This window comes from Meridianimarinicoccus marinus (assembly GCF_040689105.1).
Classification (GTDB): domain Bacteria; phylum Pseudomonadota; class Alphaproteobacteria; order Rhodobacterales; family Rhodobacteraceae; genus Meridianimarinicoccus; species Meridianimarinicoccus marinus.
This window is the reverse complement of record NZ_JBFBVU010000017.1, coordinates 1-57671: the sequence shown is the minus strand read 5'-3', so window position 1 is coordinate 57671 and position 57671 is coordinate 1. Positions and strand designations below refer to the sequence as shown.

At 65.3% G+C, this 57671-nt stretch carries 31 protein-coding genes and 2 pseudogenes (1 of these 33 running past the window's edge); 16 read left to right on the top strand and 17 right to left on the bottom strand.

The genetic code is table 11. The annotated features are described in order from the left end of the window. The 8 genes from AB0T83_RS13435 to AB0T83_RS13400 all read left to right on the top strand — a co-directional run. Nucleotides 1-190, top strand: partial view of a DUF2478 domain-containing protein gene (locus AB0T83_RS13435; protein ID WP_366193655.1) — the 3' end only. It extends 326 nt beyond the left edge of the window; 190 of the gene's 516 nt are visible here — the last part of the coding sequence; the start codon falls outside the window, past its left edge; it ends in the stop codon at nt 188-190. A gap of 157 nt (nt 191-347) precedes the next feature. Then, nucleotides 348-905 carry a helix-turn-helix domain-containing protein gene (locus tag AB0T83_RS13430; protein ID WP_366193654.1) on the top strand — a complete coding sequence of 186 codons (558 nt, stop codon included), beginning with the start codon at nt 348-350 and terminating at the stop codon, nt 903-905. 12 nt (nt 906-917) lie between these two features. After that, a complete protein-coding gene (locus tag AB0T83_RS13425) occupies nt 918-3365 on the top strand; it encodes a GcvT family protein (protein ID WP_366193652.1) in 2448 nt (815 codons plus the stop codon). Nucleotides 3366-3382: 17 nt separating this feature from the next. Then, complete coding sequence (locus tag AB0T83_RS13420; protein ID WP_366193651.1) at nt 3383-4927, top strand: trimethylamine methyltransferase family protein; 1545 nt, start codon at nt 3383-3385, stop codon at nt 4925-4927. Between the two features lie 16 nt (nt 4928-4943). Next, complete coding sequence (locus tag AB0T83_RS13415; protein ID WP_366193649.1) at nt 4944-7388, top strand: GcvT family protein; 2445 nt, start codon at nt 4944-4946, stop codon at nt 7386-7388. Between the two features lie 147 nt (nt 7389-7535). Next, entirely contained in the window at nt 7536-7994 is a 459-nt protein-coding gene (locus AB0T83_RS13410; protein WP_366193648.1) for an acyl-CoA thioesterase, read from the top strand. 96 nt (nt 7995-8090) lie between these two features. Next, nucleotides 8091-9374 (top strand): cation:proton antiporter, encoded by a 1284-nt coding sequence (locus tag AB0T83_RS13405; protein ID WP_366193647.1) that lies wholly within the window; start codon nt 8091-8093, stop codon nt 9372-9374. Next, nucleotides 9371-10987, top strand: coding sequence for a glutamate synthase-related protein (locus tag AB0T83_RS13400; RefSeq protein ID WP_366193646.1), 1617 nt, complete (start codon nt 9371-9373; stop codon nt 10985-10987). The genes AB0T83_RS13405 and AB0T83_RS13400 overlap by 4 nt, the downstream gene beginning before the upstream one ends. Here AB0T83_RS13400 and AB0T83_RS13395 read toward each other — a convergent pair. The 6 genes from AB0T83_RS13395 to AB0T83_RS13370 all read right to left on the bottom strand — a co-directional run bounded on the left by AB0T83_RS13395 (nt 10984) and on the right by AB0T83_RS13370 (nt 16210). Further along, nucleotides 10984-12714 (bottom strand): PHA/PHB synthase family protein, encoded by a 1731-nt coding sequence (locus AB0T83_RS13395; protein ID WP_366193645.1) that lies wholly within the window; start codon nt 12712-12714, stop codon nt 10984-10986. The genes AB0T83_RS13400 and AB0T83_RS13395 overlap by 4 nt on opposite strands. 132 nt (nt 12715-12846) lie before the next feature. Beyond that, entirely contained in the window at nt 12847-13053 is a 207-nt protein-coding gene (locus AB0T83_RS13390) for a hypothetical protein (protein WP_366193644.1), read from the bottom strand. After that, nucleotides 13050-13805: a hypothetical protein gene (locus tag AB0T83_RS13385; RefSeq protein WP_366193642.1), complete on the bottom strand. Its 756-nt coding sequence runs from the start codon at nt 13803-13805 to the stop codon at nt 13050-13052. Before AB0T83_RS13385 ends, AB0T83_RS13390 begins: the two co-directional genes overlap by 4 nt. After that, entirely contained in the window at nt 13802-14842 is a 1041-nt protein-coding gene (locus tag AB0T83_RS13380; RefSeq protein ID WP_366193641.1) for a Rieske 2Fe-2S domain-containing protein, read from the bottom strand. The genes AB0T83_RS13385 and AB0T83_RS13380 overlap by 4 nt, the downstream gene beginning before the upstream one ends. Then, a complete protein-coding gene (locus tag AB0T83_RS13375) occupies nt 14839-15198 on the bottom strand; it encodes a hypothetical protein (RefSeq protein WP_366193640.1) in 360 nt (119 codons plus the stop codon). Before AB0T83_RS13375 ends, AB0T83_RS13380 begins: the two co-directional genes overlap by 4 nt. 106 nt (nt 15199-15304) lie before the next feature. Continuing rightward, the gene (locus AB0T83_RS13370) at nt 15305-16210 is read right to left on the bottom strand and encodes a glycerophosphodiester phosphodiesterase family protein (protein ID WP_366193639.1); all 906 of its coding nucleotides are present in this window, start codon (nt 16208-16210) and stop codon (nt 15305-15307) included. 206 nt (nt 16211-16416) lie between these two features. On the opposite strand from AB0T83_RS13370, the gene AB0T83_RS13365 reads away from it, so the two are divergent. Further along, the gene (locus AB0T83_RS13365) at nt 16417-17562 is read left to right on the top strand and encodes an NAD(P)/FAD-dependent oxidoreductase (RefSeq protein WP_366193638.1); all 1146 of its coding nucleotides are present in this window, start codon (nt 16417-16419) and stop codon (nt 17560-17562) included. Nucleotides 17563-17631: 69 nt separating this feature from the next. Here AB0T83_RS13365 and AB0T83_RS13360 read toward each other — a convergent pair whose 3' ends face one another. The 9 genes from AB0T83_RS13360 to AB0T83_RS13320 form a co-directional block, all read right to left on the bottom strand. Next, nucleotides 17632-18240, bottom strand: a complete 609-nt coding sequence (locus AB0T83_RS13360; RefSeq protein WP_366193637.1) for a VPLPA-CTERM sorting domain-containing protein — start codon at nt 18238-18240, stop codon at nt 17632-17634. Between the two features lie 44 nt (nt 18241-18284). Beyond that, a complete protein-coding gene (locus tag AB0T83_RS13355) occupies nt 18285-37427 on the bottom strand; it encodes a cadherin-like domain-containing protein (RefSeq protein WP_366193636.1) in 19143 nt (6380 codons plus the stop codon). A gap of 532 nt (nt 37428-37959) precedes the next feature. Then, complete coding sequence (locus AB0T83_RS13350; protein WP_366193635.1) at nt 37960-38847, bottom strand: dienelactone hydrolase family protein; 888 nt, start codon at nt 38845-38847, stop codon at nt 37960-37962. Then, entirely contained in the window at nt 38847-40505 is a 1659-nt protein-coding gene (locus tag AB0T83_RS13345) for an alpha/beta hydrolase (protein ID WP_366193634.1), read from the bottom strand. Before AB0T83_RS13345 ends, AB0T83_RS13350 begins: the two co-directional genes overlap by 1 nt. Before the next feature lie 82 nt (nt 40506-40587). Beyond that, nucleotides 40588-41298: an arsenical resistance protein ArsH gene (gene arsH / locus AB0T83_RS13340; protein ID WP_435891172.1), complete on the bottom strand. Its 711-nt coding sequence runs from the start codon at nt 41296-41298 to the stop codon at nt 40588-40590. After that, on the bottom strand, nt 41291-41713 hold the full coding sequence (gene arsC / locus AB0T83_RS13335; protein WP_366193632.1) for an arsenate reductase (glutaredoxin): 423 nt from the start codon (nt 41711-41713) through the stop codon (nt 41291-41293). The genes arsH and arsC overlap by 8 nt, the downstream gene beginning before the upstream one ends. A gap of 3 nt (nt 41714-41716) precedes the next feature. Then, nucleotides 41717-42406 (bottom strand): MIP/aquaporin family protein, encoded by a 690-nt coding sequence (locus tag AB0T83_RS13330; RefSeq protein ID WP_366193631.1) that lies wholly within the window; start codon nt 42404-42406, stop codon nt 41717-41719. After that, entirely contained in the window at nt 42403-43269 is an 867-nt protein-coding gene (locus tag AB0T83_RS13325) for an arsenate reductase/protein-tyrosine-phosphatase family protein (protein WP_366193630.1), read from the bottom strand. Before AB0T83_RS13325 ends, AB0T83_RS13330 begins: the two co-directional genes overlap by 4 nt. A 48-nt stretch (nt 43270-43317) precedes the next feature. Further along, the gene (locus tag AB0T83_RS13320) at nt 43318-43929 is read right to left on the bottom strand and encodes a TetR/AcrR family transcriptional regulator (RefSeq protein ID WP_366193629.1); all 612 of its coding nucleotides are present in this window, start codon (nt 43927-43929) and stop codon (nt 43318-43320) included. A gap of 103 nt (nt 43930-44032) precedes the next feature. Here AB0T83_RS13320 and AB0T83_RS13315 point away from each other — a divergent pair, with 103 nt between their 5' ends. The 6 genes from AB0T83_RS13315 (at nt 44033) to AB0T83_RS13290 (ending at nt 56517) form a co-directional block, all read left to right on the top strand. Then, the gene (locus AB0T83_RS13315) at nt 44033-45175 is read left to right on the top strand and encodes an efflux RND transporter periplasmic adaptor subunit (protein ID WP_366193628.1); all 1143 of its coding nucleotides are present in this window, start codon (nt 44033-44035) and stop codon (nt 45173-45175) included. A 1-nt stretch (nt 45176) separates the two neighbouring features. Beyond that, the gene (locus AB0T83_RS13310; RefSeq protein WP_366193627.1) at nt 45177-48317 is read left to right on the top strand and encodes an efflux RND transporter permease subunit; all 3141 of its coding nucleotides are present in this window, start codon (nt 45177-45179) and stop codon (nt 48315-48317) included. 89 nt (nt 48318-48406) lie between these two features. Further along, nucleotides 48407-49078, top strand: coding sequence for a response regulator (locus AB0T83_RS13305; RefSeq protein WP_435891170.1), 672 nt, complete (start codon nt 48407-48409; stop codon nt 49076-49078). Between the two features lie 87 nt (nt 49079-49165). Beyond that, entirely contained in the window at nt 49166-50305 is a 1140-nt protein-coding gene (locus tag AB0T83_RS13300; protein WP_366193626.1) for an FIST N-terminal domain-containing protein, read from the top strand. Further along, entirely contained in the window at nt 50302-52512 is a 2211-nt protein-coding gene (locus tag AB0T83_RS13295) for a hybrid sensor histidine kinase/response regulator (RefSeq protein ID WP_366193625.1), read from the top strand. The genes AB0T83_RS13300 and AB0T83_RS13295 overlap by 4 nt, the downstream gene beginning before the upstream one ends. A gap of 411 nt (nt 52513-52923) precedes the next feature. After that, nucleotides 52924-56517, top strand: coding sequence for a beta strand repeat-containing protein (locus AB0T83_RS13290; protein ID WP_366193624.1), 3594 nt, complete (start codon nt 52924-52926; stop codon nt 56515-56517). A gap of 7 nt (nt 56518-56524) precedes the next feature. On the opposite strand, the gene hemP is transcribed toward AB0T83_RS13290, so the two are convergent. Continuing rightward, entirely contained in the window at nt 56525-56692 is a 168-nt protein-coding gene (hemP, locus tag AB0T83_RS13285) for a hemin uptake protein HemP (RefSeq protein ID WP_366193623.1), read from the bottom strand. A 281-nt stretch (nt 56693-56973) separates the two neighbouring features. Beyond that, nucleotides 56974-57276: pseudogene (locus AB0T83_RS13280) on the bottom strand (transposase); the annotation flags it as partial. An 84-nt stretch (nt 57277-57360) separates the two neighbouring features. Between AB0T83_RS13280 and AB0T83_RS13275 the strand changes: the two are divergent. Further along, nucleotides 57361-57665 (top strand): annotated as a pseudogene (locus AB0T83_RS13275) (transposase); the annotation flags it as partial. Nucleotides 57666-57671 lie beyond the last annotated feature (6 nt).

Below are 57671 nucleotides of genomic sequence, written 5' to 3'. Positions count from 1 at the left end.
CGGGCGCGGCTTTCGCACCATGATCGCGCGCGCCATATCCGAGGATGTGCCGGTGTTACTGGCGGTCAACGGGCTGAACCTGCCGGCCTTCGAGGCGTTTGCCGACGGGATGGCGCGGCGGGTTGATGCCGATCTTGAGGCGCTGACGGCCTGGTTCGAAAGCCTCGGCGCGACCGACGAGGTGGCCTGACCTCGCCGCAGGGCGACGCGATTCCCCTCGGGTACAATCGACACCGGGCCAATCTGCGCCGGGCAACGTCTGTTGCGACCCTGCCAGGATCAAATGTTCCATTTGACAGGACGTGAATAATGATGTGAATTTTTCATATCGTTTTTCAGGAGTCGCCATGCTGAAACGTCCCACCCTCGGCGCCGACCTGCGCGCCCTGCGCAAGACGCGGGGGCTGACCTTGGCCGATCTGGCCAGCCGCATCGGCAAATCCGTCGGCTGGCTGAGCCAGGTGGAGCGCAACATCACCCGGCCCGCGACCGGGGACCTGGAGTGCATCGCCGATCGGCTGGGCGTGCCGCTGTCGCTGCTGACCGGCCCCGCGCCCCATGCCCCCGACGAACACGGCCGCATCGTGCGCGCCAGCGGCCGCCGCCGCATCGGCCCCATGGAAGGCGGGTTAAGCGAGGAGCTTCTCTCCCCCGATCTGACCGACAGCTTCGAGATGATCCGCTCGACCTTCGCGCCGGGCAGCACCTCGGACGGCACCCTGCGCCGCGAAACGCAGGAAGTGGGGTTCATGATCTCGGGGCAACTGGCGCTCTGGATCGACGGCCACGCCTTCACGGTCGGTCCCGGCGACAGCTTCCGCATCCGGCATCAGCCCTTCCGCTGGTCCAATCCCTTCGACGATCCGGCCGTCGCGGTCTGGGTCATCTCTCCACCCGTCTACTGAGAAAGGCGTCCCATGGCAGATCTTCCTTCAACGGCGCGTGTGGTCATCATCGGCGGCGGTGTGATCGGCGCGTCTTGCCTGTATCACCTTGCCAAGCGCGGCTGGTCGGATTGCGTGTTGCTGGAGAAGAACGAACTAACGGCGGGCTCCACATGGCACGCGGCGGGCAACGTGCCGACGTTTTCGAACTCATGGTCGATCATGAACATGCAGCGGTATTCGACCGAGCTTTATGCCCGGCTGGGGGCCGAGGTCGACTATCCGATGAACTATCATCAAAGCGGCTCGATCCGGCTGGCCCATACGCCCGAGCGGATGCAGGAGTTTCAGCGCGCCTGCGCCATGGGCCGCTATCAGGGCATTGCCATGGAGATCTGGACCCCCGAACAGGCCAAGGCGCACTATCCGTTTCTGGAAACCCACGATCTGGCGGGGGTTCTGTACGATCCCACCGACGGAGACATCGACCCCGCGCAGGTAACGCAGGCGCTGGCCAGGGGCGCGCGGCAGATGGGGGCGCGGATCCACCGCTTCTGTCCGGCCACCGGCGTGACCCAACGGCCCGACTCCGGCTGGATCGTGCACACCGATCAGGGCGATATCGCCTGTGACTACGTGGTGAATGCCGCCGGATACTATGCGCAGCGGGTCGGCGACTGGTTTCTTCCCTATGGCGGCCGCCGGGTGCCGATGATGGTGATGAGCCACCAGTATCTGCTGACCGACGAAGTGCCCGAGGTCGAAGCCTGGTCCAAGGCAAATGGCGGCAAGCTGCCGCTGCTGCGTGACGTGGATGTGTCCTACTACCTTCGGCAGGAAAAGCACGGCTTCAACCTTGGCCCTTATGAGCCCAACTGCCGCGCCCATTGGGTGGATGACGCCGACCCCATGCCCGAAGATTTCAGCTTCCAGCTCTGGTCTGACGATCTGGACCGGATCGAGGATATCGTGGTCGATGCCATGGCGCGGGTGCCGCTGATGGCCAACGCGGGCGTGTCGCGCGTCATCAACGGGCCGATCCCCTATGCGCCCGACGGATTGCCGCTGATCGGCCCCATGCCCGGTGTCAGGAACGCCTTCGAGGCCTGTGTCTTCACCTTCGGCATCGCCCAGGGTGGCGGCGCGGGCAAGGTGCTGTCGGAATGGGTCGTCGATGGCCGCACCGAATGGGACATGTGGTCCTGCGATCCGCGCCGCTTCACCGATTACACCGATCCAGACTATTGCGTGCAAAAGGGGATGGAGGTGTACGGCAATGAATACGCCATCCACTTCCCGCACCAAGAATGGCCCGCCGGGCGGGATCGCAAGCTGTCGCCGAACCACGCCCGGATCGTCGCGGAGGGCGGCCAGATGGGCGTCTACAACGGGTGGGAGCGCGCCAATTGGTTCGCTCGGCCCGGCGATGACACCTCGCAAGCCGCGACCAAGACCTGGGCACGGAACGGCCCGTGGGAGGCTCGGGTCCGCGAAGAATGCGAGGCCGTCCGCGATGGCGTCGGGGTGATCGACTTGTGCGGGTTCTCGCGCTTCAGCCTGTCGGGTGCGGGCGCGGCGGACTGGCTGCGCGGACGCATCACCGGGGCGCTGCCGAAAGTCGGGCGGCTCAACCTGATCTATTTCGCCGACGTCCGGGGCCGGATCGTGACCGAGATGTCCTGCATCCGCCAGGCCGAGGACGATTTCCTGCTGATGACCGCCGCCCTTGCGCAATGGCACGATTTTGAGCTGCTGTGGCGCGCGCTGCCCGAAGGGCTGGTGCTGCGCGACCTGTCTGCCGAGAGCGCGACGATGCTGGTGACCGGACCGCAATCGCGCGACCTGCTGGGACGGATTGCACAGGCCGACCTGTCGCAAGGCTGGCTGACCCATCAGGCCGCCCGCGTTGCCGGGCAGGACTGTCTGCTGGTGCGGGTCTCTTTCGCCGGGGAACTGGGCTGGGAGGTGCATTGCCCCATGTCCGCCGGGGCGGCGATTTACGATGCGCTGCGGGCCGAGGGCGCCACGCCGGTCGGGATGTATGCGCTCAACAGCCTGCGGATCGAGAAAGGCTATCGCAGCTGGAAAGGCGACCTGTCGTCGGATTATTCCCTGCTGGAGGCCGGGCTGGGCCGCTTCGTGAAACTGGACAAGCCACAGGACTTTCCCGGCAAGCAGGCCTTGCAGGCCGAACACCAACGTGGGGCCGCGAAGGCCTTTGTCACGCTGGTGGTCGATGCCGGGGACTGTGACGCGCCTTACATGTCCTGCATCTGGAAGGACGGGCAGATCGTGGGCGAAACCACCTCTGCCGCCTATGGCTACCGGGTCGGAGCGGCGATCGCGCTTGGCATGGTGCGCGCCGACTGCGCCGTGCCGGGGACAGAGCTGGAGGTCGAGATTTTCGGGTCGCGCCACAAGGCGCGGGTGCAACCGGACGGCCCGCTTTGGGATCCGGACAACGCCCTCCTGCGGGCCTGACGGTGGCGGCGCGCGGGATGGCTGCCCCCCCCGGAAGGCGGCGCGGCGGCGGACGGGCTGCAAGGCTGTCGGCGCGCGCGGCCCCGCTGCCCGCGGACCTGCGCCCGGTGCGGCCGGGATTGGACGGCGGGCGCTACAAGGTGCTGGACGACGCCGATGTGATCCGCATCCACACCGCCGCGCTGGACGCGCTGGAACAGATCGGTCTGGCCAATGCTCCTGCCTCGGGGGTTGATCTTCTGACCGGAGCCAGGGCCATTTTGGGCCCCGATGGCCGCCTGCGGTTTCCCCGCGCGCTGGTCGAGGACATGCTGGCCTGCGCGGCCAAGGCGGTGGTCCTGCCGGGGCGCGATCCGGCTTTTGATCTGGACGTCTCCGGCAACCGGGTGCATTTCGGCACCGCCGGGGCTGCCGTGCATGTGGTGGACCCAGTCACGCTGGACTACCGCGAAAGCACGACGCAGGATCTCTATGATGCCGCGCGGCTGGTGCAGGCGCTGGACAACGTGCATTTCTTCCAGCGGCCCATGGTGTGCCGGGACATCACCGACAACTTCGAACTGGATACCAACACCATCTATGCGGCCTGCGCCGGCACCACCAAGCACATCGGCACCAGTTTCGTCGGACCCGACACTCTGCCGGGCTGTCTGGAGCTTCTGTATCTGATCGCGGGCGGCGAGGCGGCCTTTCGGGCGCGGCCCTTCGTGTCGAACTCCAATTGCTTCGTGGTGCCACCGATGACTTTCGCCACCGAAAGCTGCGAGGTGATGGAGATCTGTGTCCGGGCCGGGATGCCGGTACTGCTGCTGTCCGCCGGGCAGGCCGGGGCCACGGCCCCTGCGCCCATCGCGACAGCCGTGGTGCAGGCGGTGGCCGAATGTCTGGCCGGCGTGGTTTATGTCAACGCCATCTGTCCCGGCGCGCCGGCGATCTTCGGCACCTGGCCCTTCGTGTCGGACCTGCGCACCGGGGCCATGTCCGGCGGCTCGGGCGAGCAGGCGCTGCTGACCGCCGCCTGCGCCCAGATGCACAAGTTCTATGGCCTGCCGGGCGGGGCGGCGGCGGGCATTGCCGACGCCAAGCTGCCCGACATGCAGGCAGGGTGGGAGCAGGCGATCTCGAACACCATGGCCGGGCTGTCAGGGCTGAACATGGTCTATGAGGCCGTCGGGATGCATGCCTCGCTGCTGGGGTTCTGCATGGAGAGCCTGGTTCTGGGCAATGATCTTCTGGGGCAGGTTCTGCGCTGTGTGCGCGGCATCGAAGTCACCGACGAGACCGTCAGCATCGATGTCATGAAAGCCGTCTGCCTGGGCGGGCCGGGGCATTATCTGGGGCAGGATCAGACCCTGAAGCTGATGCAAAGCGAATATGTCTACCCCGATGTCGCCAACCGCATGAGCCCCAAGGAATGGGTCGAGGCCGGGCAGCCGCAACTGCTGGATCAGGCTCGCGCCCGCAAGGAGGCGATCCTGGCCAGTGCGCCGCATCTTCTGTCCCGCGATCTTGAGACCCGTCTGAAATCCCGCTTCAACCTTGTGACCCTGTCCCACAACTGACGGAGGCCGTCGCCGCATGTCGCTGCCCACCCAAGCCCGCGTTGTCATCATCGGAGGCGGCGTCATCGGCTGCTCCGTCGCCTATCACCTGTCCAAACAGGGCTGGACCGACGTGGTTCTGCTGGAACGCAAGCAACTGACCAGCGGCACCACATGGCATGCCGCCGGGCTGATCGCGCAATTGCGGGCCACGCGCAACATGACCCGGCTGGCGAAATACTCGCAAGAGCTCTACGGCGCGCTGGAAGCCGAGACCGGCGTCGCCACCGGCTTTCGCCGGTGCGGCTCGATCACCGTGGCCCTGACCGACGAACGCCGCGAAGAGATCCTGCGCCAGGCCTCGATGGCGCGGGCCTTCGGGGTGGAGGTCGAGGAGATTTCGCCGGACGAGGTGGCAGATCGCTATCCGCATCTGAACATCGACGGCGTCACCGCCGGCGTCTGGCTGCCCCGCGACGGGCAGGGCGATCCGGCCAATATCGCGCTGGCGCTGGCCAGGGGCGCGCGCCAGATGGGCGCGCAGGTGGCCGAACGGACCAAGGTGACCGGCGTGGCGCGCGATGGCCGCCGTGTCACCGGCGTGGATTGGGTGGGGGAAGACGGGAGCAGCGGCCACACCGCCTGCGACCATGTCGTGAACTGCGCCGGGATGTGGGGCCATCAGGTGGGCCGGATGCTGGGCACCAATGTGCCGCTGCACGCCTGCGAGCATTTCTACATCGTCACCGAAAGCATCCCCGGCCTGACCAGCCTGCCGGTGCTGCGGGTGCCCGATGAATGCGCCTATTACAAGGAAGACGCGGGCAAGATCCTGCTGGGCGCCTTCGAGCCGCAGGCCAAGCCCTGGGCCATGGACGGCATCCCCGACAGTTTCGAGTTCGATCAACTGCCCGAGGATTTCGACCATTTCGAACCGATCCTCGAAGCCGCCGTGAACCGGATGCCGATGCTGGCCGAGGCGGGCATTCACACGTTCTTCAACGGTCCCGAAAGCTTCACGCCGGACGATGCCTATCACCTGGGCCTTGCGCCCGAGATGGACAATGTCTGGGTGGCCGCCGGGTTCAACTCCATCGGCATCCAGTCGGCGGGCGGGGCGGGCATGGCGCTGGCGCAATGGATGGACGCGGGTGAGAAACCCTTCGATCTGGGCGACGTGGATATTTCCCGGATGCAACCGTTTCAAGGCAACCGGCACTATCTGTTCGAACGATCGAAGGAAACGCTCGGTCTGCTCTATGCCGACCATTTCCCCTATCGCCAGAAAGCCAAGGCACGCGGCATCCGCCGGTCGCCCTTCCATCACCATTTGCAAGAGCGCGGCGCGGTGTTTGGCGAACTGGCGGGATGGGAGCGTGCCAATTGGTTCGCCCGCGCCGGGCAGGCGCGCGCCTATGACTATTCGTGGCAACGGCAGAACTGGTTTGCCAACGCCGCCGCCGAACATCGGGCTGTGCGTGAGAACGTCGGGCTGTACGACATGTCCTCCTTCGGCAAGATCCGGGTCGAAGGCCCGGAGGCCGAGGCTTTCCTGAACCATGTGGGCGGCGGCGATGTCTCGGGTCCCGTGGGCAAGATCACCTACACCCAGTTCCTGAACCCCGCCGGCGGGATCGAGGCGGATGTGACCGTCACCCGCCTGTCGGAAACAGCCTATCTGGTGGTAACCCCTGCTGCCACGCGGCTGGCCGACCAGACATGGCTGGCAAGGCACCGGGGCGATTTCCGCGTCACCCTGACCGACATGACCGCCGCCGAGGGCGTGCTGGCGGTGATGGGACCGATGTCGCGGGCCTTGCTGGAACGGGTCTCGCCCAATGATTTCACCAATGCGGCCAACCCGTTTGGCACCGCGCAGGAGATCGAACTGGGCATGGGTCTGGCCCGCGCCCACAGGGTCAGCTACGTGGGGGAACTGGGCTGGGAGATCTACGTCTCTGCCGACATGGCCGGCCACGCCTTCGAAACCCTCTGGGACGCCGGGCAGGAGCTGAACTTGACCCTATGCGGGCTGCACATGATGGACAGTTGCCGCATGGAAAAGGGCTTTCGCCATTTCGGCCATGACATCACCTGCGAGGATCACGTGCTGGAGGCCGGGCTGGGATTTGCCGTGAAAACGGAAAAACCCGGTTTCATCGGCCGCGACGCGGTGCTGCGCAAACGCGAGACCGGGCTGCAGAACCGGCTGGTGCAGTTCAGACTGACCGATCCCGAACCGATGCTGTATCACGCCGAGCCGATCCTGCGCGACGGGGCAGTCGTGGGGCATCTGACCTCGGGCGCCTATGGCCATCATTTGGGCGCGGCCATGGGGATGGGCTATGTGCCCTGCGCCGGGGAAAGCGCGGCGCAGGTGCTGGCCTCGACCTATGAGATCGAGGTTGCGGGCGTGCGCGTCAGGGCCGAAGCCAGCCTTGCGCCCTTCTATGATCCCAAGGGCACGCGCCTGCGCGGCTGAGGAAGGACCACAGGCCAGAGCCACTGCCAACTTGCGCCACCCCCGGTTTACGGCAATGCTGCGGCCAAAGGGGCGGTGTCGCCGCCCCCTGATTTCAAGCGTTTGGCGTGGCTTGTCCGCGTCGGGGATAGCGGGAGGCATTCGGGCATGAGCGACAGACAGACACCTTCCACGCGGGACCGGTTTCACGTGTTCCGCCCGCTTCAGACCCGCTGGATGGACACGGACGTCTACGGCCATGTGAACAATGTCATCCATTATTCGCTGTTCGACACGGCGGTGAACGGCTGGCTGATGGAGGAGGGTCTGCTGGATCCGCGCACTTCGGACAGTTACGGGCTGGTGGTGGAAACCGGCTGCCGCTATTTCGCCGAACTGCGCTTTCCCGACCTCGTGACCGCCGGGCTGCGCATCGGCAAGCTGGGCAACAGCTCGGTCCGGTTCGAGATCGGGCTGTTTGCCAACGACGATCAGACTGCTGCCGCCGAGGGCTTTTTCGTCCATGTCTACGTGCGCCGCGACACCCACCGTCCCACCGCCATCGACGGCAAGCGCCGCGCCGCCTTCGAAGCCCTGATGGACGACACGGCACATCGACCGGGGTGATCGCATTTCGTTCAGCTATCGTGACTTAGCGAAAGCGCCCGTTGACGGTATCGTCGGCGAAACACCCGGTGTGAGCGCCGGAAGGAAGGAACCGGGATGGGATTGATCCTGCTGTGCTTGGTCACCGCTGCCTACTGCATGTTCGGCAAGCGGCTGGAACGGACGATGGTGACCGGCCCGATGATCTTCATCGCGCTCGGCGTCGTCCTGAACCAGGCGGGGCTGTACGATGCGGTCTATGGCGAAGAAGCCCTGCATGTGGTGGCCGAACTGGCGCTGATCCTGCTGCTGTTTCTGGACGCTGCCCAGACCAACCTGCGCGTGTTGGCCCGCAGCCATCAATGGCCCGTGCGCATGTTGCTGCTGGGGCTGCCGCTGGCCTGGCTGCTGGGGGCGGGGGCCATTCACCTGATCCTGCCCGACTGGCCGCTGATCTTCGCGCTGCTGATGGCCGCCATCCTGACCCCCACGGATGCCGCCCTGGGGCAGGCGGTGGTGTCGAACCCCGACGTGCCGGAACGTCCGCGCCGGGCGCTGACCGTGGAAAGCGGCCTGAACGATGGTCTGGCGCTGCCGCTGATCCTGTTGCTGGCCTCGATCGCCGGATCCATCGTCACCAACGACGCGCGCGACTGGGCCATCTTCGGGATGAAGCAACTGACGCTCGGGCCGCTGGCGGGCATCGCCATTGGCTGGCTGGGCGGGCGGTTGCTGATCTGGGCCAAGGATACCCGCGCCACGTCGAAAGCATATGAGGGCATCGGCGCCATCGCGCTGGCCACAGGCACCTATCTGCTGGCCGATCTGATCGGCGGCAACGGCTTCATCGCGGCCTTTACCGGCGGGCTGGTCTTTGGCCATGTGGTCAAGGACCGGTGCCACTTCGTCTATGAATTCACCGAGAACGAGGGCCAGATGCTGGCCTGGGGCGCCTTTTTCCTGCTGGGGGTCACGCTGGTGCCCGATGCGCTGCCGCACCTGGGGCTGGGCGAACTGGCGGTGATCCTGGCCAGCCTGTTCATCACAAGGCCGCTGGCGATCTGGCTGTCGCTGGCGGGCACCGATGCCTCGCCCATGACCAAAGTCTTCTTCGGCTGGTTCGGCCCGCGCGGTCTGGCCACGGCGCTGTTTGCCTTCACGGTGATGCCCGATATCGGAGCGGAATGGGGTGAAAAGATCCTGTTTCTTGCCATCAACACGGTCTGGATCAGCGCGCTTCTGCACGGGCTGACCGCCGTGCCCGCCGCCCGCGCCTATGCCGCGCGCCTGTCGGAACTGACGCCCAAGGCCGAACTGACCCCGATCAAGGCTTCGGCCAAACCGCTGCGCACCCGCTATCTGCGCCCCCGAAACGTCCCCCGCTCAGGAGAGAACCCATGAAGAAGATCCAGATTGCCCGTTACGACGACCTGCCCGACCGCGACCCGCAATATGCGCTGGTCGGAGAGGTCGATCTGGTGGTGGTGCGCTTTGACGACGAGGTCTCGGTCTTCTATGGCCGCTGCCTGCACCGCGGCGCGCTGATGTCGGACGGGTTCGTGCGCGGGCGCAACCTGATCTGCGGCGTCCACGACTGGGACTACCGGCTGGACACCGGCGTGTCGGAATACGCCAACGAGGAAAAGCTGCCGAAGTTCACCTGCTGGGTCGAGGCCGGCAATATCGTCGTCGATGAGGACGAGATCCTGGCCTGGCAGCAGGACAACCCCCAGCCGTTCAACCGCGACGCCTATCTGGGGCTTTACGCCGACACCTCCCATGGCACCGAGGAAGAACCCTATGCCGGGCTGATCCAGGCCTACGCCCGCAGCGGCCTGAAAAAGACCGGCCATCACGGCGCGGTGGAGGCCATGGGCGTGCCGCGCACGCAGCTGCCCGATTGGGACGACATCCAGCTCCTGACGGCGCAATTGCACCGTGCGCCGCTGCTGGACGACGACGCCGTCGGCACCGAGGTGGTGATCGGCCCCAACTGCGCCAAGCCGCTGACCCTGAAGATCCCGCTGTTCGTGTCGGACATGAGCTTTGGCGCGCTGTCGGAACCGGCGAAACTGTCGCTGGCGCGCGGCGCGGAACTGGCGGGCACCGGTATCTGCTCGGGCGAGGGCGGCATGCTGCCCGAAGAGCAGCAGATGAACTCGCGCTATTTCTACGAACTGGCCTCGGCCCGTTTCGGGTTCGACTGGGACAAGCTGGCCCGCGTGCAGGCGTTTCACTTCAAGGGTGGTCAGGGCGCCAAGACCGGCACTGGCGGCCATCTGCCGGGCAAGAAGGTGGTGGGCAAGATCGCCGAGGTTCGGGGTCTGGAGGAAGGCACCGATGCGATCTCGCCGCCACGCTTTCCGGATTGGACGGAACCGCGCCAGATCAAGGACTTCGCCGACGAAGTTCGCGTACGAACCGGGGGCATTCCCATCGGCTACAAGCTGAGCGCCCAGCACATCGAGAAGGACATCGACGCCGCCCTTGAAGTGGGCGTGGACTATATCATCCTCGACGGGCGCGGCGGCGGCACCGGAGCCGCGCCGATCCTGTTCCGCGACAATATCTCGGTGCCGACAATCCCGGCGCTGGCGCGTGCGCGGCTGCATCTGGATGTGCTGGGCCGGTCCGATGTGACGCTGGTCATCACCGGCGGGCTGCGCAAACCGGCGGATTTCATCAAGGCACTGGCGCTTGGCGCCGATGCGGTGGCGCTGTCGAACTCGGCCATGCAGGCCATCGGCTGCATCGCCATGCGCGCCTGCCACACCAACAACTGCCCGGTCGGCATCGCCACCCAGAAGCCCGAACTGGTCAACCGGCTGGTGGTCGAGAAATCCGCGCGGCGGCTGGCCAATTTCTTCGAGGCCGCCACCGAACTGATGCAAGTCATGGCCCGCGCCTGCGGTCACGACCATCTGTCGAAATTCAACGCCGACGACCTGACCACCTGGAAGCGCGAGATGTCGGATCTGACCGGTATCCCCTATGGCGGGCTTGGCCGGCCCTAGCGCTGCAGCACATAGCTGCCCGGTGCGGGCATCAGCGGGGCCAGACCCTCGGCGCGGTTGCCCATGGGCGGCGGTGCCACCGTTTCGGGCGCGGACTTGCCCGCCAGCCAGTCGGCCCAGGCCGTCCACCACGCGCCGTCGATCTGCGGATGCCCTTCCTGCCAGCTGTCGGGGTCCATATAGCGCCGTCCGACCGGGCGGTGTCCCATCCGGTAGTGCCGGTGCGGCTTGCCCGGCACGCTGAGAATACCGCCATTGTGGCCGCCGCTGGTCAGCACGAAGGACAGGTCGGATTCGGTGAACAGCGTCGCCTTGTAGACCGACCGCCACGGCGCGATGTGATCCTGTTCCGTGCCGACCACGAAGAAGGGGGCCGTGATGTCACGCAGCGCGATGACCCGGCCTTCAACTGCGAACCGTCCCGCGGTCAGCCGGTTTTCCAGGAACAGCCCGCGCAGGTATTCGGCGTGCATCCGGTAGGGCATTCGCGTCGCATCGGCGTTCCAGGCCGAGATGTCGAACTCATGCTCTTCCTCGCCCAGGAAATACCGGCGCACGGCGCGGGTCCAGACCAGATCTTGCGCACGCAGCATCTGGAAAGCGCCGGCCATCTGCTTCTGGTCCAGCACGCCCTGATCCCACATCATGTCCTCAAGAAAGGCGACCTGGCTTTCGTCCATGAACATCATCAGCTCGCCCGCTTCCGAAAAGTCGGTCTGTGCGGCCAGCAGCGTGATCGAGGCCAGCCGGTCATCGCCATCGCGCGCCATGGTGGCCGCCGCGATCGACAGGATGGTGCCGCCCAGACAGTAGCCGCAGGCGTGCACGCGCGCTGGCCCGTTGATCCTGCGCACCGCGTCCAGCGCCACCATGACCCCCATCCGGCGATAATCCTCCAGCCCCAGATTGCGATCTTCGGGCGTCGGGTTGCGCCACGAGATGCAAAAGACCGTGAAGCCCTGCGCCACCAGCCAGCCGATCAGCGAATTGGTCTGGCTGAGATCGAGGATGTAGTATTTCATGATCCACGCGGGCACGATCAGGATCGGCTCGGCATGGACCCGTTCGGTCTGCGGGCTGTATTGCAGCAATTCGATCAGATGGTTGCGGAACACCACCTGTCCGGGGGTGACGGCCAGGTTGCGGCCGACCTGAAACGCCTCGGACGGGGCCTGCGGATCGTTGCGCAACTGCGCGGCCACGTCACTCACCGCGTTCTGCATCCCCGTGACCAGATTGGCGCCGCCGGTGGCGCGGGTGCGGTTCAGGATCTCGGGGTTCAGCATCGGAGAGTTCGACGGAGACACCATGTCCAGCACTTGCCGGGCCATGAAGTTCACTCGATCAACGCTGCGCGGCCGCATTCCGCGAATGCCCCAGGTCGCATGGTTCCACCAGTCCTCTTGCGACAGATACCAGTTCTTCCAGATGCGATAGGGATAGTCGTTCCACGCCGGATCCCGGAACCGGTGATCGCCGGGGGCGGGGGTGAACCCCTCGTCCAGCCCGGCGCTGGCCATCATCGCCCGCGTGGTGTTCCGGATCGCCCGTTCGGTCAGATCCCAGCGGCGGCCGGGGGCATAGGCGAGATGTGCCGCCCAGTCTGCCCAGGCCGCGCGCGCGGCATTCGGAGAGATCCCCCGCGTGATCCGCGCGGCGGCGACACGGGTGGCACGGTCCAGCGTGTCATGGGTGTGGGGGTCGGCGGTGGCAAGGGGGTCGGACATCACGGGCATCCTTGGCAATCGGGGGCGGCCCACGGACGAGTGTCCGGCAGGGGCAGACCGACCTTAGCAGCCCCGGCAAAAGCCAGTGATGATGTGTGTCAAATCCACGGCCCCCGCCGTGGAAAGACTGCGTTATCGCCGGATTTTCGACCACAGCGCCTTGATCCGCTCCAACAGGCTGTCCAGCAGGCTCAGGGCCAGCACCGCGCCGGACAACAGGATGATATAGCGGTATTCCCACCAGAAACTGCCGCGCAGCAGGTCGATGTTCTCATAGGCCCACCAGATGCCGCCGCAGGCCGCGACGGTCAGCGCCGCACCAATCACCCGCCCGATCATGGTGCCGCCTTCAGGGTTTCGGGATCGATGCGGAAGACATGCAGGGTGCCGCGTCGTTCCACCCGGCCCTCGACCTCGACCAGAATGGCAGTGTGATCGAGGATCGCCTCGGTCACCGGGCCGCCGTCCGCATCCGCCAGCAGGAAGAACTCGGCCCCGTCGACCTTGGCGGTCGAGACGAAGACCGGCGGCACGCCCCCGATCAGGCACAGGTTGGCACAGGCCTTGTGCGCAAGGCCGCGGCCGGGACGCATGGCGCCGGTCAGGCATTTCCCGTCGCAGATCTCGCCGGTGATGCGCCAGCGGCCCAGATCCACTGGCTCGGGCAGGGCGGCGGCGCCGTCCGCCGGTTTCAGGCCGTTGTCGCCACCGCTCAGTTGCATCCCCTTGATGTCGCCGCGCAGCAGGCGCACGCCTGAGATCTCGACCACCGCGCCATCGACAAGCGCGGCGCGGTCCTGCACGCCGCGCTTGCCAAACCCGCTGAGCAGCACGCTGTCGCCGGGGGCGTAGCCCTCGCTTTCGATCACATGCACCACCGGATAGGGCGCGGCTTGCATCACGCCGATGGCACTGGCCCGGCCCCGGAACGCGCCATCGCCGGGATCGTCCTGCGTTGCCGCCACCATGTAGCCCGCCAGCCCCAGCAACACGATCAGCCCCAGGCCAATGCCGATCATCAAGTCGCGCAGGGAAGCTGGCGTCTTGGCCCAGCCGATGAAGAACGGGTCGTCGTTTCCGGGGGTGCTCATGCCGGGTCTCCCACAGTCAACGGGTCCACCGCAGTGCCGGGCGGGTTGGCTTTGGCCGCGATCTCGATCACGCCGTCGCGCAGGCGCAGATTGTACGTCGGGACTTTTTCGGTGAAGGGTGCGGGCGAACAGCCGTCGCGCATCCGGTATTGGAACCCGTGCCACGGGCAGGTGACGCAACCGTCGATGATACGGCCTTCGCCCAGCGGTCCGCCTTGGTGGGCGCAGGCGTTGGACAGGGCCGAATAGGCGGTGCCATCGCGGAACACCGCCGCTCGGTCGCCGTCGGGCAGGCGGATGATCCGGGCACGCTGATCGGCGATGTCGCCCGGCGCGCAGACCGCCACCCAGTCGCCCTTGGCCCGGCGCCGTGACGGAGCCCGCCACCACGCCGCCAGATGCAGGACCGACACTGCCATCGCACCCGCCCCGAAGAAGATCGCGAAACCGGGGTTCTTCGCGTCCTGCAACGCCCCCAGCGCCACATGCGCCACCACCGCCAGATAGGCCGGATAGATCAGCAGGTGCAGCCGCTTCCAGACCGGTGCGCCCAGAAACGACAGCCAGAAATCGTGGCTGCTGGCGGCCAGCACCAGCAGGCACAGCAGCGCGAAGATGCCCAAAGCCTCGATCGGGAAGCCCAGAAGCTGCCCGTAAGAGGTGTTGGAGGCCAGCAGCGCCTCAAGCTGCGGCGTCGGCGCGAAGGCGAAATACCAGTTCACCACATAGACCGCGTGGGTCAGGGCCACCGCCGCGGTCAGCACGCCAAAATGGCGGCGGTTGTAGAGCAGCGGCAGAAACCGCCGGTCCAACCGCGCCAGCGGACCGATACACAGGATCAGGGTCAGCAGGAAATAGGCGCAGGAGCCGAAGGCCCGCATCCGCAGGATCGCCCCGTCCACCGGGCGCGTGGCGTCCGCCGCGCCGGCCCCATAGCCCAGAAACAGGGTCAGATAGGCCATCACCGCGGCCAGAAGCAGCCCGTCGTAGACCCATTTGTTGCGGTTCCACTGGACCGGCACGAAACGCACGCTCATTGCGGGGCCTCCAGCAGGGTGGCGGGCCGCTCGACCGGTCCGTCCTGACGCAGCACCAGCGCCCCGAACAGAACAACCGGGATCAGCAGCGCCAGCATCAGCGCGGCCAGATCCTGACCGCCGCGCGGCGGCAGATGCCGGGCGCAGGGATCGACCCGGCCCTTTTCCAGCCGCGCCCACCGCCACAGCACCAGCGGCCACAGCAGCACGGCGCCGGGCACCAGCATCGGGCGGACCAGCCAGCTGCCACGCAGGTTGGGCTCTACCCGGTCGGCGCCCCACAGCAGGAAGACCGCCGCGACAAGCCCGCCCGTGTAAAGATAGAACTGACCGATCAACAGGATAAATGCCGCCACAGGTGTCTCTCCCAATTCCCGCACGCACGCCGGAACGGGCGCGTTTCAACCGTTATAATCGAAGAACCCGCCCTTGCGGGGGCGCTCACGCAAGGTTGACCTTTCGTCAGGCGCGGCGCTGTTCCCCGGCTTGAAGGTGCAGCGCGCGACCGGGAAAATCGGTGATGGTGCCGGTGACGTCGAAGCCCATGACCCGCTCAAGATCCTCGGCGGTGTTGACGGTCCAGGGATAGACCTCCAGCCCGGCCCGGCGGGCAGCAGCGACCGAGGCCGCGGTGATCTGGGTGTGATAGGGCGCCCAGGCCACACCGCCGAGCGCGTCGATCATCTTCCACGGCTCGGGATCAAAGGATCCGACCAGCCAGGGCGAGCCCTCGTAGAAGTTCGGATATTCGCTGAGCGGATCGCTGCCCGTGTTGGTCAAATAGGATCGGGGCAGGTCCGGCGCGATGGCGGCGGCAAGGGCCAGCACGTTCCAGTCGAAGGATTGCAGCCGCATGCTGTCGCGCAGGGGATGGTGCTGCAACATCTCGCAAATCCGCGCCGCACAGCGATGCGCCACGTCCGAGAATGCCGGATCGGTGGGATCGGACTTGATCTCGATCAGGCCCAGCACCGGGCCGCTGTCTGCGGTGGCTGTCATCAGCTCCAGCAGATCCGCGAAGGTCGGCGTGTGCAGCCCGTCCCGCGCCACCTGATCGGGGAAGCGCAGGGCATAGGGCGTGCCGGGTTTCAGGCGGCCCACGTCATAGGATTGCACCTCGGCCAGGCTCAGATCGCGGATGTAGGGGCCGGGATCGGACACCCAATCGCCGTCCGGGCCGCGGGCAATCACCGGGCTGATGCGCGGATCATGGGTCACCACCGGCACCTCGTCGGCGGTCAGGAACACGTCGAATTCCAGGGCACGCACGCCCATGTCCAGGGTCTCGGCAAACCCCTCAAGGGTGTTTTCCGGCAGCACACCGCGCGCGCCCCGGTGGCCGATGATCGAGAATGGAGAAGGTGTCACGCTGGGCATCTCTGTATCTGGGACAAACGGGTCTGGTCGGGGTCTAAGGCAAGTTTGTATCAGCCGCGTTGCAAGTGAATGCTCATTTGGCGTCGCGTATCCATCAAAAACGACCCCCTGTGTCACGTTCCGTTGCGGCACGAATTTCAGGTGCTTGAACCTGCCCCGGCCAGACCGCATCATCGCGCAAACAAATGGGAGCCATCATGGGCACGGAGATTTTCGAGACCGATTGCGTGGTCATCGGGGCAGGGGTCGTCGGGCTGGCCGTGGCGCGCAGTCTTGCCCTGCGCGGGCGCGAGGTTCTGGTGTTGGAGCGCAACGCGGTGTTCGGCGAGGAAACCAGCGCCCGAAACTCCGAGGTCATCCATGCCGGGCTGGCCTATGCGGCAGGCTCACTGAAGGCGCGGCTGTGCGTCGAGGGCAAGGCGCAGCTCTATGCCTTCTGCGCGGCGCGCGGGGTGCCACACAAACGGTTGGGCAAGCTGATCGTCGCCACTCGTGACGCCGAATTGCCGGCGCTGGACCGGACCATCGCGCTGGCCGAAGGCGCCGGTCTGTTCGATCTGGAACCCCGCGACAGGGCCGAGGTCGCGGCGATGGAGCCGGAACTGACCTGTGTCGCGGCCCTCTGGTCGCCCTCCACAGGGGTGATCGACAGCCATGCCTTCATGCTGGCGCTGCTGGGCGAGGCCGAGGCGCAGGGCACCACCTTCGTGCCCAACAGCAAGGTCGCGGGCGGCCGGGTGCTGGGCGACGGGCGGATCGAGTTGGACATCGGCGGCGCGGAGCCGATGCGCCTGCACGCCGCCCATGTGATCAATTGCGCCGGGCTCTGGGCGCAGCAGGTCGCGGGCCGCATCGACGGGATTCCCGCCGACAGCATTCCCGGACAGGTGCTGGCCAAGGGCAGCTATTTCTCACTCAGCCACAAGGCGCCCTTCCGCCATCTGGTCTATCCTGCCCCGCCGGGGGATGGCTCTCTGGGCGTGCATCTGACGCTGGACATGGCCGGGCGCGCCAAGTTCGGCCCCGATATCGAGTTGCTGGACTGCGGCCCCGATGCGGTGGACTACCGCGTCGATCCGGGCAAGGCCGGGATGTTCACCGACGCCGTGCGCCGCTTCTGGCCCGGTCTGCCCGATGGCGCGCTGGTGCCCGATTATGCCGGATGCCGGCCCAAGCTGGCGGCGGGCGATGCCGGGCAAATCGACTTTCGGCTGGACGGGGCCAAGGTGCACGGGCTGGAGGGTCACGTGATGTGTTACGGGCTGGAAAGCCCGGCGCTGACCTCGGCGCTGGCGATTGCCGAGGTGGTCGCGGACAAGGCACTGGGACGACGCGCCGCCTGAGGCCAGACATGCGCAAGCCCGGCCTCAGGGACAGACCGGGCAGCACATGCCGCAACAGGCGGCGTCAGGTCAGGCGGAACGGCGGCGCGCGGCCAATCCCAACGCCCCAAGGGCGCCCAGCAACAGAACGGCGCCTGCGGGCAGCGGGATTGCCGCCGAGGTCGCCGCGTTCAGCCGAGTCGTTCCGAAGACCCCTGTGGTGGCCAGCGGGGCCGAGGCGGCGAAGGGCGTCGGCCCGAATTCGCCCATCAATGTCAGCACCGACAGCGGGCCGAACTCTCCGGCAGCCGCGCCGTTCAGGGTGGTGAACAGCAACTCGATCGTATCGTCGCCGGCGGTGTTCTCGGTGAAGGCGATCTGGCTGAGCGAGCCGTTCAGCCAGGCCGCCGCCCCATCCGCCACCGCCAGATCACCGCTGGTGAAACTGCCGTCAGCGGCGATGTCTGCCACCACGAACAGGCTCAGCCCGGTGGTGACCGGTGTGGTCGCCGTGCTGCCGCTGACAAGGCCGAAGACGCTGAAGCCGAAGAAATTCGCCATGTCCGCCGGGTCCGCATCCACCTGCGGGCTGGGCTTGACGGTGATGCCCGGCAGGGCGCTGGCCAGCGCGCCGCTGCCCGGTACGGCCAGCATGACGGCCAGTACCGGCAGCCATCGGGTCAGAAATCGAAAGGTCATGGTCATAGCTCCCTGAGATCCAAGAATAGCACAAAGGCCGGTCATTACGCGAAGGTCAGATCGTTGATATCGGTGACACCCATCACGACGATCAGGTCGTTCTCGCCCCCGGTCAGTTGCAGATAAAGGTTCGCCCCGAAGGCGCGCGACTGGGCAATGTCGGTGGCCGCGATGCCGGTCAGACTGTCCACCCCGACCTCGTAGTCGGTGATATTGGCCACATCGCGGGCGCCGCTGTTGAGCAGGGCCGCGAAGTCGAAGCAATCCGCCCCGGTGCCGCCGCCAAGAATATCCAGCGGACCGCCCATGCCATAGATCGCATCGTCCTGCGCGGTGCCGACGAGGTTGTCGCGCCCGGTGGTGCCGGTGATGACGTTCTTGCCTTCATCCAGCCCGGCGATGGCGATGGTCACGGTGGCGGTGTCGGTGCCGCCGTTGCCATCGCTTACCGTGTAGATGAAGCTGTCGGTGGCATTGTCGCCAGTGTTCAGCGCCTCGAACTGGCCGTTCGGGTCATAGTCGAAAGTGCCATCGCCATTGTCGATGACCAGCCCCAGCGTGCCCGTGGTGTCGATGCTGAGCACCGAAAGGGTCTGACCCTCGGGATCGCTGTCGTTGGTCAGGACGTTGCCGGTGGTAAAGCCGGTGTCCTCATTGGTGGCAAAGCCGACGCCATTGTCGTCGACCGCAACCGGCGCATCGTTCACCCCCATGATCAGGATCGACACGGTGGCGGTATCACTGCCGCCGAAATTGTCGGTGATCGTATAGGTGAAGCTGTCGGTCGTGGTCAGCCCCGCTGCGAGGCTCTCGAACATGCTGTTGGGGTCGTAGTCGAAGGTGCCATCGCCATTGTCGATCACCAGTCCGAGGGTCGCGGTGGTGTCGAGCCCGGTGAGGCTGAAGCTGTCGCCGGTGTCCACGTCGCTGTCATTCAGCAGCACGCTGGCGGTGGTAAAGGCCGTGTCCTCATCCGTGCCGAAACCGGTGCCGCTGTCATTGCCCGCAATGGGCGCGTCGTTCACGGCAGCGACCGAGATGCTCACCGTGGCGGTATCACTGCCGCCGTTGCCATCGCTGATGGTGTAGGTGAACGTGTCCGTGGCGGGGGACGCCCCTTCCGGCAGGCTGTCGAACTGGCCATTGGGATCATAGCTGAAGATGCCGCCCCCCAGATGGCTGACCAGCGCACCGCCGGCGGAAGCCGCATCGAAGGCTGTGACGGTCAGGGTGTCGCCTTCGACATCACTGTCGTTGCCCAGCACACTGGCGGTCGAGAAGGCCGTGTCCTCGTCGGTGGCAAAGCCGGTGCCGCCGTCGTTATTGGCCACGGGCGCATCATTGACGCCGGTCACCGTGACTGTGACCGTGCCGGTGTCGCTGCCGCCGTTGCCGTCGCTCAGGCTGTAGGTGAAGCTGTCGGTGGTCGACTGGCCCACACCCAAGGCTTCGAACTGACCGTTCGGGTCATAGTCGAAGGTGCCATCGCCATTGTCGATCACCAGACCCAGCGTGCCGGTGGTGTCGATGCTGGCCACGGACAGCACATCGCCGGTATCGACATCGCTGTCGTTCAGCAGCACCGAGCCAGTGGTCAGCGCGTTGTCTTCGTCCGTGGTGAACCCGGCGCCGCTGTCATCCACTGCTACGGGCGCATCGTTCACCCCGGTGACGGTGAAGGTGACGGTGGCCGTATCGGTGCCGCCGTTGCCGTCGCTGATGTCATAGGTGAAGCTGTCGGTGGTGGACTGCCCCACGGCCAGGTATTCGAACTGGCCATTGGGATCATAGGTGACCGTGCCGTCATTGTGGTTGGTCACTGTCCCCACAGTCCCGGTCGTATCGACACCGGTGACGCTCAGGCTGTCGCCGTTGCTGTCGGTGTCATTGGCCAGCAGCCCCACCAGGGTCGCGGTGTCTTCATCGGTGTTGAAGGTGTCGTCCCCGGCGATCGGGGGCAGGTTGCTGCCGCCGATGGTGATGGTCACGGTGGCCGTATCGGTGCCGCCGTTGCCGTCGGTGATCTGGTAGGTGAAGCTGTCACTTGCTGTGGCGCCCGAGCCCAGTCCCGAGAACTGGCCGTTCTGGTCGTAAGAGAACGTCCCGTCGCTGAGCAGCGTCACCAGCCCGCCCTGCGCCGTCGCCACCGGTGTGCCCAGAGTACCACCGGACTGAACGTCATTGACGCTCAGCACATCGCTGGCATCCGGGTCGCTGTCGGCCAATCCGCCATTGGCGGCCAACACATCACCGTTCAGCGCCGCGTCCACGGCCACGGCAAAGGCGTCGTCCACCGCCGTGGGATCGTCGTTCACCCCGTTGATGGTGATGGTGGCGGTGGCGGTATCGGTGCCGCCGTTCCCGTCCGAAACCAGATAGGTGAAGCTGTCGGTCGCCATTTCACCCACCGCCAGACTGTCGAACAGGCCCAACTGGTCATACCGGAAGGTGCCGTTCGACATCTTGGTAACAGTGGCACCCGAGGGCAGGGCAAAGGCCACCCCGGTGGAGACCGGCGCGCCGTTGATCTGGGTCACATCCAGCGTGTCGCCTTCGGGATCACTGTCCACGCCGGCGCCGTTGTTGGCCAGCAAGTCGATGTCCAGCAGCACATCCTCGGTGGCGTTGCGGGCGTCGTCGATGGCAATAGGCGCGTCGTTGATGCCGGTCACGGTCACATCCACGGTGGCCGTATCGGTACCACCGTTGCCGTCATCCACCGTGTAGGTGAAGCTGTCCAGTGCCGGCGTGCCACCCTGTTGCAAGGCTTCGAACACACCGTTCGGATCGTAGGTCACGGTGCCATTGGCGTTCAGTGTGACCTCGGCCCCGGTGGTCAGGGTGACGGTATCGCCGGGGATCACCGCCTGACCGTCGATGTCGGTGACGCTCAGCGTGTCGCCGTCCAGATCGCTGTCGTTGGTCAGAACCGCGATGTTGGTGGTGCTGTCCTCATCCGTGGTGCCGGTGTCATCCACGGCAACGGGCGCACTGCTGATGCCGTTGATGGTGATCGAGGCGGTCGCCTGATCCTGCGCACCGCTGCCATCCTGCAAGGTGTAGGTGAAGCTGTCGCTGGCCATATCCCCGTTTTGCAGCGCGTTGAACTGGCCGTTGGGATCGTAGGTGAACGTGCCCGATCCGTTGACCACCAGAAGCGCGCCGGAGGCCAGCGTGATCTGCGAACCGATCACCCCGGTCTGGGCGTTGACCTGGATCACGAAGGGAATGTCGCCGGTGTCGGGATCGCTGTCGTTCGCGGTCAGGTTCTGGCCGGTCACGACCGTGGCCTCGTTGGTGCTATAGCCATCATCAGCAGCGGTCGGCGCATCGTTGACGCCATCGACCGTGACCGACAAAGACACGATGTCCTGCCCGCCCTGACCATCGGACACGGTGTAGGTGATGGTGTCATTGACCGAGGTGCCCACAGGCAGTGCGTCCAGCGCGCCGATGGGGTCGTAGGTATAGCTGCCATCGCCGTTGATGGTGAAGCTGCCGCCCTGGCTGCCCGTCGTTGCCGCGCCCACGGCAAGGGCCGAGCCGCCGACCTCGGACACGCTCAGGCTATCGCCGTCGATGTCTGTGTCATTGGTCAGCACATTGCCGAGGGTGGCGGTGTCCTCATCCGTGGTGTCGGTGTCGTTGGTGCCGATCGGGGCATCGTTGACGCCGGTAATGGTGATGGTGGCAGTGGCGGTGTCGCTGCCGCCCTGACCGTCCTCGACGGTGTAGTCGAAGCTCTCTTGCGCCGACTGCCCGACCCCCAGCGCCTGATGCTGCGCCCCTGGCACGAAGCTATAGCTGCCATCGGACAGCACCGTCAGAAGCGAGCCCGAGGCCAGCGCGAACTGGCCGCCCAAATTTGCGGCAGACCCGTTGACCTGCGTCACCATAAGCGGATCGCCGTTGGGATCGCTGTCGTTGGTCAGCACATTGCCGGTGGCAGAGGTTTCCTCGTCGGTGGTGTCGGAATCATCGGCCGCGATGGGCGATTGGTTGGTGCCGTTGATGTTGATCGTCACCGTAGCGGTATCGGTGCCGCCGCGCCCGTCCGACACGATATAGTCGAAACTGTCACTGGTACCGCCCGAGAGGCTGCCATTGGGATCATAGACAAGGTCTCCCGTGCCCGGCGTATAGGTCACGATGGCGCCCGAGGGCAGGGTGACTTGTTCGTCCCCATTGGGAAGGGTGATACCGCCACTGAAGGGCGGCACGATGGCCTGAATGGTCAGCGTGTTGCCATCGACGTCAGTGTCGTTGCTCAACACATTCAGCGTCACGGTGGCATCGTCGTTGACATTGGTGCTGTCGTCGCTGGCCAGCGGCGCATCGTTCTGGCCGTCGATGGTGATCATCGCCGTGCCGATATCGGTGCCGCCCTCGCCGTCGCTGAGCGTGTAGTTGAAGGCGTCCGCGCCGTTCTGGAAGTCCGGAAGAGATTCGAACTGTCCGTTCGGATCATAGGAGTACGACCCGTCGCCGTTCAGCGTCAGCAGCGCCCCCGAAGGCAGGGTGATCTGGATGCCGATGTCGGCGGCCACGCCGTTGACCTCGGTCACGGTCAGGCTGTCGCCGCCAGGATCAGTGTCGTTGGTCAGCACGTTGCCGACGTGGGCCGGCCCGTCTTCGCTGACCAAGGCGAAATCGGTGTTGGCAACCGGCGCCCCGTTGACCACGGTCACGGTGAAGCTGTCGACCTCGGCCGCGTTGGCCGCGCCCGAGTTGTCATCCACATTGACCGTCACCAAATAGCTGCCCTCGGCCCCGTAGACATGGCTGATCATCGGAGACAGGCTGGCCGAATTGAAATTCTGGCTGGCGCCATCCCCGAAGGTGACCGAGAAGCTGCGCGTGTCGGTGTCCGGGTCCGACAAAGTCAGGGTGCGCATCAGCGCCTGACCTTCGGTGACCGAGGTGTTCGGCCCGGCCTCCAGTCCCGGCGCGTCATTGATCGGGTTGACGGTGATATCCGCCAGAACCGAACCGGGCGCATAGGCGATCCCGTCAGATCCGGTCCAGGTGAAGCTGTCTGGTCCGTTGAAATCCTGGTTCCCCAGATAGACCAGATCGCCCGCGATCAGCTGAGCGCGCGTGACCACCTGGCCCGCGGTGACCGGCGCACCGTTCACCGTCAGCGTGCCGTTCGACGGGAAGGTGTCGATGCGGATCTCGGCCAGCGTGTTGCCGTTGGGATCGGAGAAGCCCGCGTCGAAGATCGATTCGTCCAGCACGATGCTGGTGTCCTCATCCCCCACGGCCGAGACCGGCGAGACCGTCGGCGCATCGTTGCCATAGACCTGCAACAACACCGAACCGTTGTAGGTGATGACGAAGCCGCCGCCCGGAAGGGCCGCAATGTCGGGCTGGTTCTGGGTGCCCGAGAAAGTGGTGTTGACCTGGAACTGGCTGTCCAGACGGTTGCCGTTGCCGTCGTATTGCTGGGCAAACACCCCGTGGCCGTTGCCGTCGGTGCTGTTGAAATCGGTCCAGGCGATGACGAAGCCGCCGCTGTCCAGCGCTGCGATGGCCGGGTCGTTCTGGTGGCTCAGACGTTGATCGTTGACGCGGAACTCCTCGTTTACCGGATTGCCGGTCACGTCGTAGATCTGGGCATAGACGCCATGACCGCTCAGATCGGCGGTATCGTCACGCCAAGTGACCACGATGTTTCCATCGGTCAGCACGGTTGCCTGCGGGGTGCCCTGGCCGCCAAGGGTTGTGGAGTTGATCTGGAATTCCCCGCCGACCGCCGTTCCGGCGGCGTCAAACCGCTGTGCGAACACGCCTTCCCCCGAGCCATCGGTGGCGCCATCATCCTCCCAGACGATCAGGAACCCGCCGTCGTTCAGCTTGGTGATGTCGGACTGGTGCTGGTTGCTCGTGGTGGTGGTGTTGACCACGAAATCGGTGTTGGGCGTGCCCTGCGGCGTGCCCGAACTGTCGAACCGCCGTGCGATGACCGCGTTGCCGCTGCCGTCACCGGCCGAGCCGGAGCTGATCGATGTCCAGGTCACCACGAAGTCGTCATTGTCCAGAACCGCCACCGCCGGCGTGCTCTGCACCGAGGTATTCTCCGAATTCACCTGGATGACACCGCCGTTCGGCGTGCCATTCTCGTTGAACAATTGTGCCGCGATGCCGGTGCTGCTGCCGTCGATCGACGCATCGGCCCAGGCCACCACATAGCTGCCGTCCGAGAAGGCGGCGATCTTGGGATCGGTCTGCGCGCCCGTCTGCGACCCGCCGTTGATCAGGAACTCATCGTAGACCCCATTGGCAAGCCCGCTGCCGTCGCGGGCCACCGGGTTGCCCAGCACGTCGAACCGCTGGGCGCGGATGCCGGTGCCGGAACTGTCCGAACTTTCAAAGACCACCACGAAGTCGCCGCCTGTGACCGGCAGCATGGCGACCGCCGGATCGTCCTCCAGACCCGAGGCGGTGGTGTTGACCATGCGCTCTCCGCCGACCGCCACCGAGGCATCGGGGGTGGGCGTGATGTTGACCGTGACCAGAACCGGGACAGACGCCCCGCCGTCGCCATCGGTGATCTGGATGCGCAGCGGGCGCTGCGGCAGCGGATCGTCCGAGATATTGCGATAGGTCAGATTCTCGACCAGCAACTCGACGATCCCGGCCGTGGCATTGCTGTTCAGCAGCAACTCGAAGGGCGCGCCATCCTGACCGTTCTGGCCGATGGTGGCCACCTGGGTGCCGTCCACCAGAACCGCCGTCGACCCGGTGATCGAGATCCGCGGGCCCTGCCGCAGGCCAAGCTGATCCTGTGTCAGGTCGTCGGGCGGGTTGATCTGGTCGATCAGCGGGGCCGAGGCGATGACGTTGGACACCAATATCGAGCCGCCGTCGAAATCGGCGGAATCCGGATCCGAAACTGCCGCCGCGCCGTTGGCGTCGATCAGTTGCGGCACCCCGTTCAGATCGTTCTCGTCATAGGTGACCTGCGCGTTCACACCGTCCAGCACCGGCTTGCCGCCGGTGGCGAAATCCGCCGGATCGCCCAGCAGGCGATGATAGACTCCAAAGCCGCTGCCATCCCCGGCCGGGCCCGATGTCGTGGACGTGTAACTTGCCACCAGGTTGCCATTGGGCAGGGCGGCAAGCGCCCCCTGGAATTGGGTGCTGGTGAATTGTTCATTGATCTGCACCGCGCCGTCGATCCGATATCCATTGGCGTCGAACTGTTGCAGGTAGACCCCCCAGCCCGAGCCATCGGTCCCGTTGTTGTCGGTATAACTGACGGCAAACCCGCCGCCCGGCAGGGCCGCGATGTCGGGCGTTGATTGTGACCCATCCACCACTTCGTTGACCAGAACCTCGGGGCCGACCTTGTTGCCGCTGCCGTCGAACTTCTGGACATAGACACCCGGCGAACTCCCGTTGCCAGAGTCGTCGCGAATGTCGCTGTCGTAGGCCACCGCATAGCCGCCGTCGTCAGTGGCCACGACACGCGGCGCATACTGGCTGAACCGCTCCAGCGTGTTCACCTGAATCGGGCCGCCGATGGCCGAAGCATCCGCCGCATAGCGTTGCAGGAACACGCCGAGGTCGAAGTCGCCGGGGTTGTCCATGTTGACGGCCGCGAAGACCACCACGAAGGTGCCGTCTGACTGGATCGCCACGTCCGGATTGGTCACTGTGGGGTTGCCCGCGGGATCGATGGTAAAGGTGCCGCCGATCTGGCCGCCGGTATCGTCGAACCGCTGCCCGACCACGACCTGATTGAACGGCGACGAAGAACTCTGGCCGTTGAAGACCAGCGCGAAACTGCCGTTTGCCGGATCGTCGAATGCATCCAGTGCCACATTGCCCCCGTTGGCGGTGACTGGGGTGTTGAACACGATCTCGCTGCCGGCCTTCTGACCGTTGGCATCGAACACCTGCAGGATCACGTCCTGCTGGTTTCTGCTTATCCAGGACACGGCGAAACCGCCCGTGGAGAGGCCGACCACCTGAGCATGGGTCTGGCTGCCCGGCGTATAGGTATTGACCTGGAATTCGCCGCCCACCGGCGCCCCGGCAGCATCGTACCTCTGGCCGAAGATACCCCAGTCGTTGTCGCCCGTGGCATCCTGGTTGTGCGAGGACCAGACAATCACATAGCCGCCGTTCGCCAGACCGGCGACGTGACTGTCTTCCTGGCTGCTGGTGAGGAAACTGTTGGTCAGCACATCGCCGCCAATAGCCACCGCGCCATCGATCTCGGGCGTGATGGTCAGGGTCTGCGTCTGGCGGAACACGCCGCCGTCGCCATCGGTCAACTGCACCGACACCTGCCGCGCGCCCTCGGGATCGTCCGAGGTATTGGCATAGGTCAGCGACCGCACCAGCGTGCGCACCGCCGCCTGGTCGGCATTGCCGGTCAGGTCGATGATCAGCGCAGCACCGTCGGTCCCGTCTGAGACCAGCGTCCCGATCTGCGATCCGCCAAGGTTGACGGCGTTGCCCACGACCGCGACACCGCCCGAGCCGTCGATGCCCAGCTGATCCTGTGCCAGCGCATCGCGGTCCCGGAACTGGGTCTGCACAGTATCATTGCGCAGCATGTGGACGGACAGCGTGCCGCCCGCAAAATCGGCACTGTCGGCATCGCCGATTCCGGCAGCGGGCGCCAGGAACTGGCCCGCGGCATTCACATCCGCCTCGTCCAGGACCAGATCGACCAGCCCCGAAATCGTCGGATCCTCGGACAGCAACACCGTGCCATCGGCGGCGAACACCTGCTGGAAGACCCCGTATTGATCGCCGTCCCCGGCCGTCCCCGAGGTAAACGAGGACCAGCTTGCTGTGAACCCGCCGCCCGGCAGGGCCACCAGACGCGGCTGATGCTGGGTCGAAGCCACCTCGGTATTGATCTGGAACTCCCCGTCGATGCGGGTACCGTCGGCGGCGTAAACCTGTCCAAAGACGCCGATCCCGCTACCGTCGTTGCTGCCGTTGTCGGACCAGGCCACCACCCAGCCGCCGCCATCCAGCCCGATGACATGGGGGTTGTATTGCGAATTGACCGTGGTTTCGTTGACCCGCTCTTCGACGCCGACGGCATTGCCGTCCATGTCATAGCGCTGAAGGAACACGGCGGTGCCGCTGCCATCGCTGCCGCTGTCATCATCCCAGACCGCCACGAAGCCGCCGTCGCTGATCGCCGCCACGCGCGCCATGTCCTGATTGGAATTTGTGGTGGTGTTGACCTGGAATTCATTGCCCAGAGGCGTGCCGTCGGTTTCGTACAGGCGGGCGAAAACGCCGTTGCCGCTGCCGTCGCCGGCGCTGCCGGAGGTTGTCGAGGTCCATGTGACCACGACCCGGCCGCCGGTCAGCACCGTGACCGCGGCATCGGTCTGGGTCGAAGCGGTCTGCGTGTTGACCTGAACAGCGGCGCCCTGCGGCACACCGGCGGCTGAGAACTCGCGCAGGAACACGCCCTGGCCACTGCCATCGCGATTGCCATGATCGGTCCAGGCGGCAAGGAAATTGCCATTGGCCCGTGCCGCCAGCGCACTTTGGTCCTGCGTCGAGGCCACCACATCGTTGATCAGGATTTCGCTGCCCACCGCACCGCCGTGCTGATCGAAGATCTGACCATAAACGCCGGTGCTGGTCTCGCCGGCTGCTTCGCCCGCAGGGTTGGCCGAACTGTTGTCAGTCCAGCTGACCACGAACCCGCCCGTCATCAGGCCGGTGACGGCCGGATTGTGCTGGCTGAACTCGGTGTGGCTGTTGATCTGAAATTCACCGCCCAGGGGCGTGCCATTCAGATCGAAGCGCTGGCCATAGATGCCGGCACCGCCGTCCTGCGGGCGATCCTGATCGGCGCTTTGCCAGATGGTCACATAGCCGATCTGCACGCCGCCGGTGTCATAGATAGCCGCCATGGCCGCTTGGGACTGGTTGCTGGCGGTATAGCTGTTGACCTGCCTCTCGCCGCCTTGGGCGAGTGTGGTGCGATCGATGTCGGGAACCACCGCCACATCGACCACATGGGCACCGGTCGCGCCTCCGTCGCCATCGCTGATGTTCAGCACCAACTTGCGGTCGGCGGCCGGATCGCTGGACAGGTTGGCGTAGCCCAGTTGCGCCACCAGGGCCTCGACCGCTTCGGGCGTCGCGTTTGCGGTCAGCGAGATCCGAAGATCGGCGCCATTCACCCCGTCGCGGATGGCATCAATGGTGCCGATGGTGACCGCGTTGAAGGTCACGTTGCTGCCGGACACACCGATCCCGTTGCCCGCCACGATGCCCAGTTGATCCTGCGCGGCCCCGGAGATGCCGCTCACCTGCTGCAGGTAGAGATCCGTCGATCCTGTCACATGCGCCAGCCAGATCTCGCCGCCGGAAAAGTCGGCCGAATCCATGTCTGTCAGGGACAAGACGCCATCCGTATCAAGCACTTGCAGGCCAGAGTTCACGTCGGCTTCCTGGAAGACCACCTGATCCTCGAAGCCTTCCAGCACGGGCGACATGGCCCCGGCAGGCAAGGCGGGCTGGTCGAACAGGCGCTGGAAAACGCCATAGCCGTCGCCGTCGCCTGCGGTGCCCGAGGTGAACGAGCTCCACCCGGCGACCAGCGTGCCGTTCAGCAGACTGGCCAGTTCCGGCTTGGACTGCGTGCTGCTGAATTCCGGATTGACCACATAGGACACGCCATCGCGGCTGCCGTCGGCCAGGAAATCCTGCGCCACGATGCCCTGGCCGCTGCCATCGGTGCCATTGTCGTCGCGCCAGGCGACGGAAAAACCGCCATTGGCGCGCCCGGTGACGGAAATGTCGCCCTGGTAGCTCAGTTGCTGGGAGTTGACCAGGAATTCACCGCCCTGCGCGACGCCCGCAATGTCGTAGATCTGGGCGTAAACACCGAAACTGTTGCCGTCCGCACTTTCCCAGACCACCACGTAACCGCCGTTTGCCAGGGTGCCCGAGGCCGAGAGCGCGGCCACTTCGGGATGCTGCTGGGTGCCGGTGGTGGTGGTGTTGACCTGCACCTCGCCGGTGCCCACACCGGTCAGAGCGGTGCCGTCGGGATCGACCAGCGTCCCGGTGCTGTCGATCCGCTGCGTGAAGACCCCGTAGCCGCTGCCATCGGCACCGCCACGCTCTTCCCAGACCACCAGCACATCGCCATCGGGCAGGGTGACCGCACGCGACCGCGTTTGATCGCCCGAGGTGAAGGTGTTGATCTGGAACTCGCCCGCTTCCGGGGTGCCGGTGGCGTCGAAGGTCCGGCCGAAGATGCCGAAGCCGCTGCCATCGCCCGCCCCGCCGGAGGTGTGCGAACTCCAGGTTGCCATGAAGCGCCCGCCGCCCAGATCCACGACGGTGCCGCTGTTCTGGGTCGACGAGGTCTGCTCGTGGACCTGGAAAGCCGCGCCGACGAAGGTGCCGTCGTTCTGCACGATCTGGCCATAGACGCCCTGACCCGAACCGTCACGCCCCGAACCTTCCGTCCAGAGCACGACAAAGTTGCCGTTGGACAGCCCCGCGACGCGCGGCTGGATCTGATCGCCCATCGCGATGTCGTTGACCTGGAACTCGACCCCGACCTGTTCGCCGAAGGCGTTGTATCGTTGGGCAAAGATTCCGCGCTGGTTGACCGTGGGATCATCCTGCAGCCGCGAGGTCCAGACCATCACGTAGCCGCCATCGGACAGCACGCCGATACGCGCGGACTCCTGATCGTGCGGGGTAAAGGTGTTGACCTGGCTTTCCGTGCCCGCAGCCGGGGCTACGGAGTCGCGGTTGATCGGCTGATACAGCCGCATCACCTGGGAAACATTCGCGGCCTGGTTCGACACCGTCAGATCGAAGGCCGCCTGCGAGGTGTTGAAACTGCCGCTGAGGCCGAAGGTCAGCGCCTCGATCAGCGCCTCGACCGCCTCGGCGGTGGCGCTGGCATTCAGATCGATTTGCAGGTTGGCGCCATCCTGGCCATCGTTGGTTGCACTGCGGGTGCCGATGCCGGTGCCTTCATAGGTCACCACCCCTGTGGTGGCATTGAAGCCGATCTGGCCTGTGCCCGTGCCCTGATCCTGCACCGACATCTGCGTTGTGATGGTCGAGGAATTGACCTCGTTCAGGCGCACGTAGCCGCCCGCGAAACTGGTGCCGGCAAAGTCGTCAAGGTCCACGTCCGCATCCAGAACCATCGGGCTGGCCAGCAGGGCGGTTTCGTCGACCACCGGGTTCAGACTGTAGACCTGGTTGCTATGCGGATCCGCACCAAAGTCGGAGACCGACAGGCCCGAAGCCGTGGATCCGCCGCTGTTGATGGTCACAAGGATCGCGTCCGGTTCGGTCTGGCCGCCGGTGCCATCGGTCACCAGCAGCCCGATACCCCGGCTGGTGCCCGCGACATTGGCTGCGATATCGGCCGAACCGAAGGCCAGCGCCTGCAATAGGGCCAGCACTGCCGCGCTGTCGGCCTGCGCGTTCAGGGCAATCCGCAGCCCGGCCCCGGCCTGACCGTCCAGCACCGCATCAATGGTGCCGACCTGGGTGCCGTTCACGCGCACTTCGTCGACATTGGTGATGCTGACAACGCCCGAGGTGTCCAGCGTCAGGATATCCAGCGCCGCGTTGGGCGTGGTGTAATAGGCGTCCAGCATGCCCCCGTTGAAATTGGCGCTGTCGGGATCGTCGAACACCACCGCGTCATCCAGCACCGTCGGGGTGACGGTCAGATCATCGGCAAACAGGGTCACCGCGCGCTCGAAATCCTCCATCACCGGCGAGGTGGCGCCCGGGGCCGCGCTTTCGAAGGTGCGCAGGAAGATCCCGTTGCTGGAGCCATCGCCGCTGTAGCCCGAGGTGACAGAGGTCCAGACCGCCGCGAACCCCGTGCCGAACGATGTCACCGCCGCTTGCGTCTGGGTCGAGGTAACCTCCTGATTGACTTGAGTGTCGCCGTCGATACGCACGCCGTTGGCATCATAGCGTTGCGCGAAAATCCCTACGCCGGAACCGTCCCGGCCGCCGTTGTCTTCCCAGGCCACCACAAAGCCGCCATCCGCCATGGCGGTGACCTGTGCGTTGTACTGGGAAAAGCTGGTTTCGGTGTTGACGCGGAACTCTGTGCCCAGCGGGCTGCCGGCATTGTCGAACCGTTGCGCGAAAACGCCTTCGGAACTTCCGTCCTGAGCGCTGGAGGTCCAGGTGACCACGAAGCCGCCCCCGGTCAGGCCGGCCACCTCGGGCGTGTGCTGATTGCCCAGCGTTTCCGTATTGACCAGGAAGTCATTGCCCACGGCCGCACCGGTGTCGTCGAACACACGGGCGAAAATGCCATTGCTGTCGCCATCGCCGTGGCCACCTGATGTGGGCGCGACAAAGACCACCACATGACCGGCATGGGTACCAGCATTCGGGCCCGGACCATGCACCAGCGCAGCCACTTGCGAGTCCGACTGGTTGCTGCTGGTGTTGGCGACGTTGACCTGGGTTTCCGAACCCGCGCCCACGCCGGCGGCGTCAAAGGTGCGGGTGGCAATGCTGGTGCCGGAGCCGTCGATGCCGTTGGTGGTGAAGCTGACCACGAAACCGCCGCCTTCGAATCCCGCCACCGAGGGATCAAGCTGGTTGCTGGAGGTCGTGACATTCACCAGGAATTCGGACCCGTTGGTCGAACCATCCGCGTTGAAGCGTTGGCCATAGACGCCATAGCCACTGCCGTCAGAGCCGGAGTAGTCCTCCCAGACCACGACGTAGCCGCCATCGTCCGTGGCCGCCACGTCCGGATCCAGCTGCCCCGACGCCAGGCTGCTGTTGACCCGCGTTTCCGGGCCTACGGGGCGGCCGCTGGCGTCATAAAGCTGGGTGAAGACACCCCAGTCGCCATCGGTTCCCCGGTTGTCCTGGTTCACCGACTGCCAGACCACGACAAAGCCGCCACCCGCAAGTTCGACAATCTCGGGATCGGCTTGCTGGTTGTCGGTATGCGCATTGACCTGCCGCTCGTCACCCGCCACCAGCGTGCTGTCGGTTTCCGGGACCACATTGATGGTCACGAAACGACTTTGTGCGGCATTGCCGTCGCCGTCGCTCAGGTCCAGTTTCAGACGCCGGGCCGCTTCCGGGCTGCTCGAGCTGTTGCCATAGGCCAGGTTGCCAAGCACGGCCTCGACCGCTTCAACCGTGGCATTGCCGTTCAGGGTGATCGAGAAATCGGCCCCGTTGACGCCATCGCTGGAAATCGTGCCGATGACCGTACCGTCGACCGACACCGTATCGCCCACAGCATTGCCGCTGAGTTGCACATCGCCGTTGCCCACGTCACCGCTGACAAGGCCCAGTTGATCCTGCGCCAACCCATCGGGATCGGTGATCTGGAACAGGGTGGGGTCCTGAAGATCGACCGACAGGGTCAGGACACCGGTGTCGAAATCGGCGGAATCAAGGTCGCCGAGCGCGATGGTCTTGTCGGCGTCGATGCGTTCCAGACCCGCGTTCAAGGCGGACTCGTCCAGGGAAATGCTGTCATTGAGCCCGACGATCACCGGCGCATGGCTGGTGCCGAAGCCCGCGATGGTGCCAAAAACCTGTTGGAACACGCCGTTGGAATTGCCGTCACCGGCGCTGCCGCTGGTGGCCGAGGTCCAGTTGACCACAAACGCTCCGCCGGGCAGGGCAGTTGCCGTGGGCTGGTTCTGGGTGCTCTGGAACTCGGTATTGATCCGGAACGCGCTGTCCACACGCTGACCGGTCGCCGTATAAAGCTGGCCCAGTACCGTGCCGCCACTGCCGTCCAGAGAGTTGTGCGGATCGCTCCAGACAACCACGAAACGGCCATCGGTCAGGCCGATGACATCGGGATATTCCTGGGAGCTGTTGCGAACGTCGTTGACGATGAACTCGGCGCCCTGCGCGGTCGCCGTGGCATCGAACCGTTGGGCGGCGATGCCGACCCCCGATCCATCACTGCCGGAGTTTTCATCCCAGGCGATCACGAAACCGCCGTCTGCCGTGGCCCCGACCGAGGGGTTGTCTTGCTGGCTTGTCACCGTGGTATTGACTTGGAATTCGCCGGTGTCCGGCGTGCCATTGGCGTTGAAGACGCGAGCGAAAATTCCGTCGCTGCTGCCGTCGCCCGCCGCACCGCTGGTGGCCGACGTCCAGGTGACGATGAACCGGCCATCCGCCAGAACCGCTACATCCGGCTGATCCTGAGCGCTGGAGGTCTGTACATTCGCCTGGGTCTCGCCGCCCTGTGCCACGCCATTGACGTCATAGCGCTGGAAGAAGATCCCGGCGCTGCTGCCGTCGGCAAAGATATCGGTCCAGACAACCACATAGCCGCCGGTGTTCAGCGCCGAAATGGCCGCGTCATACTGGGTGCTGTTGGTGGTCGAATTGACCAGCGTTTCGCCGCCCGCCGGGGTGCCGTCGGGATTGTACCGCTGGGTGAAGATGCCGAAGCTGTCGCCGGCTCCATTGCCTTCCCAAGCCACGACCCAGCCGCCGTTGCCAAGCGAGGCCACCACCGCGTCCCTCTGATCGCCGGTCTGGGTGGTGTTCACCCGCATCTCGCCCGAGGCCGGGGCGCCGAGCGCGTCGAACCGCTGCATGTAGATGCCCTGACCGCTGCCATCCTGCGCCGCCGACTGCCACACGGACACCCAGCCGCCGTCGTTCAGCACCGTCATATGCGCATCGTCCTGCGCACCGGTGGTGAAGCTGTTGACCTGAGTTTCGCTGCCCAGCATGGGAAGCACGGTGGATTCGGCCACCGGGGTGATCTGGATGTTCAGGGTGGTCGCCGCGTTAACGCCACCGTCCCCGTCGTTGATGTCCAGCTCATAGCTGCGCGAGGACGCGGTGTCGTCCGAAGGGTTCTGATAGTAGATCGCGTTCAGCAGGGTCTCGACCCGCGCCAGCGTCGATCCCGGCAGGAAGTCCAGCACCAGATCGGCGCCGTTTTGCCCGTCCGAGGAAATGGTGGCCACCGCCACGCCGCCCACGTTCACCGTGGTGCCGCCGCCGGTGATGGTGATCCCGCCGCCGGTCTGGATCAGCAGGTTGTCCTGGGTGTTGTCATCGGGCGCGTTGAAGTCATCGGCGTTCTGATCAACCTGCACCCGGCGCAGGGCGAAGAAGCCGCCGTCGAAATCGGCGGAATCCGAGTCCGACAGCGTCAGTGCGCCATTGCCCAGCAGTGGAATGCCCGCCGCCACCTGATCCTCGGTGGCCGAGACATCGGTTTGCAGCCCGGTCAGCACCGGCGGCGGCGAGGCGTTGATCTCGGTCGGATCGCCGATGATCTGCTGGAACACGCCGTCGCCATTGCCGTCGCCGGCGGGCGCACTGCTGACCGAGGTCCATTGCACCACATAGTTGCCATTGGGCAGGGCGGCCATAGTGGGTTCGTCCTGGGTCGAGGCAACCTCGGTGTTGATCCGCACCTCGGTGTCCAGCCGCGTGCCGTCCGCATCGAAGACCTGCGCAAACACATCCGCGCCGCTGCCCGGTGCCGGGGTCGAGGTGTCGACCCAGGACACCACGAAGCCACCGGTGGACAGGGCAATCAGGCTGGGCGTGGTCTGATCTCCGCTGGTGGAGTCATTCACCCGCACCTCGCCCGCGATCGGCGTGCCGGTCGAGGTGTAGCGCTGGTAGTAGATCCCGCCCTGGCTGCCATCCTGCTGTTCCGAATGCCAGGCGACGACGAAATCGCCGTTGGCGAGGGTCGCCACTTGCGGCATCGCCTGCCAGTTCTCGGTCGTGGTATTGACCCGGATCTCGCCGGTTTCCGGCACCCCGCCCGCATCGAAGATGCGCGCCGAGACAGCCGTCGAGGATCCGTCGCCGTTGGCCACGTCGTTTTCTTCCCAGACCACCACGAACCGACCCGCATTCAGCGCGGCAACCTTGGCGGTGTCCTGCCAGCCGATGGTCTGCACATTGACCGATATTTCGCCGCCCACCGTGGCCCCGGCCGCGTTGTAGACCTGCGCCTTCACGGCATTGCCGCTGCCATCCCCGGCCAGCCCGGACGAGGCCGAATGCCATGTCACGACGTAGCCGCCGTTGGACAGGGCCGCGACATCCGGACCCGCCTGACTGCTGGACGAGTTGGTTTCGACCTGAAGCTCGCTTTGAACCAGCACGCCCATGTCGTCATAGCGATTCAGGCGGATGCCGCTGATGTTGGAATCCTGCCAGACGGTCACCCAGCCGCCATCGGTCAGCCCGGCCACCGCCGGTTGCACCTGGTCGCCCGCCGCCGTGGCATTGACCTGGAATTCCAGCCCCACCGGGATGCCGTCCGCGTCATACCGCTGGCCATAGATTCCGCCCTGCCACGAGACACCGTCATCCTGTCCATAGGACACCCAGACCGAGACATAGCCGCCATCGGTCAGCCCGGCGATGTCAGAGTCGTTCTGGTTCAGATTGGTCACGGTGTTGACGCGGATTTCGCCGCGCACAGGCCCGTCGATATCGGCGTCGGGCGTGATCGTGATCTCGACCACCACCGGATGCGAGGCCGCGCCATCGCCATCTTCCAGCAGGATCGAAACATGGGACTGGTCCGCAGGGTCGTCCGACAGGTTCTGATAGGTCAGATGCTCGACCAGGATCTCGACGCTGGCCGCATCTGCATTGGAGTTCAGATCGACGATCAGGGGCGCGCCATTCATGCCGTCCGAGGAAATGGTGCCAACCTGGGTGCCGTTGACGCTGACCGCGCCGGTCCCGGCGTTGACGCTGACAGGGCCGGTGGCGTCCAGCCCGAACTGGTGCTGCGCGTCGTCGTCCTGCGGCAGGAATTGCTGGGCATGGGCAGATGCCGCGATGGTGCCGACCAGCAGACGCCCGCCGTTGAAATCGGCGGAATCCATGTCGGACACGGCGGCGGCGCCATCGGCGTCGATCCGCTGCGGCGCGGCGTTCACATCGGCTTCCGCGAACACGCGAGAGGTCGAGACCGCCTCGACCTCGGGGGCGGCGGACAGCGCATTGAACGTCAACGGATCGCCGAACAGACGCTGGACCACCGCCCGGCCCGAGCCGTCGCCGGCCGTTCCCGAGGTTTCCGACACCCAGGCCGCCACGAAGTTGCCGCCCGCCAAGGCGGCCAGCGCGCCAAAGTACTGATTGCCGCTGGTTTCTTCGTTGATCAGGATTTCGCCGGTCAGGGCGTTGCCATCAACATCATAGCGCCGCGCCACCACGCCATAGGCTGACCCATCGCCCGAGCCAGCCGAGGTGAACGCGTCCCAGATGACGGCAAATCCGCCGTCCGACGTGCCCACGACATGCGGCTGCTGCTGGGTGCTGCTGGTCTGGACGTTGATCTGGAACTCGGACCCGACGGCCGTGCCGTCGCCTTCGTAAAGCTGACCGTATATGCCATGGTGCGACGCATCCGGACCCTCCCAGACAACCACGAATCGGCCGCCGTCAAGGCCCGCCACCGAGGGGGCCTGCTGGGTGCCGGCCGTGGTCGTGTTGACATCGATCTCGGTCCCGACGGTCGCCCCGGCCGGAGTAAAGACCTGCGCCTTGATCCCGTTGCCACTGCCATCGGCAGCCCGATAGGCCACGACCACGCCGCCACCGGCCAGCCCGTTGGCGCCGCCCGACGGCTGGATGGTGGCCAGGACCGGTTCGCTTTCCGTGGTGGAGGTGTTGGCGCCCGTGGTGTTGACCGTGGTCTCCCCACCCTGCGGCACGCCGCTGGCATCGAAGCGTTGCATCTTGATGTCGCGCACAAAGGAGACCGCTGCGTCATAGTCAGTCAACCAGGCCACCGCAAAACCGCCACCGGGGAGGGCGGCGGCGGTTGGTTGATGCTGGCTCGAGACCTGGGCGGTGTTGACGGCAATCTCACTTCCCAGGGGCACGGCCTGCGCATCGAACTGCCGCGCGACAATGCCAAGACCGCTGGTATCATTGGCTACCCAGGCCACCGCGAAACCGCCGTCATCGGTGGCTGCAATGGTGGGGGCGTACTGGTTGCCGGTCTCGGTGGTGTTTAGGATGAATTCCAGCCCGATCCGCGTGCCGTTGGGGGCGAATCTTTGCCCGACAATGGCGGTGCCCGAGCCGTCCTGAACATCGCTGGACCAGACGATCACATAGTCGCCGCCGGTCAGTGTGGCGATCGCGGCCGTCTCCTGATTTCCAACCTTGAAGGAATTGACGAGGTCTTCCGGGCTCAGCGGCGTATTCACGGTGGTTCTCCCCTTGGTCAGGGGGCCCATCCGCGGGTCACGCCCATGTGAAGGGCTGCAAAATCCATTCCGGCTGACACTGAAGGCCACCTGCCAATTTGCCCGCCATACGCGCCGGGACACTTGAAAAAATTCTCACGTTGAGAAACCGGTAACTTTTTTCTGCATTCCCGATCGACGCGGGGTGAAAGGGTGGACCTCCTGTTGAATTGTTAACCAAGGGTAAGTTTCCAACCAGGGGGGCTGTCAACGGCGGCTTTCGACATTCTTTTGCGCAAAACAGGGGTTTGCCGGTAACTATTGAAAATACTGGCGCTATTTTAGGTACCATAATTCCATACCCAGAAATCAACCACGGGTGATTTGTACCGGAAAATCCGCCGAACTTCGGCCCTTACAGCCCCGATTGCGCAAACACACGCAAAGGTTGCCAACGGACGAATCGAGAACGATTGACCACGGGCATCCCGGTCGACCGGGACAGATTGCGCGATTTCCCGCCGATACTTCGGCTTTTTTTTGCTGATCCGAGTCAGTTATCCGGAACGGGGGCCGGCCCCGAAATGCGCCCAAGAAAATCGCGGCCGAGGCCCAGGGCCGTGGCGGTGGCGTCGGGGCTGAATTCCAGCGTGCTCAGGGCCTCGCGCTCTTGCTGGTCAAACCCATGCGTGGCGTTTTCCAGCATTGTCACCGCCACCGGGCGCACGGCGGTTTGTCCCTCCGCGATGTCGAGGCAATCCTGCTCGTCGGTGATCTCGTCGTTGCGGACAAGGATCATTTCCACAGGAAGTTCCGCCGCCCAGCCCTGGCGCGCGGCCAGGCTGCCCGGACCGCAATAGGGATAGGCGACCAGCGCGCCCAGCACTCCGGCCAGACCGCGCGCCTGCGGATCGCCGGGCCAGCGGGTCAGCCCCTGCGGCGGACGCGGGGTCGCGGCCTGGCTGAGCAGATCCATCACCGCCCAGCCGCCATGCGACGCCCCGAACAGCATCAGGCGGTCGGGATCGGCAAAGGTCATGCCGCGCACATCTTCCAGCGCCACCGCCAGATCCCCCGCGCGTTCGGTGCCGGTAAAGATCTGGCCGGCGCAGATCAGCCGCCAGACCTGAAAGTCCAGGTAGTCGCGCGGCGCGTGGCTGTCGACCATCACCGCCGCCCAGCCCTGTTCGTTCAGCATCCCGGCCCACCGCGCCATGTTGTCATGCGGCCCGTCGCAGCCCGACGCCAGCAGCGCCGTGGGGAAGGGGCCGCCCCCGTTCTCGGGCAGATACACATTGTAGAAGGGCGTCAGAAGGGCCGAGCGTTCTTCCGGTGTGTCGCGCGGGGTCAGCAGGCCCAGATAGCGCGCCCCCATCTGGCCCAGCAGCACGAGAACCAGCAGGCCCAGCCCGATCAGGGCAATCCGCCATGCCCGCCGCATCAGAAAGCCGGCCCGCGGCGCGAGAAGATGTCCTTCAGGTCGGCGGCGCGTTGCGGCGTCCAGCCCTCGGGCTCCAGCACCTCGGCCCAGGCGTCGATATAGTCGGCGGCGATGTAGTAGTGACCAAAACCCTCGACCTGCAACGAGATCGCCATGTCGAGCGCCAGCTGGAACATGGTCACCACCGGGAACCAGCGGAATTCGGGTGCGACATCCGGGGCGCGCGGATCCTGCATCCAGTCGGGGCGGCGGAACGCCGAGGTGAAACTGAAGGCCACGATCGGATCACTGCCATAGTGCAGGAACACCAGCCGGATCGGGCCCCAGCGCGTGGCCTCGAGATCAAATTCTCCGCTCTGGTTGGTGACCTGCGCCAGAGACCCATTGCCGAACCGGGGTTGCCATGCCGGGCTTTCAGGCGCGCGCCGGTCGCGCACGAATTGCCACAAAGGGCTGATGAAGGGGGATCCGGCCCAAAGCGCGCCCGACACCGGATCGCCCAGCATGTCGAGAAGCGGCAGCGAGCGTTGCGAGTTCAACGCCCCTTGCGACAATCCGTGGGCATAGAGCCGGGGGCGCGTGTCCGGGTCTAGCGTGGTCCAGTAGTCATAGATCACTTCGTGGAGCACGCGGGCCTGTTCGACGCCGTAGTCCGGGTTGGCCAGGATCGACAGGACCGAGGTCAGGTAGGAATACTGCACCGCCACGGTGGCAACGTCGCCGGCCAGCATGAACTCCAGCGTGTCCTGTCCTCCCGGATCCATCCAGCCCGTGCCCACCGGCACCATCACCACCAGCGCCTTGCGGGAAAACCCGCCCTGCCGGATCAGTTCCTGCAAGGCAAGCTCGGCCCGTTCTTGCGCGGTTTCCGCGGCGCGGCGGCCGACGTAGACGCGGATCGGATCCAGGACGGTGCCCGGCTGGAAGGCGGCAATCTCGTCGCGGGTTGGTGCCGTGGCCACGAAGGCGCGGCCCCAGCGGCCCATTTCCTCCCAGTCCACCAGCGACTCCGGCCCGCCAGTCTTGCCCGGATCGGTGGGCCGGGGGATGTCCGGCTCGATCAACTCGTCCGCGGCTTCGAAGGATCTGTCAGCAATCTCGAAGGCGCGTTTCACCAGCACCCCGTTGATCAGGCTCCAGAACAGCAGCAGTGCCAGGGCGACGCCGATGCTGAACCCGACACGCGTCGGCAGGATGTGGTTGAGAGCCACCGTCAGCCGCCGTTGCACCGCTCCGAACAGCCGCACCAGCAACCATGTCGCGGCAAATACAGCCAAGGCCACCGGCGCAATGATGCGCGGGTGCGAGGTGTCCACCGGTGGCAGGTCCATGACCAGACGGGTCGCATTCTGCCAGTCTGCGGCATGCCACAGGCACCAACTGCAAAGAACAAGCGCAAACAGGCCGGCCAGCGCCGTCATCAGCAGGTGCCGCGCCTTTGACGGGGCCGGGATGCCCAGAAACCGCCAGCCCCAGGCCGTGGCCACGCCGATCTCATGCCCGACACCGGCCACCAGCCCGCCCAGCACGCCCTGCATCACCGGATCGCGCGGCAGCAGCGACGGCGTCAGCGAGGCGCCAAAGAACATCGCTGCCAGACACAGGCCCAGTGGCGACACGCGATGCGACCAGGGCGGGGTGGGAACGGCGATTGTCATGGCAACGTCTCGGAACTGGGGCACATCCGGGGCCACCCTTTCAGTCCGCACCCAACCTGTCCAGCGCGCTGCGGCGCCCGGATCAGACCGAGCGCTGGTTGACCCGCGCCGACAATTGCGCCGCGGTTTCCTTGCGCTCGGAATAGCGATCCACAAGATGCGGGCCCAGGTCGCGGGTGAGCCAGGTGAATTTCACCAGTTCCTCCATCACGTCGACCACGCGGTCATAATAGGATGACGGCTTCATGCGGCCGTCGTCGTCGAACTCAAGGAAGGCCTTGGCGACCGAGGACTGGTTGGGAATGGTCAGCATCCGCATCCAGCGGCCCAGCACCCGCATCTGGTTGAGCGCATTGAAGCTTTGCGAGCCGCCCGAAACCTGCATCAGGGCCAGCGTCTTGCCCTGACTGGGCCGGATCGCGCCCAGCGTCAGCGGAATCCAGTCGATCTGGCTTTTCAGCACCCCGGTCATGGCGCCGTGGCGTTCCGGCGAGCACCAGACCATGCCTTCAGACCAGGCCACCAGATCGCGCAGTTCCTGCACCTTGGGGTGATCGGCCTCGGCATCGTCGGGCAGGGGCAGGCCTGCCGGATCGAAGACACGCGTCTCCGCCCCCAGACGGGTCAGGATGCGCGCGGCTTCAGCGTTCAGCAGACGGCTGTACGAGCGTTTGCGCAGGGATCCATGCAGCAGCAGGATCCGCGGCGGATGGGTGGACCGGATAGGCTGGGACAGGGTCTGGCGATCAATGGCGCGAAAACACGCTTCGTCAAGCTGCGGCGTGTCAGTCAACGCGCTGGCCCTTCTCATCCAGAATAACGGTGCCGTCTTCCTTGACCAGCGGTCCTTCGGGCAGCCGGTCGAGCAGATCCAGCACCGCCTCGGACGGGCGGCAAAGCTTCACCCCCTTGGGCGTACAGACAATCGGACGGTTGACCAGCACCGGATGCACCAGCATCGCGTCGAGCAGCGCTTCGTCGCTGACCGAGGGGTCCAGCAGGCCCAACTCCTCGGCCGGGGATTTGCTGGTGCGCAGGGCGTCGCGTGGGGACAGCCCGGCAGCCGCGAACAGGCCAAGCAGTTGCGGACGGGTCCAGCCAGTGTCGAGGTAGTCGATGACCTCGGGATCGTGGCCGGTGGTGCGCAGGATCTCAAGCACGTTGCGAGAGGTACCGCAGGCGGGGTTGTGATAGATGACGGCAGACAAGGGTCACTCCGCTACAGGGTCGATGATTTCGGGTTCGGGCGGCATCAGAAGCCAGCCCATCAGGGCCACGGCCAGAGCCGCGCCGATCAGTTCCGCAAGGATGAAGGCCGGCACGTCCCAGGGCCGGATGCCGGCGAAAGTGTCGGAAAACGCCCGTGCGATGGCCACCGCCGGATTGGCGAAGCTGGTCGAAGCGGTGAACCAGTAGGCGGCGGTGATATAGAGCCCCACCAGCCAGGGGATGGCTTCCAGCCGGAATTTCAGACCGGCGAAAATGGTGGCCACAAGGCCGAAAGTGGCGGCCACTTCGGCGATCCATTGGGGCACACCGCTGCGCACAGTCTGGGACATTTGCAACAACGGCTGATCGAACATGGCATGGGCCAGCAGGCTGCCCGCGATGCCGCCAAGGACCTGAGCGGCAATATAGGGCGCGACCTCGCGGCCCGGAAACCCGCCGTTCAGACGGAAGGCAAAGGTCACCGCCGGGTTGAAATGCGCCCCGGAAATCGGGCCGAGGATGGTGATCAGCACAACAAGGATGGCACCTGTCGGCAGGGTGTTGCCCAGCAGCGCCAGCGCCACGTCCGGGGTCAGGCTGTCGGCCATGATGCCCGAGCCGACCACGGTACAGACCAGCAAGCCGGTACCAAGCGCTTCGGCCACCAGCCGCCGTTGAAGATCGAAGGTCATGCCGGGGTTCCGTCCGATTCCAGCGCGCCGGTCTTGCCGATATCGTCAAGCCGGTTCTGCAGGGCGAAACCGTCCAGCGTGTCCAGCGGCAGGTTGACAAAGATCGAAATCCGGTTGCGCAGCTTCCGGTAGGTTTCCGCGAAAGCCAGCCCGACCTCGGCCTCGGTGCCGTCAACCGCCGCCGGATCGGGCAGGCCCCAATGCGCGGATACGGGCTGACCGGGCCAGAAGGGGCATTCTTCATTCGCGGCATTGTCGCAGACCGTGAACACGAAATCCATTTTCGGGGCATCGGGTCCGCCGAATTCGTCCCAGCTTTTCGAACGCAGATGATCGGTGTCGTGATTGTTGGCCTTCAGAACCCGGATGGCATGGGGGTTGGGCGCGCCGGTGGGCCGCGACCCTGCCGAGAATCCCCGGAACCGGCCCAGACCCTCCCGGTTCATGACCTCTTCGGCGATCAGCGAGCGTGCAGAGTTCCCGGTGCACAGGAACAGAACGTTGTAAGTGCGATTTGGCATCGAAGTCCCTTTGTCGGTACAGGAAATATCGGCGATCATGCTGCGGCACAGATCGGGCCGGCCGCCGCAGCAGTCTTCGGTCAGGAAGGCCAGAAGGCGGCCCATTCCGGCCATATCCGCGAAATACCGGATCGCGCGGCCTTCGCGCGTGTTGCGCACCAGACCGGCGCTGTGCAGCACCGACAGATTGGCCGACATGGTGTTGGGCCGCACGTCCAGCGCTGTACCCAGCTCGCCCGAAAGCATGCCCGCGTCTCCAGCCTTCACCAACAGGCGAAAGACGTCCAGACGGGTGCCCTGGCTGAGTGCGGCGAGGGCGGTGATGGCCTGATCCTTGTTCATGATTCAATATTTCATGAAGTATTGAATGGATGCAATCGCAAAATTGCGTCAGGCCATCACGCGCCGGGCGGCTTCCGACAGCATCTCTTCGATATCGGAGTCGAATTCGCAGACCTTGGCCTTGCCGTCGATCAGCAGGAAGGACAGCCCGTGCACGAAGGTCCACAGCATGGTGGCGCGCAGCTTCACATCGCTGTCGATCTCGGTGCGGCCCAGCAGCTTAGCCACCTCGGTCTCGACCAGCGTCTTGGTTGGTGGCGGGGCGGCGTCTTCCCCCGGAGCCTGCGCGCCGCTCTGGTGGGGCCAGCTGAACATCAGGCGGAACACGCTGGGCTCGGCCTGTGCAAAACCGACATAGACCCGGCCCATGGCGATGATGCGCTCCAGATCGCCGTCGGGCAGCCCCTCCAGCGCCGCTTTCATCTGGGTGAAATGCCGCTCGGCCGCTTCCTCGCAAACCGATTCGAGCATTTCTTCCTTGTTGCGGAAATGGCGATAGGGCGCGGCGGTGGACACACCGGCGACTCGACAGGCTTGCGAGACCGAAAAATGGTCCGGCCCCTTTTCCTCTACCAATTGTCTCGTGGCTTCAATCAGTTGCGCCCTGAGGTCGCCGTGATGATAGCCGGATTTCTTCTGGATTTTCGGGTCGCTGTTCATGATCCAACTGATGCCCTGTCACGTAGGACTTGTCAAAGTTAGAGATTCTAACTTATGTAAGAGCATCTAACATTCAATGCGCCCGCCCGGATCGGAGCCCCTGATGACAAAGCCCACATCTTCCCCAAGCCGCACCCGCCGAGCCGCCCGGCGCGCTGGAACGATCCTTGTGACCACAGCCACAGTGATCGGGGCGGGATACGCCGTCGTGACCGGCGCACAGGTGCTGATGGTGCGCGCGGAGGCCACCCAACCCGACGAGGTGGCCGCGGCGACGCCGGTCTCGGTGACCGCGCTGAACATCGTTCCGGGCTTCGAGACCCAGCGGCGGTTCCTGGGGCAGGTGGAGCCTGCCCAGACCGCCGAGCTGTCCTTCGAATTGGGCGGAAGGATTGTTGAGGTTCTGGTGGACGAGGGCGCAGCGGTCACCCAAGGCACCGCGCTGGCCCGGCTCGACACCGCCCTGATCGAGGCCGAGCAGACCCGCCTGCGGGCCACACGCGCAGCATTGGAAGCCGAACTGACCTTCGCCGAGGCCTCGCTGACCCGCCGTTCGGCGCTGAAGGAACGGGGCTTTTCCCCGACCGAGCAACTTGATCAGGCGCGTGCCACCCGCGACGCTTTGAAGGCGCGCATTGCCGAGACCGACGCCGCCATCGCCGCGACCCGGCTGCGGCTGGAGAAATCCGTCCTGACCGCCCCCTTCGACGGGCGGATCGCGGCGCGGCGCGTCGATACCGGCGTCACCGTGGCAGCCGGGCAGGGCGTGGTGCAACTGATGCAGGACGACAAGCTTGTTGTGCGGGTCGGGCTGCCTGTCTGGGCTGACCCGGCGTCGCTGACCGATCTGACGGTCTCCGTGGCCGGGCGCGACCTGCCTGCCACGGTGCAGACGGTGCGCCCCGACATCGATCCGGTGACGCGGACCCGCACCCTGCTTCTGTCGGTGCACAGCGACGGTGCTCCGGTTCTGGGCCAGACCGCCGTGCTGACCGTGACGCGGCAGGTGGCAATGGAGGGCGCCTGGGTGCCGGTGCGCGCCTTGCGCGAAGGGACGCAGGGGGTGTGGACCGTGTTCACCGTCGGTGCCGACCATCGCGTCCGACCGGCGGCGGTGGAACTGCTGCACAGCGAGGCCGACCGCGCTTTCGTGCGGGGCAGTTTCCCCGATGGCGCGCGGCTGATCCAGGCGGGACCACACCGGGTGACCCCCGGCCAGTTGGTCCGCGTGACGGAGGCCGGCTGAGATGGAGACCCTGACCTTTCGCCAGCCGCGCCTGGTGGCGCTGATCCTGCTGGTTCTGATCGCCTCGGGGCTGGCATCGCTGCTGTCGCTGGGACGGCAGGAAGACCCCACCATCACCAATATCTTCGCTACGGTCACCACCAATTTCCCCGGCGCCGATCCGGGGCGCGTCGAGGCGCTGGTCACCGCCGAGATCGAAGATGAACTGCGTCGCATTGAAGAGGTCGACACGGTTACTTCGGTCTCGGGGCAGGGGGTTTCGGTGGTCTCCATCGAACTGCTGGAAACCCTCGACGCGGCCGTCATCGAACAGGTCTGGACCGAGGCGCGGGCCGCCGTCGATGATGCCCGCACCCGCTTTCCCGAAGGCGTCGGCGCGCCGGAGTTCGACAGCGAAGGCATCGCTGCCTATTCCGCCGTGGTCGCCATCAGTGCCGAGCACGCGGGCGTGCCGCTGCCGGTGCTCAGCCGTCATGCCGAGGCGCTGGCCGACCGGTTTCGCGGCATTCCGCAGACCCGCGCCGTCAACATGTTCGGCGTGCCGGACGAGGAAGTTCTGGTCTCGGTCGATCCCGCGCAGGCCGCTGCCCTTGGCCTGACCGCCGATCAGATCTCGGCGGCAATCCGGGGGGCTGATGGCAAGGTGCAGGCCGGCCGGTTGCAGGCGGACCGCACGGATATCTCCATCGCCATCTCGGGCGAGGTCACGGCGCTGGACCGTCTGCGCGACGTGGTGCTGCGCGAAGGCCCCACCGGTGCGGTCACCCGACTGGACGACATCGCGACCGTCAGCCGGGGCGCGAAACAGCCTGCCGACGAGCTGGCCCTGTCGGACGGCAAACCCGCCGTACTGATTGGGGTGCTGGCGCAGGACGGGGTGCAGATCGATCGCTGGATGAATCTGGTGCGGACTGAACTGGCCGAAGGTGCCGAAGCCGTCCCGGTGGGGATGGCCGAAACACTGGTGTTCGACCAGTCCACCTATACCGCCGCGCGGCTGGCGGATGTGGGCACCAACATGGCCATCGGCGTCGGTCTGGTGGTGGCGGTGCTGTTCGTCACGCTCGGCGTGCGCGCGGCGATGATCGTGGCGCTGGTCCTGCCGGTGGTCAGCCTGGCGACGCTGGCGACGATGAACGCCATCGGCCTGCCCATTCACCAGATGTCGGTTACCGGGCTGATCGTGGCGCTTGGCCTGCTGGTCGATGCCGCCATCGTCATGTCCGACGAGATCCGGCAGCGGTTGCAGGCGGGGATGGCGCGGGTCGAGGCGGTGGGCGAGTCGGTGCGCCGTCTGGCGGCCCCGCTGCTGGCCTCGACCATCACCACGGCGCTGTCGTTCACGCCGATGATCCTGCTGCCGGGACCAGCGGGGGATTTCGTCGGTGCCATCGCCATCGCGGTGGTGATGATGCTGTTCTGGTCGCTGATCGTGGCCCTGACCGTCACCCCGGCGCTGGCCGGCTGGCTGCTGCCGCGTGGCGATGGCGGCGGCATGCTGGCATCGGGGATCCGGGGCGGCGCGCTTGGCCGGGCCTTCGGCGCCTCGATCCGCTGGTCGCTGGCGCATCCGGTCAAATCCGTGGCCCTGGCCCTGGTCCTGCCGTTGCTGGGCTTTGCCAGCTTCCCCTCGCTGAAGGCGCAGTTCTTCCCCGGCGTCGAACGTGACCAGATCTATCTTGAGGTCCAGATGCCCCCCGGCACCGCCATCGGCGAGACGCGCCGCCTGGTGGGCGAGATCGACGCGATCCTCGGGCGCGAGGGCGACGTGCGCTCGCGCTATTGGTCCATCGGCAAGTCGGGACCGGCGTTCTACTACAATATCACCGGTGGACGCTCGCGCGAGCCGGGGTTCGCGCAGGGCATGGTGACCACCACCACCGACGCCGCGGCGGCCCTGCTGGTGCCGGAGCTTCAGGCGCGGCTGGAAGTCGAGTTTCCGCAGGCCCGCATCGTGGTGCGCGGTTTGGTGCAAGGCCCGCCGGTGAACGCGCCGGTCGAATTGCGCTTCGTCGGTCAGGATATCGCCGTGCTGCGCGAACTGGCCGATGAGGCCCGCGCCACCATGGCCGATCTGGACACCATCACGCAGGTGCGCAGCTCGATCTCGGGCGGAGCGCCGCAATTGCGGTTCGACATTAACGAGGACAAGGCGCGTCTGCTGGGGCTGAACCTAACCGATGTGGCGCGCCAGCTTGAAGCCGGGCTGGTGGGCGTCACCGGCGGGTCGCTGGTCGAGGGGACCGAACAACTGCCGATCCGGGTTCGCTATGGCGACGGTCTGCGCGCCGATCTGATGGCCATTTCCGACTTGCCGATCCTGCCGCCCGATGCCGCCCAAATCGCCGCTTCTGGTGCCTTTCCCGGCGTGCCCATGTCGGAACTGGCCAGCCTGCGGCTGGAGCCGTCGGAAAGCACCATCACCCGCCACAATGGCGCGCGCGCCAACACCGTGCAGGCCTTCCTGATCCCCGATCTTCTGCCCGAGGAAGCCTTGCAGGCGGTGCAGGCCGATCTGGCAGAGGCCGGGTTCACCTTGCCGGCGGGTTACCGGCTCGAGATCGGCGGCGACTCCGATGCGCGGTCCAGCACGGTGAACAACCTGATGGCCTCGCTGGGGGTGATCGCCACCTTAGCAACGGCCACCATCGCCCTGACATTCAACTCTTTTCGCCTGACAGCCGTGGCACTGGCAGTCTGCGTGCTGTCGGCGGGACTTTCGCTGCTGTCGCTGGCGGTGCTACAATATCCGTTCGGGATCACCGCCATTATCGGGGTCATCGGCTCCATCGGGGTGTCGATCAATGCGGCCATCATCATCCTGACCGGGTTGCAGGCCGATCCGGATGCGGCGGCTGGGGATCGCGCGGCCATGGCACGCGTGGTCACGGGCTCCAGCCGGCACATCGTCTCGACCACCATCACCACTTTCGGAGGGTTCCTGCCGTTGATCCTTGCCGGCGGCGGTTTCTGGCCGCCCTTCGCGGTGTCAATCGCGGGCGGGGTGCTGTTGTCGACGGTGGTGTCCTTCTACTTCACGCCGCCGCTGTTCGCCCTGATCCAGCGCCGAACTCCCAGCCCGGCAAGACAGGAGGCGCGCACCCCGACCCCGGCACCCGGCTTGCGGATGGCCGCCGAATGACCCGCCTACGACTTTCGCCGCAGTTCACGGATCGGACCTGCCCATGTTAGCGTGTTCCAGAAACACCAGGTCGCAAGGAGAAGTCCGGAGTGCTCAGCGCCCAGAATCCCACCAGAACCGCCATGATCGTGGACGATCACCCGTTGTTCTGCGACGCCCTGTCGATTGTCCTGACAAGCGCCGCCGGAATTTCCAGCGTCACCACAGCCGACTCGTTGAATGACGCGCTGGAGGTTCTCAATGACGGCCCGCTGCCCGATGTGCTGCTGCTGGACCTGAACCTGCCGGATGTGAACGGGCTGGACGGGCTGCTGCGGTTGCGCGCCCGGCACCCGGAACTGCCGCTGCTGATAGTGTCCTCCATGTCCGACAACCGCACCGTTTCGGCGACCCTGCGCGCCGGGGCCCGGGGCTTCGTGCCCAAGCACAGCCACCGCGACATTTTCCGCAGCGCCTTCGACGCGATCTGGGCCGGCGAGACCTATCATCCCGAAGGCTATATCGAACCCGCCTCGGAAGACGGCGAGCGCGATGAATCCGTCGCCCGTCTGGCCAGCCTGACCCGCCAGCAAGCCCGCATCCTGCGGCTGATCTGCGATGGCAAGCTGAACAAACAGATTGCCTTTGACCTGTCGATTGCCGAAACAACCGTCAAAGCCCATGTCACGGCGATCATGCGCAAGCTTGGCGTGCAAAGTCGAACACAGGCCGTTCTGGTCGCCCAGCAGGCCAGATACGCGCATCTTCTGCCAGAGGGATAACAAGCCCCGCCCGGAAGATCGTCGCAGACATGGGAGCGTTAGGAGGAGGCGCAACCCCTGGAGCACGACACATTGGCCATCCCCGAGGTGGCAGAGCAAACGACCGTCCGGCGCGCCGCTGTCCCGGCACAGCGCCCCGATTGCATGGACATCCTTGCGGCGCAGCTTGGGTCCGATCTGGCCCAGCTGTTCCTGTTCGTGGATGCCGATGCGGATTTCGACCAGTTGGTCGCCACCGCCGGAGCCCGGTTTGAGGGTGTCGAGGTCGTGGCCTGCACCACCGCCGGCGAGATCACCGAAGACGGCTATAGCGAGGGCAACATTGTTGCCGTGGGGTTGCCCCGGCAGCATTTCCAGACATCCACCCTGCTGGTTCCCGATCTGAAGGATTTCGACGCCACTGATCTGACGGACGAAGTGGTGCGCCAGCGTCTGGCCCTTGAAGGCCGCGCCGGTGATCTGCCCAATGCTTTCGCCTTTCTGGTGATCGACGGGATGAGCCTGCGCGAGGACCAGTTGATGGGCGCCATTTCATCGGGGCTGGCGGCCATGCCGGTCTTTGGCGGTTCGGCCGGGGACGGAGTGCGCTTTGAACAGCCCAAGGTGGCCCTGAACGGCGTCGTTCATCGTAACGCGGCCGTCATCACCCAGGTGCGGACCGATTGTGAGGTCAAGGTCTTCAGTCTGGATCACTTCCAGCCGGGCGACGCACGCATGGTCGTCACCGGGGCCGAACCCGCCCGCCGGATCGTCTGCGAGATCAACGGCCGTCCCGCCGCGCGGGAATACGCGCGCATTCTGGGCAAGAACCCTGACTACCTGTCGCCCTTCACCTTCGCCGCGCATCCGCTGGTGGTGCGGGTCGGGGGCCAGCACCATGTCCGGGCCATCCAGCGGGTCACCGAAGACGGCGCATTGGTCTTCTATTCCGCCATTGGCGAAGGCATCGTGCTGACGCTGGCCAAGGCCGAGAACATGGCCGACCATCTGGACGCCGAACTGGACCGACTGACCGCCGGGGGCTCACTTGACACCGTTCTGGCCTGCGATTGCGTCCTGCGCCGGATCGAGGCAACCCAGCACCAGCAGGTGGGGCGCCTGTCGCAGATCCTGCGCAAGCACAACGTCGTGGGGTTCAACACCTACGGCGAACAGGTCGGCGCCACGCATGTCAACCAGACCATGACCGGGGTCGCCTTTTTTCACCCGCAGGACACCACCGAATGATGGATTCGCTTCTCGATCCGAATGAACCGCTCGAAGCCCAGCACGAGCGGCTTCTGAAGATCACCGCCGCGTTGATGAACCGGGTGGAGCAGGACACCGACGGCGCCGGGCAGGCCTATGCCCAGTTCGAACGCGCGGTGATCCTTGAGGATCAGGTGCGCCAGCGCACCCTGGAACTGGAAGCCGCGCTGGATCTGCTGAACCGGTCCAATGCGCAACTGGCCGAAGCCAGCCGCGAGGCCGATGCCGCCCGCGCCGACCTGTCCAACGCCATCGAAACCGTCCGCGAAGGCTTTGCCCTGTTCAATGAGCATGACGCGATGGTCATGTGCAACAGCCGTTTCGGGCTGAAGCTGAAGGACATCCGCCCGCGCCTCGTGCCCGGCCTGTCCTTCGGCGAATACGTCGGACTGGTCAGCCGCAGCCGCTATCTGGCGCTATCCTCACCCGAACACCGCGCCGACTGGGCCGAGCGACGGCTGAAGCGGCACGGAGACAGCTACGTGATGTTCAACGTCGAACTTGCCGACGATCACTGGCTGCAGGTCAGCGAACACCGCACCCCCAACGGCGGCACGGTGATCCTGCAGACCGACATCACCGACGTGATCCGCATTGGCCGCGAGGAGCGCGACAAGTTGCTGGATCAGCAGGCGCGCATGGTCCGTGCCACGCTGGAGCATCTCAACCAGGGCGTGGCGATCTTCGATCAGGGCGCCCGGCTGGTCGGCTGGAACACCCGGTTTACCGATTTGCTGGGGCTGGCCCCGTCACGGGTCATCATGGGGGCCGGTTTCGACGGCATGACCGAGGAGTTGCGCGAGCGCTTCACTATTTCGGACGAGGCGCAATTGCGGCAGTTGGAAACCTGGCGCAACGGCGGCAAGGCCACCGGGCCGCTGTCGTTTGAACTGTCGGGGCCGGACCGCCTGTCGCTGGACACGTTCGCGCGCAAACTGCCCGATGGCGGCTTCGTGGTCTCGCTGACCGATGTCACCGCCATCCGCGAGGCGGCGCGGGCGCTGACCGTGGCCAACGAGACGCTGGAACACCGGGTGACCGAGCGGACGCTGGAACTGGAAGACGCGGTGGAGGCGGCCGAGCGCGCAAATTCCTCGAAATCCCGCTTCGTCGCCGCCGCCAGCCACGACCTGTTGCAGCCCTTGTCGGCGGCCAAGCTGTTCCTCGCCTCGGCCACCGATCACGATCCCAACCCGCTGGTCGACAAGGCCCGGCGGGCGCTGGAAAGCGTCGAGGTCATCATCGACGCGCTGCTCGACATCTCCAAGCTGGACTCCGGCAGCGAGGTCTTCGACATCCGCGCCGTGCCGCTGTCGGAAATCCTGCGGCAACTGGCCGAGGAATTCACACCGCTGGCCGCTCAGAAAGGGCTGGAGTTGCGCGTCGTGCCCTCGACCGCCGTAGTGCGCAGCGATCCCGCCTATCTGCGCCGCATCCTGCAAAACCTGATCGGCAACGCCATCCGCTACACCCGCGAAGGCCGGGTCCTGATCGGCGCCCGGCGCATGGGCTCGGCCCTGCGGATGGAGGTCTGGGACACCGGATGTGGCATCGCCGAGGAGGATCAGGAACTGATCTTCCAGGAATTCCAGCGGCTCGACGCCCGCGCCAGCGCCAGCGAAGGGCTGGGACTGGGGCTGGCCATCGTCGAACGCGCCTGCGCCCGGCTGGGCCATCCGCTGGGGTTGTGGAGCGTGCCGGGCCGCGGCAGCGGCTTCTTCGTCAGCCTGCCCGCCAGCGATGCCGCCGACCCGCGCGTGTCCGCCAAGGCCGATGCCTCGCGCGTGTCAACCGCGTGGCGGCTGAAGGACAAGGGGCTGATCGTGCTTCTGGTCGAGGACGATGTGGACCTGCGCCGCGCCATGATGATGCTGCTGGGCAAATGGGATGTCAGCGTGCTGGAAGCCGAAAGCGCCGAGGCCGCCATCGACCTGCTGGAGGAGATCGAGATCGTCCCGGATGCGGTGCTGGTCGACTATCAGCTGGGACAGGGGGCCGATGGCATCGCGCTGACCCGGACCCTGAAGGCACGCTATGGCCCGATCCCCTCGTGCGTGCTGTCGGCCAACCGGTCGCCCGAGTTGCGCCAGCAATGCGCCGAAGCCGGGTTGCCGCTGATCTCCAAGCCGATCGACGCCGCGCGGCTGGAGAGCTTTCTGCTGAGCAGCCTGGGCGACGCAACTTAGGCAGACACCCCCCGTTCTGGGCCCTTCGGGACCGGCGGCCTGACCGCATCCCCCCATATTCTTGCCCGAAACCGAATTATGACCTAATTTCTGTAAACATAGCGGACGAAATTCGCGCATAAACTTGTTTTCGGGGGCGGGGGTCACATGACGACATATACGTTGAACGCTATCGCGGTTGAGTATGATGGCACCACGGATGCCACACTTGCAGTTGGCTATACGACCTTTTCGATGGTGGTTGGTCCAGGAGGATCACCATTCGTATCGTACACGGACCACCCCAGTCCTGACCCCGATCTTGAACTGACTCAGGTCGTTTTCGACATTGACGACTTGTACGCCGCCTATCTCGGAGGCGGTTTCTCGCCCTACGATCGATCCATAGGAGAACTTGAAGCCATAGGTGTCATGAACTGGATTGATGCAGGCGGCGCAACCCGTTCCACAACGGTTGTCCTCCTGGCAGCGCAGCACGACACCTTAGACAGATACGGGATTTTTATTTTCCCTGTCGTTGGCGATCCGCCGCCGACATTCTCGTCGGTAGCGGCCTGGGAGAACTTCAATGAAGGGACCGCAGGCAATCCTAAAATCACGTCTTTCGCCGCGCCGCCGTTCAACCCCGGCGATCAGATCCCGCTGACCGGCATCGGGGCCTTCTCGGCGACGGTATCGGACAACGACATCATCTTTGATGACACCGACCCCAACGACAGTGTTTTCTACGACACCGGCCCCGGCAACGACGAGATCTATGGCGATGACGCCTGGGTCCATGCGATTCTGGGATCCGGCGCGGATTATCTGCAGAGCGGCGCCGGCGGTGCCGTCGTGGACTACTCTGGCGAAACGGGCGTCAATCCGGTCACGGTCCACCTTGGCAACAACACCGCCACCGACACTCACGGCGACACCGATACGCTGGTCAATGTCGTCAGCGTCATTGGCTCGGCCTTCGACGATACCATTACCGGCTCGAACCAATACGATGATCTGACCGGCGGTGACGGCGACGACAGTATCTCCGGCCTGGACGGAGACGACTTCCTTCAGGCAGGCAACGGCAATGACACATTCGACGGTGGCAACGGCTACGATACGGTCAATTTTGAGCCGCTCGGCACAGCCGTCATCGTCAACAATACCGGGACCGTGCAGGCCGGTGTGGCAGGATTCACCGCCAACAAGGGCGCGGCCGGAAACGACAGCCTGACCAGTATTGAAAGCTTCCACGGCACCAATCTGACCGGCTCGGGCGATCAGATCTACCTGGCCGCGCAAGGGGGCTATGTCATTGACCGCGCGGGCGACGACCATGTGGAAGTCACCGACAACAGCCTTATGGAAGGCATCCTTTTCCTCGTCGGCTCGGGCAATGACACCTTCATCGGCAGCACCCTGGGTTGGGACAGCCTCGACCTTGAACTCGACATCTACGACGCGCTGGGGGACATCACCCAGGGCGTGACGGTGAATTTCTCGGGCGTCGGCGCGGGCAGCCTGACCGATGGCTGGGGGTTTACGGACCAGTTCCAGAACATCGAAGAAATAAGAGCCACACGCTTTGCCGATACCATCAACGGCCATGATGGCGATGAGTATTTCTTTGGAGGGTACGGCAACGATACCCTGAATGGCGGCGCTGGCCGGGACGACCTGGAGGGTGGTAGCGGAAATGACACCATCGACGGCGGCGACGGCAGCAGAGACGAGTTGCGCTACGACAATGAGGAGCGAAATAGCGGCGGCACCCAGGGCGTCACGGTCAACTTCCTGACCGGCACGGCGACGGACACCCACGGCAACACCGACACGATCATGAATGTCGAGGAAGTGCGTGGCACCTCGCACGCCGACAGCTTCACCGGCAGCGCCGCGGCCGAAGAACGCTTCCGGGGCTATGCCGGCGATGACACGATCCTTGGCGGCGATGGGCGCGACCGGATCGACGGGGGCGCGGGCGACGACATGATCGACGGCGGCGCGGGCACCCGCGACCAGGCGCGGTACCAGGACGACCACAACGACGGGGGCTTCCAGGGGATTGACGCCGATTTGGCGCTTGGCACAGCGACCGACACCTTCGGGGACACCGACACGCTGGTGGGCATCGAACAGATCAACGGGTCGAACTTCAACGACGTGATCCGTGGCGACGATCAGGACAATGCTTTCTGGGGCGGTTTTGACGGAAACGACCTGTTGGAAGGTCGCGGCGGCTATGACTACTTTGCGGGCGGGGCCGGCGACGACACGATGGACGGCGGCGCCCTCTTCGACACCGCCGGGTATGACTTTGACCACCAAGACGGTGGCACGATGGGAATCATCGCCAATCTGACTCTGGGATCGGTTCAGGACACCTTCGGCGACACCGATACACTGATCAGCATCGAAAACATCAACGGTTCGGTCTTCAACGACAACATCACCGGGGACGGCCAGGATAACTGGCTGCGCGGCGAGGCCGGCGACGACGTCATTAACGGCGGCGACGGCAATGACAGGCTCTGGGACGGCGATGGCGACGATCAGGTGAACGGCGGCAATGGCGACGACACCATCGAGACGGGCAGTGGCAATGATGTCTTCAACGGCGGCGCCGGCATCGACACGATCTTCACCGATCTTTCAGCCTCGACCCCGCGGCAATTCATCGTCGAATTCAACCTCGCCACCGGCGACATGGGGGCCAAGGGGCTGGCGACGCTGCGCGACACGCTGATCGCCATCGAGAACTTCACCCTGATCGGCGACTACAACGTCGAAGCCGTGGGCAATGGCGGTGCCAATGTCTTCACGCTGGATCTGGGCGACGACACGGTGACTGCCGGGGCCGGAGATGACGAAGTCTCGGGCGGTGGCGGTGACGACATGCTGGATGGCGGCGGCGGCTCGGACCAGCTGTTCGGGCAGCAGGGCAATGACACGCTGATCGGCGGCTTTGCCAATGACTTCCTGTTTGGCGGTTCGGGCGATGACGACCTCTCGGGCGGCGACAGCAACGACCAGTTGTTCGGCGGTTCGGGCGCAGACACCATGGACGGCGGCAATGGCTCGGATCTGTTCGTCATCGACGGGTTCGACACGGTGACCGACACCGGCACCGTCGGCTATGACAAGGCGCAGATCGCCAGCGCCGTCGGCGACAGCCTGTCGCTGACCGGGTGGAGCGGCGTCGAGCGCATCAATGGCAACGCAGGCAACGACCAGATCGACGCTTCGACCGCCAGCGAGGGGCTGCTTCTGTTCGGCGATGGCGGCGATGATACGCTGATCGGCGGTCTTGGCGGCGACGTTCTGATCGGTGGCGACGGCAACGACACGCTGACAGGCAACGACGGCAACGACATCATGCTGGGGGCGGCCGGCAACGACACCTTCAACGGCGGCGCGGGCAACGACGTCTTCTACATCGGCGAAAGCGGCGATGTGGTCAGTGACGGCGGCGCCGGGTTCGACAAGGCGGTGATCTCGGCCACGGGTGGCATTTCGCTGAGCGTCGGCGGCTGGCTCGGGGTCGAGCGGATCAACGGGCTGACCGGCAACGACACCATCGACGCCACCGGGATGGCAACCTCGGTGACGCTGGTGGGATCGGCCGGCAACGACGTGCTGACCGGCGGGTCGGCGGGCGACGTGTTCTTCGCCGGGGCCGATGATGACATGATGTTCGGCGGCGGCGGCGACGACGCGCTGATCGCCTCGTCTGGCAATGACACTCTGGATGGCGGTGCGGGCAACGACTTCTACTTCGGCGGTCTGGGCGCCGATGTCTTCGCCTGGACCGACGGGTTCGGCCGCGACGTGGTGAAGGATTTCACCGATGGCGTCGACCGGCTGGACTTTTCGGGCCACAGCACCGTGAATGCGCTGTCGGATCTGACCATCACCCAAAGCGGCAACCACACCATCGTGGCCATGGTCAACGGCACCGACCAGGTGACGCTGGCCGATACTCTGGCCAGCGCGGTCACCGGGGCCGACTTCGACTTCGTTTGAAGCGGGTCTATTTGGTCAGAATCAATTTGCCTTGCCGAGGGATGCGCAGCGTATAGATCGCGCGATCCAGCCTGATCTGGGTCAGTACGCCGCCATTGATCAGGTCGCGCGCATCGTGTTGCGGCAGGATTTCCTCGGCGCCATCTGCGATGGAGGTCGGAGCAGCGTATTTCATCTTGGGTCAATTCCTGAAGGGTCGGAGCATGCGCCCCGTATTGGCCAGGTGTGGCTGGCTCATGGCGCTATGAGTGGCGTGACCGCAAAATCTGACAAATACCTTCATCTATTGCTAGCAGGGGATTGGGCTCCGACGACCCCCCCACTATTGGGGAGTATCCCCTTTCCATACAGTAGGCCAAAGCCCACATATTCTGTATGAAACAGACAAACGTCCGCCAGTTCTTCCAGAAGTTCCCGACCGATGATGCTTGCCTAGGGTCCAGACATCATTGATGTTCATAACCAGAAGATGACAGCGGCAACCAAGGCGATGGCTGACAGGAAGACTTTCGGGCATCTGTCGTAGCGTGTGGCGATCCGGCGCCAGTCCTTGAGCCTGCCGAACATGATCTCGATGCGGTTGCGCCGCTTGTATCGGCGCTTGTCGTATTTCACGGTCGTCTTGCGCTGCTTTCGACCCGGGATGCAGGCGCGTATCCCCTTGGCTTTCAAGGCTTCGCGGAACCAGTCGGCGTCGTAGCCGCGATCTCCAAGCAACCAGTCCACCTTCGGCAGGCTGCTGAGCAGCGTCCGTGCGCCGATTGCTCTGCCCCCCAATAACTGGATCGTTAGAAGCGCGAGTTGTCCGCTAAGTTTCCCAGGCTGGGAGAGGAGCGGAATCGCATGAAGGCATCGAAGTTCACGGAGGCGCAGAAGGCGTTCATCCTGAAGCAGGGCGAGCAAGGCACGCCGGTTGCGGAGATATGTCGGAAGGCTGGGATCAGCCAGGCGACGTAGTTCAACTGGAGTGCAGGCGGATAAAGAAAAGCGTCCAGTGGACGGTTTTCCCGCCAAACAGGTATGGCGGCCTTCTACCGGACGAGATGCGGCGGCTGAAGGCGCTCGAGGACGAGAACACCCGGCTGAAAAAGATCGTGGCGGACCTGACGCTGGATCGTGAGATGTTGCAGGACGTCATACGCCGAAAGCTCTGA

Excerpts from the sequence above, each read along its gene's own strand:
- AB0T83_RS13350 (WP_366193635.1), bottom strand. The coding sequence starts at position 38,847 with ATGCGGCGGGCATGGCGGATTGCCCTGATCGGGCTGGGCCTGCTGGTT.
- AB0T83_RS13415 (WP_366193649.1), top strand. The coding sequence starts at position 4,944 with ATGTCGCTGCCCACCCAAGCCCGCGTTGTCATCATCGGAGGCGGCGTC.
- AB0T83_RS13290 (WP_366193624.1), top strand. The coding sequence starts at position 52,924 with ATGAACTGGATTGATGCAGGCGGCGCAACCCGTTCCACAACGGTTGTC.
- AB0T83_RS13380 (WP_366193641.1), bottom strand. The coding sequence starts at position 14,842 with ATGAGCGTGCGTTTCGTGCCGGTCCAGTGGAACCGCAACAAATGGGTC.
- AB0T83_RS13405 (WP_366193647.1), top strand. The coding sequence starts at position 8,091 with ATGGGATTGATCCTGCTGTGCTTGGTCACCGCTGCCTACTGCATGTTC.
- AB0T83_RS13320 (WP_366193629.1), bottom strand. The coding sequence starts at position 43,929 with ATGAACAGCGACCCGAAAATCCAGAAGAAATCCGGCTATCATCACGGC.
- AB0T83_RS13345 (WP_366193634.1), bottom strand. The coding sequence starts at position 40,505 with ATGACAATCGCCGTTCCCACCCCGCCCTGGTCGCATCGCGTGTCGCCA.
- AB0T83_RS13295 (WP_366193625.1), top strand. The coding sequence starts at position 50,302 with ATGATGGATTCGCTTCTCGATCCGAATGAACCGCTCGAAGCCCAGCAC.
- AB0T83_RS13390 (WP_366193644.1), bottom strand. The coding sequence starts at position 13,053 with ATGATCGGGCGGGTGATTGGTGCGGCGCTGACCGTCGCGGCCTGCGGC.
- AB0T83_RS13385 (WP_366193642.1), bottom strand. The coding sequence starts at position 13,805 with ATGAGCACCCCCGGAAACGACGACCCGTTCTTCATCGGCTGGGCCAAG.
- AB0T83_RS13315 (WP_366193628.1), top strand. The coding sequence starts at position 44,033 with ATGACAAAGCCCACATCTTCCCCAAGCCGCACCCGCCGAGCCGCCCGG.
- AB0T83_RS13310 (WP_366193627.1), top strand. The coding sequence starts at position 45,177 with ATGGAGACCCTGACCTTTCGCCAGCCGCGCCTGGTGGCGCTGATCCTG.
- AB0T83_RS13360 (WP_366193637.1), bottom strand. The coding sequence starts at position 18,240 with ATGACCTTTCGATTTCTGACCCGATGGCTGCCGGTACTGGCCGTCATG.
- AB0T83_RS13410 (WP_366193648.1), top strand. The coding sequence starts at position 7,536 with ATGAGCGACAGACAGACACCTTCCACGCGGGACCGGTTTCACGTGTTC.
- AB0T83_RS13395 (WP_366193645.1), bottom strand. The coding sequence starts at position 12,714 with ATGTCCGACCCCCTTGCCACCGCCGACCCCCACACCCATGACACGCTG.
- AB0T83_RS13425 (WP_366193652.1), top strand. The coding sequence starts at position 918 with ATGGCAGATCTTCCTTCAACGGCGCGTGTGGTCATCATCGGCGGCGGT.
- AB0T83_RS13325 (WP_366193630.1), bottom strand. The coding sequence starts at position 43,269 with ATGAACAAGGATCAGGCCATCACCGCCCTCGCCGCACTCAGCCAGGGC.
- AB0T83_RS13420 (WP_366193651.1), top strand. The coding sequence starts at position 3,383 with ATGGCTGCCCCCCCCGGAAGGCGGCGCGGCGGCGGACGGGCTGCAAGG.
- AB0T83_RS13330 (WP_366193631.1), bottom strand. The coding sequence starts at position 42,406 with ATGACCTTCGATCTTCAACGGCGGCTGGTGGCCGAAGCGCTTGGTACC.
- hemP (WP_366193623.1), bottom strand. The coding sequence starts at position 56,692 with ATGAAATACGCTGCTCCGACCTCCATCGCAGATGGCGCCGAGGAAATC.
- AB0T83_RS13430 (WP_366193654.1), top strand. The coding sequence starts at position 348 with ATGCTGAAACGTCCCACCCTCGGCGCCGACCTGCGCGCCCTGCGCAAG.
- AB0T83_RS13365 (WP_366193638.1), top strand. The coding sequence starts at position 16,417 with ATGGGCACGGAGATTTTCGAGACCGATTGCGTGGTCATCGGGGCAGGG.
- AB0T83_RS13400 (WP_366193646.1), top strand. The coding sequence starts at position 9,371 with ATGAAGAAGATCCAGATTGCCCGTTACGACGACCTGCCCGACCGCGAC.